We start from the raw sequence: 56026 nt of genomic DNA on the forward strand, positions 1-56026 counted from the left end.
TAGGCGGGTGCCACCTGCAGCCGGTCGCGCACCTTTCCCCCGGTGGGGGCCGGCCTCGCAGTTCCCCGAGCCCCTGGGTGGGTGCCACTTTCTGTTGCGTTCACTGTTCGCGTGCGTCGTGGCTGGTCGCGCAGTTCCCCGCGCCCCTTAAAAGCGCTCACCCTCCCAGACAGACGGGGCCCTTGATGGCGCCCGCTTCGGCGCGAGAGGGCAACCATCAGGGGCGCGGGGAACTGCGCGACCAGCCCACCGCCGGGGGGAAGGTCCGGGGACGGCGGCCCGGGGCAGGACGGGCGGTCCTGTGCGGCCCTAGACGGTGCGCAGCGCGTGGGCGGAAAGGTCGCGGACGAAGGCCGCCCACTCCCCGGAGGGGAAGAGGAGCGCCGGCCCCGAGACATCCTTGGAGTCGCGAACCGCAACCCGCCCGGAGGGCAATGTTGCCGCCTCCACACAATTGTTCGCCGCAGTACTGTGGCTGCTGCGCCGCCACGCAACACCGAGCGTCGAACTGTTGGAAACGTGAGGGTACGGCGACGGCGTCAGCGCGGTCATGACGGGTGTTCCTCCTTGGTGAGCCGCGGCATCCGCGAGAACTCCTCACCGATTCCAGCGATCATCGCAGCCGATTCCGCACAGGGAAGCGCACGATCACGCAATCGGGCGAACGCGGCGGCGTAAGCGGTGATGTCCTGTTTCCGATCGACACAGAGACTACTCGTCAGATGGTCAAGAACAACCACATCCAGATCAGCAATGCGCGGAAAGGAGAAGATGACGAAAGAACCCGTCACCCCTATGTGCCCGCCCGCGGCAAATGGCAGCACATGCAGGGACACCTGCGGCAGCTCCGCCGCCTCGGCCAGCCGGCGCAGCTGACCGGCCATCACCTCGGGTCCGCCGACCTCGCGCCGCAGCACCGCCTCGTCGAGCACCGCGGTCAGCTCCAGCGGCGGGTCCTGGTGCAGCACCGCCTGCCGGGCGATCCGCACGTCCACCAGTGCGGCCACCTCGCGCGGACCGAGCTGCGGCATGACGTCCCCGGTCAGTGCCTGCGCGTACGCGGGGGTCTGGAGCAGCCCGGGGACGACGCTGGTCTCCATCGACCTGGCCCGGGTCGCCCCGGTCTCCAGGCTGATGAAGTCGCGGTACTCCACCGGCAGCACCTCGCGGAAGTCGTGCCACCAGCCGCGCTGGTGCCCGTACCCGGCGAGCGTGCGCAGCAGTTCGCGGACGTCGCGGTCGCGTACCGCGTAGACGTCGAGCAGCAGGTTGACGTCCTCGGCCCGCACGCTGCTGCGGCCGGTCTCGATCCGGCTGACCTTCGACTGGTGCCACCCCGCCAGGTCGGCGGCCTCACCGCTGGTCAGTCCCGCGAGATCACGCAACCGGCGCAGTTCCGCGCCGAGTCTGCGCCGGCGTACGGCTGGCACTCTTTCCATCGGTTCTCGCGCCTCCTCGGTGTGCGGCATGCCGCACAGCACGCCGCCCCATTCACCCGATACGACAGTCTGCCGACCAAATGCGCTCTCACGTAGCAGAGTTCACCGTTTTGAGCGACAGATATATGCAGACACCTGTGGAACGTCCGTATTGGCGGCACGATGAGTGTCATTCTGGCGCGAACCCGACGTAAGCGAGGCGGCCCGATTCACCGGGCTCCCCGCTCCGCCGCGGGTGCGCACCGGGGCCAGGTCACGGCGGGAAAGGGAAGCGTCGCCATGGCAGATCTTCAGGAAGCATCCGTCACCCTGCCGAGCGACCCCGCGTCGGTGACGACAGCCAGGCGCTATGTGTGCGGTGTGCTGGGGGAGTGGGGGCTGCCGGCCGGGTCCCCTGCCGTGGACGCGGTCCGCCTGATCGTCTCGGAGCTGGCCACCAACGCGGTGCTGCACACCTCGGGGCTGTCGCCGACCTTCACCGTGGACGTACGCCTGGAGCGCTCGGAGCAGCTGCACATCGGCGTCACCGACAGCCACCCGCGCTGGCCGCGGCAGGAGGCCGCCGCCGTCCAGCAGGACAACGGCCGGGGGATGGTGATCGTGCGCCACCTGACCGCGGAGTCCGGCGGCAGCCTCCAGGTCACACCGACCGACACGGGCGGCAAGACCGTGTGGATCATGCTTCCGTGGGCGGTCCCGGTCGCCTGAACCGCTGTCCCGGCCGGCTGAACCGCCGCCTGGAGCGGCGGCCGCGCCGGTGCAGGACCGGCAAGTCCCCGTCCGTCCCGGGAAGTCGGGGTCTTCACAGGACCCTCACATCCCAACGCCCCGCAGGTCGGCGGGTGTTCGGGTCGCGGGAGCCGGTGGCGGGGCTGTTTGCGTCACTTCACCAACTGTTGACACATCCGTAGTGCGGGCGGACCATTCCGAGGCCGGGAGAGCGCTCTCCCGACTCCCGGATCGCCGATGCGGCGTATTCCGGGCGTGTGGGCTGTCATGCCCGCAACATCCCCCCTGCGCACAAGGAGGTTTCCATGCCACGGAGGCCGAGAAAGATCCCCGGGCTGCTCGTCGCCCTCGCGCTGGTCACGGTCGGCGGCGGCGCACTGCTCACCGCGAACGCGGCGGCCAGCACCCCCGCCGCGGCGCCGGCCGGCTCGTCGGCTGCCGCGTCCCACGGCGCTCCCGCCGGGCAGGCGATGGCGGAGATGCCGGGTATGGCGGTGTCCGACCAGACCTCGGGCGACGACCCGGACGGCGACGGCTACATCATGGCCGACCCGCCGGTGACCGGCGTGACGCCGTCGACGTACGACCCGCCGCACGCGTACTTCCACGAGTTCCAGGCCAAGTGCGCGCCCGACCACACCGCCCCCGACGACCCGATCGTCTACCCGGGCCAGCCGGGGAAGTCGCATGACCACACCTTCATGGGCAACACCAGCACGAACGCCGGCTCCACCACCGCCTCGCTCGAAGCGGCCGGCGGGACGGCGTGTCTGGCGCCCGGGGACAAGTCGGCTTACTGGATGCCCTCGCTGTTCAAGGGCGACCAGAAGGTCCTGCCGATCGGGCCGCAGACGATCTACTACAAGTCGTCGGTCAACGACTACACCTCGGTCCGGCCCTTCCCCAAGGGCCTGCGGTTCGTGGTCGGCAGCCCGATGCAGACCCAGGACGAGTTCAAGAACCTCAAGGGCACCGTCGAGGGCTGGGAGTGCGGCACCAGCTACCACAACTGGAACTTCCCCGCGACCTGCCCCAGCACCCAGGACACCCAGCTGAACATCCGGCTGCAGGCGCCCAGTTGCTGGGACGGCATCCACCTCGACACCCCTGACCACAAGAGCCACATGGCCTATCCGGTGGCGACCGGTGCCAACCAGAACGTGTGCCCGGCCGACCACCCCGTCGCGCTGCCGATGATCGAGTTCAAGATGGCCTGGCCGGTCAACGGCGACATGTCGCAGGTGCACCTGTCCAGCGGCGCGGGCTACTCCTTCCACTACGACTTCTTCGCCGACTGGGACACCGCGACCCAGTCCGCGATGGTCGCCCACTGCATCAACGGCGGCCTGCAGTGCGACGCCCACGGCTACGACGAGTCCCAGCCCGGCAAGGGCGCCGTCCTCGACAGCAACTACCAGCTCATCCACTGACCCGTCCGGACGTGCTCTCCCGGGCGGGTTTTCCCCACCCGTTCGGGAGAGCGCTCTCCGGATCGTTTGCCGGATCGCTCTCCGGGTCAGACCCGCCCGTACCACACGCTGCCGGTCCAGATGCGTTCCAGCCGGACCCGCGCGCCGGTCTTGGGCGCGTGCCAGATCTCACCTCCGCCGGCGTAGATCCCGACGTGGTAGACGGACGAGCCGGACGAGCCGGAGTGGAAGAAGACCAGGTCGCCCGCCCGGCGGGCCGACGCGGCGATGTGCGTGGTGCTGCCGTACTGCGCCGCCGCGGTGCGCGGCAGCTTCTTGCCCGCCTGCCGGAAGGAGTACAGCGTCAGCCCCGAGCAGTCGAAGCGGTTGGGTCCTGCGGCTCCCCACTGGTAGGGGGAGCCCTGCTTGGATGCCGCCACCCCGAGGGCCTTCGCGGCCAAGGTGGCGGCTCCCGCCTGCTGTGCGGCGCCGGGCAGCAGGGCGGGGACGGCGACTGCTGCGGCGGTGAGCACGGACGCGGCCCCGATCCGGGACAGCCGTGCGGACAGTGCGTGAGGCGCGGTCATGCGCAACCCTTCGTCGTCAGCCTGCGAAGGATGACCTGTCGGGTTCGAGCAGGCGAAGATGCCCGGCCGCATGCAGCGGCTTCACCCCAAGAGGCGGCCTTGTCGTGCACGGGCTCACGCTCGGATTCGTGCGCGGTTCGTGCTCGGGGCGGCCGCCCCGTCGTGCCTGGGTCCTCCGCTCCCGCCGTTGCACTCGTGTCGACCTGGCATCCGCACGCCGGCGGGATTCGGCGTCCGTGCGGACCGCCCCGCCACGGCGGCGGGGGCTTGTCGTCACCACGGATCGTTACGCACCCGACGCGCCCGCACCGGGCGGGAAACGCCCGATGTGAGTCTCGTCACACTGCCGCCCTCCGGGTGACAGCGCTCCGCCTTCCGGGTGGTCGTGCTCGCCGCCGGGCCGTGTGACCTGCGTGCTTGCGAGCGGTCGGCAAACGGGTACGCAACCGCGCCGACGTCCCGCGCCGGGTTGCCGATCCGCCAATGGGCTGAGCCGATGTTCGGCCGAATCGGGGGTGGTCGCGCCGCTGAGTGACGACCGCGCGGCATGAAGGCGTCCCCAAGGACCCGCAGGGAGGCGTCAGTGCGCGCCCTGCGGCCCTGCCGCGGGCGGCACCACCGGGCGAGAGGAACGGCGTTCACCGTCGAGCACCCGCAGCGCCCGTGCCAGCGTGGTGTGGTGAAGCTCCGTCTCACCGCGCAGATGCATTACCGCCAGCGCCTCGCGCAGCGCAACCGCCCTGCCCACCAGTGCCTGTGCGGCCCGCAGCGCCCCGTAGGTGTCGGTGGTGCGCGAGGGGTTGATCCGGCCGAGCAGGTCCACGACCTCCAGGTAGCAGTCGATCAGCTCGCCCTCGGAGCGGGTCAGCGCGGGCAGCGGCGGGAGTTCCGGCACCACCCGGCTCACCGCGGGCCGGAGGCGGGGCCGTTGGGCTTGCGGCTGGTGGTCAGCCGGTCCACCAGGCCGTAGGCGACGGCGGCTTCCGCGTCGAAGACCTTGTCCCGCTCGATGTCGGCCCGCACCCGGTCGAGGCCCTGGCCCGTGTGCCGGGCCAGCAGCGTCTCCAACGTCTCGCGGGTGCGCAGCAGTTCGTTCGCCTGGATCTCCAGGTCCGAGACGTCGCCCTGCACCACCTCGCCCAGCGACGGCTGGTGGACCAGGACGCGCGCGCCCGGGGTGATCATGCGCTTGCCCGGTGTGCCCGCCGTCAGCAGCACCGCGGCGGCCGACGCCGCCTGCCCGATGCACACCGTCGCGACGTCGCAGGTGACGAACTGCATCGTGTCGTAGATCGCGGTCATCGCGGAGAAGGAGCCGCCGGGGGAGTTGACGTAGAGATGGATGTCCTGGTCCGGGGAAGCGCTCTCCAAGTGGATGAGCTGGGCCATCACGTCGTTGGCCGAGGTGTCGTCGATCGGGGTGCCCAGGAAGACGATCCGCTCCTGGAGCAGCTTCGAATACGGGTCCATGGTGCGGACGCCGTTGCTGCTGCGCTCGGTGAACTCCGGCAGGACGTAGCGGGCCGCGGGGTGGGTCATGGCAGGCACCTCCATACGTTCAAAATGTACAGGACGTACATCTCGTTATGATGGGGAGCATGACCCATGACGTCCCGGTGACACAAGCGCGGGCGGAGCTCGCCGACCTCATCAACCGCGTGGTCTACGGCGGTGAACAGGTGGTGCTGACCCGGCACGGCAAGCCGCTCGTCGCCCTCGTCTCCGCCGCTGACCTGCAACGACTGCGCGAACTCGACGAGCGTCCCGAGGAGCAGGTGATCAGTACGGTCTCCACGGTCGGCTCCCGGGCTTCTGCCACAGGCGAACGGCGCAGGTTCGGCATCGCCGCCGAGCACCGCGGACCCGGCACCGGCGACCGGCGCCCGTAACAGCCGTTAACGCGCCCGAAATCCCGCCGAACTAATCTCACATGCCTTGCCGGAGACTGTGAGGTGCGGCTGTGCGGTTGACCCCCCACGAGCAGGAACGCCTGCTCATCCATGTCGCGGCCGACGTGGCCGAGCGGCGGCGAGCCCGCGGCCTGCGGCTGAACCACCCCGAGGCCGTCGCGCTGATCACCGCGCACATCCTGGAGGGCGCCCGCGACGGGCGCAGCGTCGCGGAGCTGATGGAGTCCGGTCGCGGCGTCCTGACCCGCGACGACGTCATGGACGGCATCCCGGAGATGATCCACGACGTGCAGGTCGAGGCGACCTTCCCCGACGGCACCAAGCTCGTCACCGTGCACGAGCCGATCGTCTGAGGGGGCGGCGTGATTCCCGGAGAGATCCTGTACGCCGACGCGCCGGTCGTACTCAACAGCGGACGCCCCGTCACCCGGCTGGCCGTCGTCAACACCGCCGACCGCCCCGTGCAGGTCGGCTCGCACTACCACTTCGCCGAGGCCAACCCCGGCCTCAGCTTCGACCGGGCCGCGGCCCGCGGTCTGCGGCTGAACATCGCCGCGGGCACCGCCGTACGCTTCGAGCCGGGCATCCCCGCCGAGGTCGAACTGGTGCCGATCGCCGGCGCCCGGGTGGTCGCAGGTCTGCGCGGCCAGACGGGGGGAGCCCTCGATGGCTGAGCTGACCCGCCCGGTGTACGCCGACCTCTACGGTCCCACCACCGGCGACCGCATCCGGCTCGCCGACACCGACCTCGTCGTCGAGGTCGAACGCGACCTCGCCGGCGGCCCGGGAAGCGCCGGGGACGAAGCGGTCTTCGGCGGCGGCAAGGTCATCAGGGAGTCCATGGGCCAGGGCCGCGCCACCCGCGCCGAGGGCGCACCCGACACGGTGATCACCGGCGCGGTCGTGCTGGACCACTGGGGTGTGGTCAAGGCCGACGTCGGCCTGCGCGACGGCCGTATCACCGCCCTCGGCAAGGCCGGCAACCCCGAGACCATGGACGGCGTCCACCCCGACCTGGTCATCGGTCCGGAGACCGAGGTCATCGCGGGCAACGGCCGGATCCTCACCGCAGGCACCATCGACGCCCATGTGCACTTCATCTCGCCGACCCTGATGGACGAGGCCCTCGCCTCCGGTGTCACCACGGTGCTCGGCGGCGGCACGGGACCCGCGGAGGGCACCAAGGCCACCACCATCACACCGGGCGGCTGGCACCTGGCGCGGATGTTCGCCGCCCTGGAGGCCTACCCGGTCAACGTCGGCCTGCTCGGCAAGGGCAACACGGTCAACCCGGCAGCGCTGCACGCCCAGTTGCGGGCCGGTGCGGTCGGCTTCAAGATCCACGAGGACTGGGGCGCCACACCCGCGGCGATCGACGCGTGCCTGACGGTGTGCGAGCAGACCGGGGCGCAACTGGCCCTGCACACCGACACGCTGAACGAGGCCGGGTTCGTCGAGGACACCCTTGCCGCGATCGCGGGACGCGGCATCCACGCCTACCACGCGGAGGGCGCGGGCGGCGGGCACGCACCCGACATCATCAGCGTCGTCTCGCACCCCAACGTGCTGCCGTCGTCCACCAACCCGACCCGGCCGCACACCGTCAACACCGTCGAGGAGCACCTCGACATGCTGATGGTCTGCCACCACCTCAACCCCGCGGTACCGGAGGACCTGGCCTTCGCCGAGTCCCGGATCCGCCCGTCCACCATCGCCGCGGAGGACGTGCTGCACGACCTCGGCGCGATCAGCATCATCAGCTCCGACTCGCAGGCCATGGGCCGCATCGGCGAGATCGCGCTGCGCACCTGGCAGACCGCCCACGTCATGAAGCGCCGCCGCGGCTCGCTGCCCGGGGACGGTCCGGCAGACAACCACCGGGCACGGCGCTACGTCGCCAAATACACCATCAACCCCGCCGTCGCGCAGGGCCTCGACCACGAGATCGGCTCGGTCGAGCCGGGCAAGCTCGCCGACCTCGTGCTGTGGGACCCGGCCTTCTTCGGCGTCAAGCCGCACCTGGTGATCAAGGGCGGCCAGATCGCCTACGCGCAGATGGGCGACGCGAACGCCTCGATCCCGACCCCGCAGCCCGTCCTGCCCCGGCCGATGTTCGGCGGCGTCGGCGCCGCCCCCGCCGCGAACTCGGTCAACTTCGTCAACCAGGCGGCACTTGACGACGGGCTGCCGGAACGCCTGGGCCTGGCCAAGCACTTCACCGCGGCCCGCGGCACCCGCGCGGTCACCAAGGCCGACATGCGGGAGAACGCGGCGCTGCCGGACGTCCACGTCGACCCCGACACCTTCACCGTGACGATCGACGGCGAAGTCGTGGAACCTGCACCGGCCGCTGAACTGCCCATGGCCCAGCGCTACTTCCTCTTCTGAGGCCGGGGACCCGATGACCGAAACGGACACCGAGACCGGCACGGACGCCGACACCGCCGGCACCTCGATCCCCGGGGCGCTCACCGCGCTGCTGCTGCTCAGCGACGGGCGCTTCCCGGCCGGCGGCCACGCCCACTCCGGCGGCGCGGAGGCGGCGGTCGCCGACGGGCGGATCAGGGACGCGGCAGGCCTCGCGGACTTCTGCCGCGGCCGGCTGCACACCGCAGGACTGGTCGCCGCCGCACTGGCCGCGGCGGCGACCGCAGGACTCGACCCGCTCGCACTCGACGCGGCGGCCGACGCCCGTACGCCCTCTGCCGCGCTGCGCTCGGTCTCCCGGCGGCTCGGCCGCCAGCTGATGCGGGCCGCCCGCGCCACCTGGCCCTCCGCCGGCCTCGACGCGCTCGCCGCGGCCCGCCCGCGCGGCGCCCACCAGCCGGTCGTCCTCGGCCTGACCGCGCAGGCCGCGGGCCTGCCCCCCTCGGCCGCGGCCCACGCGGCGGCGTACGAGTCGGTGTCAGGCCCCGCGACCGCCGCCGTACGGCTGCTCAGTCTCGACCCCTTCCACGCAGCCGCCGTCCTGGCCAGGCTCGCGCCGCAGATCGATGCCACCGCCCGCACCGCCGCGAGCGCGGCCCACCGCGCCCGCACCCACGGCGTCAGCGCCCTGCCCGCGGCCTCCGCACCGCTGCTGGAGATCAGCGCGGAGGACCACGCGGCCTGGCCGGTGCGGCTGTTCGCCTCATGACGGCGCCGGCCGCCGCCGTACGCCACCCCGCCGCGGGCGGGCACCTTGCCGTGGGCGGCCGTCCTGCCCCGGGCCGGGTCCCGTCGCCGTCGGCACCCTGCCCCCAGAGGCCCGCGCGCCGTGGGCGGCACCCGGCCACCCGGGGTACGCCCTGGCCCGGCAGCCACTCCCGCCGCCCGACCCGCCACCCATCCGCCCCTCGACCGACGGAGACCGACATGCACCGCGACCACCCCGAGGTCTTCCCCGAGCGCTATGCGCACTCCTCCGCCGCCGTCGGCCCCGACGGGCGCCGCCGCGCGCTGCGGATCGGCCTGGGCGGGCCGGTCGGATCCGGCAAGACCGCCACGGTCGCCGCGCTGTGCCGCACCCTGCGCGACCGGCTGTCGATCGCGGTGGTCACCAACGACATCTACACCCGCGAGGACGCCGAGTTCCTGCTGCGCAGCGCCGTGCTGCCGCCCGAGCGGATCGTCGGCGTCGAGACCGGCGCCTGCCCGCACACCGCGATCCGCGACGACATCTCGGCGAACCTGGAGGCCGTCGAGGACCTGGAGGACGCGGTCGGACCGCTCGACCTGGTGCTGGTCGAGTCCGGCGGCGACAACCTCACCGCGACCTTCTCCAAGGGCCTGGTCGACGCGCAGATCTTCGTGATCGACGTGGCGGGCGGCGACGACATCCCCCGCAAGGGCGGCCCCGGGGTCACCACCGCCGACCTGCTGGTCGTCAACAAGACCGACCTGGCGCCCTACGTCGGCGCCGACCTGGACCGGATGGCGCGCGACGCCGCCGCCCAACGGGGCGATCTGCCGGTGGTGTTCACCTCCGTGACCCGCGGTGAGGGGATCGCGCCGGTCGCCGCGTGGGTCGGCGAGCGGCTGACGGCCTGGACGGCATGAGCGTCACCGCGGCCGCCCGCATCGGGGCGGCCCGCGACCGGTACGGCGGCACCGCGCTGCCCGTGCTCGCGGGCGCCGGCCCGCTCGCCCTGCGCAGGACCCGCGCGGCCCGCCGCGGCGAGGCCCGCGTGACCGTGGTCGGGGCGATGAGCGGACCGCTCGGCGGTGACCGGCTGCGTATCGAGGTGGACGTCGCCGCAGGGGCGAGGCTGACCGTCGACTCCGCCGCCGCGACCGTCTCGCTGCCCGGGCGCGAGCGGCGGCAGGCCCGCTACGACGTGCGGCTGACCGTCGGCGAGGACGCGGAGCTGCGGTGGCTGCCCGAGCCGGTGATCGCCGCCCGCGGCAGCGACCTGCGGATGACCACCCGGGTGCACCTCGCCCCGGGCGCGCGGCTGGTGCTGCGCGAGGAACTGGTGCTCGGGCGGCACGGCGAGGAAGCGGGGCACCTCACCAGCCGGCTCACCGTCGAGCAGGCCGGTCGGCCGCTGCTCGACCAGGAGCTGGCCTTCGGCCCCGGGGCGGCGCCCGGCTGGGACGGCCCCGCGGTCCTCGGCCCGTACCGCGGTGTCGGCCAGCTGCTCCTGGTGCCGGGGCCAACGCCGGGCCCCGCCCTGCCGCTGCCGCCGCTGACCTCGCGTACGGCGCTCGCGGGCGGCGGGGTGCTGCTGATGTCGCTCGCGCCCAGGACCGCCTTCGCGCAATCCGCGGCAGCAGAGGTCGCGGCAGCGGAGGCCGCCGCGGCAGAGGCCGCCGCCCTGACGGGCTGACAGGGAGCGGCCGGCCGGTGCCGTCAGCGGGCGGAGACGGGGGCGGCGAGCAGGCAAGTCGCGGATCTCGCCCGCACGCACGGCCGACGTGGACCGCAGGGCCGAGGTCGGCCCGTGGGTGTGCTCGGTGCGCCCTGGAGGTGGATGCCGGCCCCGGACGTCGGGAGGTGACCGCCGCCCGGTGGTCGCGGCCCCCCCGCAGGGCGCCGCCGCGCGCTGGTCCCCACCGGTGCCTTCCCCGACCAGCCGCCTGTGGCAGGACCCGTCCGGGTAAGGGACCTGTGGTCAACGGGGTGCGGCCAGCTCCGCGGCGAAGGCCTCGGCGGCAGGACCGGCGGCGGCGCCCCGTACCAGCTCCACCCGGTGCACCAGGTGCGGTGCGCTCAGCGGCACCGCGCGCGGACCCGCCGCCGAGCGCGGCAGCACCGCCAACCCGTGCCCTGCCGCGACCAGTTCGTGCAGCACCCGCGCGTCACCGCCCGCATAGGGCACCCCCACCGGGTAGGCCGCGGGCAACGCCGCCCGCAGGTCCGCCAGCGGCACCGCGGCGCCCGGGGCGTCCAGCCACAGCGCGTCGGTGAGGTCGGCGAGGCGCAAGGCGTCGCGCCCGGCGAGCGGATGTCCCGGCGGCAGCATTACCGCAAGGGGTTCCTCGCCGACCAGCTCCACCGCAAGGCCCTCGGCCTGCGCCAGCCGCAGCGGGTCGGTCGGTGCCACCGCCCCGTCCACCAGGGCCGCGTCGACGTCGCCCGCGACCACCGCGGGGACCGCCGCCGCCCGTTCGATGCCGCGCACCGCCACCTCGACCCGCGGCATCGCACCCCGCACCTGTGCGAGCGCCCGCGCCGCCCGCGGCCCGAAGGCGCAGCCGCCCGCGCCGACCACCAGCCGCACCACCGGCGTACGGGCCACGCGTACGACGTCGGCGCGGGCCGCCGCGAGCCGGGTGAGCAGCACACCCGCGTGGTCCAGCAGCCGGGCGCCCGCCTCGGTGGGGGCGACCGGGCGGCGGCCGAGCAGCGGCACACCGAGATCCGCCTCCAGCGCGGCGACCTGCTGGGAGACGGCCGACTGGGTGTAGCCCAACTCCTGGGCCGCGGCCGAGAAGGACCCCAGCCGGGCGACCACCGTGAACGTACGCAGCAGATGCGGATCCATGGCCATCAGTATCACTGATGCACCGAGCAGAATGAATCGTTGGACGCGATAGTGCCGCCAGGCCCACGATGAGCGTCATGACAACGGACTCCCGCACAACGGACTCCCGCACAACGGACTCCCGCACAACGGACTCCCGCACAACGGACTCCCGCACAACGGACTCCCGCACAACCGACTCCCGCCCCGAAACCGCGACCGCCGCCTCCAGGGCCACCTCCCGGAAAGCGCCCCGCCGGGCCACCGCCCGTATCGCCCTGGTCGGCGACCGCAGCCCCGCCGTCCGCTCCCACCAGCGCGTGCCCGGCCTGCTCGACGCACTGCGGCGCCGACACGCCCTGCCCGTCGAGGGCTACTGGATCCCCACCCAGGACGCCCGCTCGCCCGGCGCCGTCCGCGGCTTCGACGCCGTATGGCTGCTGCCGGGCAGCCCCTACCGCAGCGAGGCCGGCGCACTGACCGCGGTGCGCACCGCCCGCGAGAGCGGCATCCCCTTCCTCGGCACCTGCGGCGGCTTCCAGCACGCGCTGCTCGAATTCGCCCGCACGGTCTGCGGCCTGGCCACCGCCCGGCACGCCGAGAACGACCCGCGCCCGCCGGAGGAGGCAGATGACCTGCTGATCGGCCCGCTCGCCTGCTCCCTGGTCGGCCACGAGGGCCGGCTGACCACCGTCCCGGGCAGCCGCGCCGAGCAGCTGCTCGGCAGCCGGGAGAGCGTCGAGCGCTTCCACTGCGCCTACGGGCCCGTGCCCGCGCTGCTGCCGCTGCTGGCCGAGTCGGGGCTGCGCTTCACGGGACACGACAGCGAGGGGGAGCCCAGGATCGCCGAGTTGCCCGGCCACCCCTTCTACCTCGCCACGCTCTTCCAGCCCGAGCTGGCCGGCGACGGCACCGAGCCGCACCCCTTCGTCTCCGCCCTCGCCGAGGCGGCCGTCACCCATGCGGCTCAGGCCAACTCACCAGCGAAATCACGCTTTGATGAAGAATCACCCGGCTGGCCTGTTCACAGTGACTCCACAGCGGAAAGGATTCGCACTCAATCACTGTGACAACCGTGGTCACAAGCCACGGTCCAGAGGGGGAGGTTCGACGTGAGACGCACGATCGTGCTCGTCTCCACCGGCGCCCTGATCGCGGGCGCCGTCGCCGCGGCGCCTGCCGCCACCGCGGGAGCCGCACCGGCGTACCGCCCGCCGGCGGTGACCGTACCGGAGTCCGTAGGCGTCACCATCGCCGCGCTCAACGCCCGCCGCACCGGCATCCAGTGGGCCGACTGCCCCGCCGACTGGGGCCTGGCCGCCCCGGTCCAGTGCGGCTGGGTGACCGTGCCGGTCGACTACCGCAAGCCGTACGGCGCCACCATCAAGCTCGCCGTGGACCGCGCGGCCAGCACCGGCACCGCCGAGGAGCGGCAGGGCGCCCTGGTCTACAACCCGGGCGGCCCCGGCGGCTCGGGCCTGCGCTTCCCGGTGCGCAGCGCCACCGCCGCGCCGCTGTGGACCAAGACGGCCAAGGCGTACGACTTCATCGGCTTCGACCCGCGAGGCGTCGGCCACTCGGCGCCGATCTCCTGCGAGGACCCGCAAGCGTACGTCTCCGCGCCCAAGGCCGACCCGGTGCCCGACAGCGACGCCGACAAGCAGGCGCAGCGCAAGCTGGCCGCCGAGTACGCGCAGGGCTGCCTGGAGCGCACCGGCGCGGCGATGCTCTCCCAGATGACCACCCCCAACACCGCCCGCGACCTGGACGTGATCAGGGCGGCGCTGCACGAGGACCGGCTGAACTACCTGGGCGTGTCCTACGGCACCTACCTCGGCTCGGTCTATGCCACGCTCTTCCCGACCCACGTCCGGAGGATGATCATCGACAGCGTGGTCGACCCGTCACGCGACCAGGTCTGGTACCAGAACAACCTGGACCAGGACGTCGCCTTCCAGGGCCGCTGGGCCGACTGGGAGGCCTGGGTCGCGAAATACGACTCCGTCTACCACCTGGGCAGCACGGTCGCCCAGGTCCAGGCGAAGTGGGAGGCGCTGCGGGCGGCGACCAAGGCGCACCCCATCGGCGGTGTCGTCGGCCCGAACGAGCTGCTCAACTTCTTCACCAACGCCCCCTACTACGACTCCACCTGGGCCACCGTCGCCAGCGTGTGGAGCCAGTACGCGGCGGGTGACACGCAGGCGATGGTGGACGCGGCAGGCCCCGACATGTCGGACACCGCGGGCAACATCACCGCGGAGAACGGCACCGCCGTCTACACCGCGGTCGAGTGCACCGACGCCAAGTGGCCCACCAGCTGGCACAGGTGGGACCGCGACAACACCGCGCTCAACGCCACCTACCCGCTGCTGACCTGGTCCAACGCCTGGATGAACCTGCCCTGCGCCACCTGGCCCGTGCACCAGCAGACGCCGGTCGACGTGCGCTCCCACCACGGGCTGCCCGGGGTGCTGATCGTGCAGAGCACCAACGACGCGGCGACCCCGTACCCAGGCGCGCTGGAGGCCCACCGCAGGCTCGCGGGATCCCGGCTGATCACCGAGCAGGGCGCGGGCTCGCACGGCGTCACCAACCTGGTGAACCCGTGCATCAACTCGCGCGTCGACGACTACCTGCTGCACGGCACGCTCGACCGGCACGACGTGGTGTGCACCCCGCACGCCACCCCCGTGCCGTAGCCGGCCGCGTACGCAAAGGGCCGCCGTCCGCACCCTGCTGACAGGTGCGGGCGGCGGCCCGCGGCATCTCAGGCGGGCACCCCGGGGAAGGCCGCGGCGAAGGCGGCACGCACGGGGGAGTCGGGCCGGCGGTCGAGCACCGCGAAGACCACCTCGTCCACGGCCGCCGCGAACCGGCCGCCCGGCCGCAGCAGCACGGCGAAGGCGGCGGCCACCCTGGCCGGGTCGTTCTGGAAGACGCCGCAGCCCCAGGCACCCAGCACCAGCCGCCGGTACCCTTGCGCCACCGCCACCTCGAGCACCCGCTCGGCCCGCGCGTCCAGCGCAGGCCCGACCTCCGCGCTACGTTCCGGGGCCGTCCGCGCGATCACCCCGGCGTTGGGCGCGGGGGAGGTCAGGAAGCCCGCCGTCCACGGCACGTCCAGCAGCCCGCCGCGCCCGTCCCGGAAGACCGGCACCGCGGGGGAGTGGATGACCCGGTCGGAGTAAAAGGGGTCGCGGTGCGTGCGGTGGTGCTCGTAGTAGTCCGGGGCGCGCAGCAGGCAGCTGTAGAGCGCCGCCGCCCGGCACAGCGCCTCCTCCTGCGCCTGCGCCCCGTTGAGGTAGCCGCCGCCGGGATTGCGCGCGGAGGCGAAGTTCAGCACCGCGACCGCCGCACCGTCCGCCGCGGTCAGCCGCCGCGCGGCGGCGACGCTGTCCTCAGGGGTGACCGTGCAGCGCGCGCCCGGCCCCGCCTCGACCGCCGGCACCGGCACGGGGTCCGGGCCGAAAAGCCGGGTGCCCCCCGCCGCCGCGGCCACCGCGGGCGCGGGTCGACCCACTGCCCGGCGGGGCCGCGGTAGCCGCCCTCCGCGACGATCTGCTCGTTCTCCCTGGCGATGTTCCGCAGCCGCGCACTCATGGGTGCGAGGCTAGGCGGCCACCTGCCCCCGGTGCGAGGCGATTTCCCGCACCGGCCGCCCTGCCCCTGTCAGGACGACTTGCGGCGCAGCCGCGCCGCCACGCCCTTCTGCTGGGCGGCCTGCTCGGCCTTCACGTCGCCCGCGTAGCGGTCCACGTACTCCTGGCCTGACATCGCGAGGACCTGGTACATGATCTCGTCGGTCACCGCCCGCACCACCTCGCGCTGGCCCTCCATGCCGTAGAAGCGGCTGAAGTCCAGCGGGGCGCCGAAGCGGATGGTGACCCGGCCCATGCGCGGGATCTTCCGCCCGGGCGGCTGCAGCTCGAAGGTGCCCAGCATCGCGCACGGCACGACCGGCGCGTGCGCCCGCAGCGCCATCACCGCCACGCCCGTCCTGCCGCGGTAGAGCCGGCCGTCGTGCGAGCGGGTGCCCTCGGGATAGATGCCCAGCAGCTCACCGCGGCCCAGCACCCCGAGCGCCGCGTCGATCGCGGACTGCGAGGCCTTGCCGCCCGAGCGGTCCACCGGTATCTGGCCCACCCCGCGGAAGAAGGCCGCGGTCAGCCGGCCCTTGAGCCCGGGACCTGTGAAGTACTCGGCCTTCGCCAGGAAGGTGATCCGCCGCGGCAGCATCGCCGGCATCACGAAGTGGTCGGAGAAGGACAGGTGGTTGCCCGCGACGATGGCCGCACCGCTCTCCGGGATGTTCTCCATGCCCTCGATCCGCGGCCGGAACAGCAGCCGCAGCAGCGGTCCGAGAATCACGTACTTGAGCACCCGGTAGAACACGGGCCGCCTCCCCCTCGACAGGTCCCGGCACGCCCGGGCCGCGCTGCGCCGGTCCACCGGCGCCCCGGCAGAGTAGTGCCCGCCCGCGGGACGCCACCAGCGCGGGGGCGCTCAGCCGCGGCCGCGCGCCTCCAGGGAGGCCAGATACGCGTTGTACGCCACGAGTTCGGCGTCGCCGTCCCGGTCGGCGGCCCGGTCCTTGCGGCGGGCCTGCCGCTGCTCGGAGGTGTACCACTGGAAGAGCAGCGCCACCAGCACGATCACCGACGGGATCTCGCTGAAGGCCCAGGCGATGCCGCCGGCCGCGGTCTGGTCGCCGAGCGCGTCGATGCCCAGCGACGCCGGCGGGTGCTTGAAGGTCGTCACCAGCGGCTCGCTGGCCATCATCACCGCGATGCCGAAGAAGGCGTGGAAGGGCATCCCGGCGAACAGCTCCAGCATCCGCATCACGTAGCCGGGCCGGTGCGGCCCCGGGTCGACGCCCATGATCGGCCAGAAGAAGAGCAGCCCCACCGCGAGGAAGTGCACCATCATCGCCAGGTGCCCGGCCTCGCTGCGCATCAGGAAGTCGAACAGCGGCGAGAAGTACAGCGCGTACAGGCTCGCCACGAACAGCGGGATGGTGAAGGCCGGGTGCGTGATGACCCGCAGGTACCTGCTGTGCAGCAGCTTCACCAGCAGCTCGCGCGGCCCGGTCCTGCCCCGGCCGGCCGCCGGCAGCGCCCGCAGGGCCAGCGTCACGGGGGCGCCGAGCAGCAGCAGGATCGGCGAGAGCATACTCAGGACCATGTGCTGCACCATGTGCACGCTGAACATGACCATGCCGTAGTCGTTGAGCCGGGTGCACATCGTCAGCCCGACGGTCAGCACCCCGGTGGCGAAGGCCGCGGTACGCCCCACCGGCCAGCGGTCGCCGCGCCGGTGCAGCCGCACCACCGCGAAGCCGTACAGCGCCAGCAGCAGCACACAGCCGATCAGGAAGAACGGGTCGCCGCTGCTGTAGGCCAGCCCCCGGCCGAGGGTGAACGGCGGCAGATCCATGTGCATGCCGTGTCCACCGTGGTCCATCCGTTCACTCCTTGCTCGCGCCGACCGGCAGCAGGCCGTTTCGACCGTTGTGCCCGCTCCAGAGTAGGACCGCCCCCGGCCGGCGGTCCGGGCGGGGGCGGCTGCGGGCGCGCGGGGGCGGCGCCGTCGAGGTCAGCGGGTCACAGGACGCACTCGGCCTCGGTGTAGCGGTCGGCCGGCACGGTCTTGAGGTGCTGCACCGCGTCGGCGAGCGGCACCAGCGTGATGTCGGTGCCGCGCAGCGCGGTCATCATGCCGAACCGCCCGTTGTGCACGGCCTCCACGGCGTGCCAGCCGAAGCGGGTGGCCAGCACCCTGTCGTAAGCGGTGGGGGTGCCGCCGCGCTGCACATGGCCGAGGATCACCGGGCGGGCCTCCTTGCCCAGGCGCTCCTCCAGCTCGACCGACAGCTGGTTGGCGACACCGCTGAAACGCTCGTGGCCGTAGACGTCGGTGGCGCCGGAGGAGAACTCCATGGTGCCCTCACGCGGCTTGGCGCCCTCGGAGACCACCACTATGGCGAACTTCTTGCCGGCCTCGAAGCGCTTGCCGACCACCGCGGCCAGCTCCTCGACGTCGAAGGGCCGCTCGGGCACCACGATCGCGTGCGCGCCCGCGGCCATGCCCGAGTGCAGCGCGATCCACCCGGTGTGCCGGCCCATGACCTCCACGATCAGCACCCGCTGGTGCGACTCCGCGGTGGTCTTGAGCCGGTCGAGGGCCTCGGTGGCCACGGTGACCGCGGTGTCGAAGCCGAAGGTGACGTCGGTCGAGGAGATGTCGTTGTCGATGGTCTTGGGCACCCCGACGATCGGCAGGCCCGCGTCCGACAGCAGCCGGGCCGCCTTCAGGGTGCCCTCGCCGCCGATCGGGATGATCGCGTCGAGGCCGAGGTCGGCGACATGGCCCTTGGCCTGCTCGACACCGCCGCGCAGATGCGCGGGCTGCACCCGGGAGGAGCCGAGGATGGTGCCGCCGCGGGCCAGGATGCCGCTCACCGCATCCAGGTCGAGCTTGCGGTAGTCGCACTCCAGCAGGCCCTTCCACCCGTCGTGGAAGCCGATGACCTCGTCGTTGTGGTCCACGACGGCGCGGTGCACCACGGACCGGATGACGGCGTTCAGCCCGGGGCAGTCGCCGCCGCTGGTCAGGACACCAATACGCATGCTCTCGATACTCCAAGCAACTCGACCGGACGGCCGGACCACGTCGTCCGGATGGATCACGGCAAGCTTACCGAGCCGGTCGCGCACGCCTCCACGCCGACCGCACTGCGGACACCTGACGATTACCCGAACACCAGGCGACGCTTCCGGAGCGTGACGCCCCGCCGGTCAGGCGGGCTGCACCGCCGCGGCGATCCGCTCGGCGCGCAGCGCGTCGTACCACTGGTCGTCCACCGGCGGCAGCGCGTTCACGTCGAGGGCCAGCTTGATCAGCAGGTCGGCGATGTGCGGGTTGCGGGCCATCACGGGCCCGTGCATGTACGTGCCGAACACCGTGTCGTTGAAGGCGCCCTCGGTGCCGTCCCCGGTGCCGTTGCCCTTGCCGACCCGCAACCGGGCCAGCGGCCGGGCGGTGCGCCCGAGGTGGGTGATGCCCTGGTGGTTCTCGAAGCCGGTCAGCGGCGGCAGGCCGAGCTGCGGGTCGATGTCGGCGAGCACGTCGCCGACACACCGCTCCCCCTCGCCCCGGGTGCTGACCACGTCGAGCAGGCCGAGCCCCGGCTCGGGGCGGCCCAGGTCGTTGATGAACTCGTGGCCGAGGATCTGGTAGCCGGCGCACACCGAGAAGACGATCGCCCCGTTGGCCACCGCCCGGTTCAGCCCGCCGTCGCGGCGCAGCCTCTCGGCGGCCAGCCGCTGCGGGCGGTCCTCGCCGCCGCCGATCAGGTAGATGTCGCCCGAGGTGGGGACGGGCTGGTCCGAGCGGACGTCCACCCGGGTCACCGGCACCCGGCGCTGCGTCGCCCTGCGCTCCACCACCAGCGCGTTGCCCTGGTCGCCGTAGGTGCTCAGCAGGTCGGGGTAGACCCACACCAGGCGCAGGCTGGACTCACTCATTCGTGCTCTCCTCGGCGGTTCAGTTGCCGACACGGCGGCGCAGGTCCTGGAAGGCGGTGTAGTTGGCGATGGCCTCGATCCGGCCGGGCGGCGCGGACCGCACCGCCTCGTCGAGGTTGGCGCAGACCCGGAACTGCAGGTTCGCCACCTCAAGGCGTACCGCCAGGTCCATCTTGCGGTCGCCGATCACCAGGATCGGGTGCCCGGCCAGCCGGGTGTAGTCCACGTCCCACAGCCAGGAGGTGTCGGTGCCGTCGGCGCCGCGCGCGTTCACCGACAGGATCACCGGGGTGGGCGGGCCGTCGATCAGCGAGAAGGTCTCCAGCCAGCCGGCCGGGTTCTTCGCCAGCAGCAGCCGCAGGTCGCGCTGCAGGAAGGACACCACGTCGTAGCGTCCGGCGACGGCCTGCACCTTGTACATCCGCTCCAGGGCGACCTTGGGGTCGATGCCGAAGGCGGCGGCCACCGCGGCGGAGACGGCCGCGTTGGACTTGTTGGCCCGGCCCGGCAGCTGCAGCTGGATCGGCCAGGCGACACCGTAGGGGTCCACGACGTGGTCGCCGGACAGCGCCCAGGTCGGGGTGGGGCGGCGGAAGCCGCACTCGCCGCAGTACCAGTCGTCGCCGGGGCGCTGCAGCACACCGCCGCAGGACGGGCAGGACCAGGCGTCGTCCTTCCAGGACTGGCCGGCCGCGACCCACACCACGGTGGGACTGGAGGAGGCGGCCCAGGTGATCAGCGGGTCGTCCGCGTTGGCGACGATGATCGCCTCGGAGCCGGCCAGGCCCTCGCGCCACTTCTCGGCCAGCATCCGGGTCTCGGCGGCCCGGTCGAGCTGGTCGCGCGAGAGGTTCAGCAGGGCGATGGCCTTGGGGGAGACGTCCCTGGCGACGCCCGCCAGGTACTTCTCGTCCACCTCGATCACGCCGAAGCGGGCGTCGGAGCCGCCGGCCAGCGCCGAGGTGATGCCGGCCGGCATGTTGGCGCCCAGTGCGTTGGAGACCACGGGGCCGCCGGCCCGCAGCGCCTCGGCGAGCAGCCGGGTGGTGGTCGTCTTGCCGTTGGTGGCGGACACCAGCACCACGTCGAGGTGCCGGGCGAGCCTGGCCAGCAGGTCGGGGTCGAAACGCAGCGCGACCTTGCCGCCGATCACCGACCCGCTGCCCTTGCCCGCCGCGCGGGACACCGCCGCCGCCGCCCTGCCCGCCGTCACGGCCAGCTTCGCCCGTGGCGACAGCGGCTCCGAGTTGCCTGCCATCGTCTGTCTTCCTCCTCGACTCCGGCCGCGATGCCGCCTGCGCCGGCCGGTTTTCCGTCCCCCGGGCGGCCGCTGCGGCGGCCGGCAAGTTCCGGTCGGGGCCAGCCTATCGACTCCGCGCCGCGGACCGGCACCGCGCCGCCCGGCGGCGGGCGGGTGTCACAGCCCGCGGCTGCCGGCCCGGTCGCCGGTCTCGGCGAGCCGGCCCCACAGCAGGTCGGCCAGGTGACGCACCAGCAGGTCGCGCGACAGCGGCCGCTCGCCGAGCCACCAGTCGCCGGCCGCGTACATCATCCCGACGATGCCGTGGCCCCAGACCCTGGCCACCTCGCGGGTGTCGGGGCCGAGGTCGAGGCGTTCGGCGATCACCTCGCCGAGGTCCTCGCCCATCCGGCGCAGCAGCGGGACCGAGTGCCGTCCGACGTCGAAGCCCTTCTCGTCCGAGGGGGTCTCGGCGGGGTGCATCAGGAAGCGGTAGACCTGCGGCCTGGTCTCGATCGCCGACAGGTACGCGTGCAGCGTCGCCTCGACGCGGTCCCTGCGGTCGCCGGGGGAGTCGAGCGCGGTGCGCAGGGTGGCGAGCAGCGCGTCGGTGTGCCGCTTGGCCAGGGCCCGGTACAGGCCGCTCTTGTCGCCGAAGTGCCGGTAGAGGATGGGCTTGGTGATGCCGGCCTCGGCCGCGATGGCGTTCATCGACGCCTCGGGCCCGTCCCGCAGCACCACGCGCTCCGCGGCTTCGAGCAGTTCGGTGCGGCGCCGCTGGGTGGCCGTCCGCTGGTCGTCACGCTGGCCGGTCTCCACCGCGCCCTCCCGCTGTTCGATTGCCGGTGGTCTGCGCAACGTAACACCCCCGGCTCGGGCGCTCACGCGGAGTTTGGCGAGTTGACATCGCTTACTTGACGGTAACAGACTGGTGTTACCGCAAGTAACTAGCATGTGGAGGGGACGATGGGCGACTTCACGCTCGATCTCAACGACGACCAGCGGTCCGTGCGCGACTGGATCCACGGCTTCGCCGCCGACGTGATGCGCCCGGCCGCGGCCGAGTGGGACGAACGCGAGGAGACCCCGTGGCCCATCATCCAGGAGGCGGCCAAGATCGGCTTGTACTCGCTGGACTTCTACGCCCAGCAGTTCTTCGACCCCACGGGTCTCGGCATCCCGATGACGATGGAGGAGCTGTTCTGGGGCGACGCCGGCATCGCGCTGTCCATCGTCGGCACCGGGCTGGCCGCGGTCGGCGTGCTCGCCAACGGCACCGAGGAGCAGATCGGCACCTGGGTCCCGCAGATGTACGGCGACGCCGCCGACGTCAAGGTCGCCGCCTTCTGCTCCTCAGAGCCCGACGCCGGCTCCGACGTGGGCGCCATGCGCACCCGGGCCGTGTACGACGAGGCCACCGGCGAATGGGTGCTCAACGGCACCAAGACCTGGGCCACCAACGGCGGCATCGCCGATGTCCACGTCGTCGTCGCCGTGGTCGACCCGGAACTGGGCACCCGCGGCCACGCCTCCTTCATCGTGCCGCCCGGCACCCCGGGGCTCTCGCAGGGCCAGAAGTTCAAGAAGCACGGCATCCGCGCCTCGCACACCGCAGAGGTCGTCCTCGAGGACGTCCGCATTCCCGGCGACTGCCTGCTCGGCGGCAAGGACAAGCTCGACGAGCGGCTGGCCAGGGCGCGCGAGCGGGCCGCCTCCGGCGGTGCGGGCGGCGGCAGGAACGCCGCCATGGCCACCTTCGAGGCGTCCCGCCCCGCCGTCGGCGCGATGGCGGTCGGCACCGCACGGGCCGCCTACGAATACGCCCTCGAATACGCCACGGGGCGCGAGCAGTTCGGCCGGCCGATCATCGACAACCAGGGGGTGGCCTTCCAGCTCGCCGACATGCGCACCCAGATCGACGCGGCCAGGCTGCTGGTGTGGCGGGCGTCCTGGATGGCGACCGCGGGCAAGCCCTTCACCTCGGCGGAGGGCTCGATGTCCAAGCTCTTCGCCAGCGAGACCGCCAAGAAGGTCACCGCCCAGGCCATCCAGATCCTCGGCGGCAACGGCTACACCCGTGAGTACCCGGTCGAGCGGATGCACCGCGACAGCGCCATCTACACGATCTTCGAGGGCACGAGCGAGATCCAGCGGCTGGTGATCGCCAGGACCCTGTCCGGCGTCCCGATCCGCTGACCGGCACCGGCCTGCTCAGCGCGGCCCGCCGGACCCCGCACCGGGTACGGCGGGCCGGGCGGTTACGTGTGGCCGGCTACTTGTCGTTGCCGTAGCCGCGCAGCAGGAACCACGCCATGAGCGCGACGCCGACCACCGTGACGACGATGACCGTACGCATCACGGGGCCGGGGCCCGGCGAGTTCGACAGCGCCAGGTCCGTCACGCCGTGGATGGTGCCGATGTGCATGGGAAGGCTCCTTCTGGTCCGGCCCACCAGCCTAGACCCGCCCGCCCGGCCCTCCTGCCCTAGGGCGCCCCCTGGCTGCCCGCCGGGTGGCGGCGGCCCGCCGACCTGGGGCGCAGCGCCTCGGCCAGCTCGTCGAGGGTCTCGACCAGCAGCGCGGCGCCGCGCCGCACCACCCGGTCGCCCGCCGGGTCGGATGCCCAGCCGGCCAGCTCGGTGTGCAGCGCCTGCCAGTCCGGCGCCCTGCGCGCCCTGACCTCGCCGGCCGCGACCGCCGTGGTCTCCCGCAGCGCCGCCGCGAAACGCGCCGCCTCCGGCACCGGCACCGCGTCCCTGGCGGGCTGGTGCGCCTCCATCACCAGGCCGACCCGGCCCACCGCCGACAGCGCGGCGTCCGCGTCCCGCACCGCGCTGCGCGACAGGCCGCGGTGCCGCACCGGCTCCGCATCCGCCCTGGTCACCGCCTGGTCCCAGGCCGCGCCCGCCGCCCGCAGGTCGAGCAGTGCCCGGCGCACCGCGCCCGGCCGGCGCCTGGACGGCTCCGCGTGCGCGTCCATCACCGCGGCCACGTAGCCGGCCGTCGCCTCGATCCACTCCGCCAGCCGGTCGCGCAGCCGCGGGGTCTCCCACGCGGGGAAGACCGCGTAGGCCAGCATCGCCAGCAGCCCGCCGAGCAGCGTCAGCAGCACCCGGTCGCGGACCGTCTGCTCCAGCTGCGTACCGCCCATGCCCAGCAGGAAGACCACATAGGCGCCCACGCACGCCTGCGCGACCACGTATCCGCTGCGCAGCAGCAGGTACATCAGGCCGACGCTGACCACCGCGAGCGCGGCGAAGGTGTACGTGCCCGGGTGCGCGGCCTGCGTGATCGCCGTTGCCAGCGCGACACCCACCAGGGTCCCGGCGAAGCGGGCCACCCCGCGCTCGTAGGTCTGGGTGAAGTCGGGCCGCATCACCATCACCGCGGCCAGCGGCGCCCAGTAGCCGTGCCCCAGCGGCAGCACCGTGCCCAGCAGATAGCCGGCCGAGGCCACCGCGGCGACCCGCAGCGCGTGCCGCAGGATCGGCGAGTCCCAGCGGATCTGGCGGCGTACCGTCCGCACCGCGGTCGGCAGCAGCTCGCCCAGCGACGGGCGCAGCAGGTGCGCGGTGCCCGTCGCGTCCGAAGGCCCCGAGCCCTCGGCCCGCTCCACCGCGGCGCTCAGCAGCGACACCAGCCGGGTCGCCGACCTGCGCGCGGCACCGGTCAGCTGTGCGCCCGGCGCGTCGGCCCGCAGCAGCTCGTCCGCCCGCGCGGGCACCTTGACCGCGCCGCCGTCCCTGATCGCCCGGGCCACCGCGTCCAGCACGGAGGCCGCCACCGCCAGCACCTCGCGCGCCCGGTCGCGCTCGGGACCCTCGGCGGCGGCGCCCACCGTCGGGTCGGCGAGCGAGGCGAGCACCGGGCGGATGCGCTCGGCCAGCGCCCGGCTGCCGTGCAGCTCCTCGGGCCGCCGCCTGGCCTGCCAGGCGGTCACCACGGCCGCGCTGCGGGCGGTCATCAGCGGCTCGGGGTCGAAGGGCGCCAGCGGGTCGTGCCGCAGCCGGCGCGCGTAGTCCGCCTCGGCCGCGAAGGCGTCGGCGAGCGCGTCGCGCTGCGCGCCCCAGCGGCGGATCGGGAAGACCACGATCAGCGCCGCCTGCACCAGCGCGCCGAGCCCCACGAGCGCCGCGTGCTGCAACGAGCTGAGCACCGACGTCGGCAGAGTGACCGTCACCAGCATCACCGCGACCGTCAGCGACGCGACCGTGCCGGTCGTCGGGCCCAGCGCCCACGCCATGCCGGCCGCGAAGGCCCACACCGCGAGCAGCAGGACGAAGAACACCACGTGCGAGGCGGCCAGATACCCCAGGAAGGTGCTCACCGCCAGCCCCGCGCCCGCGGCCAGCGCGAGCACCGGCCGCGGCCGCCAGCTGCGCTGGAAGGTCGCCATGCCGGCCGCGAAGGCCCCGAAGGCCGACGACGCGGCGACCGGCGGCGACCACAGCCACAGTGCGAGGCCGACCACGATCGCCACACCGCCGGCGGCCCGCAGCGCCACCAGCGGTTCGAGACGGGGGCGTTCCACCCGCAGGCCCGACCTGGCGGTCTCCCGCAGCGCACGCAACCACGTCATGGTGCAGAGAATAGGCAGAACCAGCAGCCGCGGTGCCGCTGCGAAATGCCCCGTACCAGCGGATACGGCACATCTCCCGGCGCGGGGGTGACACGGCGCACGTCACCGGCCGCCCCGCGCCCTCACACCAGCGCGCCGCCGTCTGCTTCAATGGGGGACATGGTCGGCACTACTGACACCGGGACAGGTCGCAGCGACCTCGAACCCTTCTGGCCGTCCCGGCAGGAGCACCACTTCGACCGCTGGTGTTGCCGCGCGATCCCCGCGCGGACCCGCGTCCCCCGCTGACCTGCCCGCAAGGCCCGGCCCTCACCGGCCGCAGCCGGCCGCACGGCGGCAACCGGTCCCGCGCACAACGGAGTCCCACGACCCTTCGCGCGAAAGAGCCGAGACATGTCCGACCTGCCTTCCCTGACCTCCCTCCCCGTCACCGCCGCCCACCGCCAGCGGCTGCGCGCGGTACGCCCCGACGAGGCGCGGCCCGCCCCCGACTTCCTGCCGCCGGGCGCGACCTGGCTGCCCGCACCGGGACATGTGCTCCCCGCCGCGCCCGGCGGCGCCCCGATGGTCGGCTACCTGGTGCTGGTGCCCGCGGAACCGGGCGCGGCCGCCGCCGCGCCGCCCGCCGCCGTACAGGAGCCCGCCGCCGGCGGGGTGCGCATCGACGAGGACCGCCGCACCGCCGCGGTCGACGACCGCCAGCTCGACCTGACATACCTGGAGTTCGAACTGCTCGCGCACCTGGTGGCGCACCCGCACCGGGTGCACTCCCGCGACCAGCTGGTCACCACCGTGTGGGGGTACGGCCACGTCGGCGACGGCCGCACCGTCGACGTCCACATCGCCCGGCTGCGCCGCAAACTCGGCGCCGACCACCGCGGCAGCATCGTGACGGTGCGCCGGGTCGGCTACAAGTACGCCCCCGCGCCGGGCGACCGGGTGCGGCAGGGGGCTACGGCACGACGGTGACGGGCCACTTGCCCGCCTTCACCAGCCGGACGGCCACCGAGCCCACCAGCCGGTGGCCGGCCCGCTCCGAGGCGCCGACCACGACCGCGTCCGCGGTCAGCTGGTCGGCCGCCGCGGCCAGGCCGCCGAAGGGGTCGCCGCGGAAGGTGTGGAACTCCCACCGCACCTGGAAGGTGCCGCGCAGCCGCTCCACCGACGCGCGGATCTCGGCCACCAGCTGGGCCGCGATCCCGGTGTCCACCTCCGAGACCGGGACACCCAGCGCCGCCCCGCCGGGCAGGTACGGCTGCACGTAGACCAGGGCGAGCAGCGCGTTCTGCCGCCGGGCCATCCCCGCCGCATAGGCCGCGGCACGCCAGGACGAGTCCGAGCCGTCGATACCGGCCACGATCACCTTCGGACCGTCGGTACCGCGTTCGAACACGGTCGGGGATTTCTGCTCGTCCACGCGGCCAGGCTATCGGCCTGCGGCCTGCGGTTTCATCCCCGGACACCCAGGGTGATCACCCCAATGGGTGTATTGCCACGACATGGGCACCTTTGCGGGGCACGCTTTCGGAGAGGAGTGAAACAGGCAGCGTCCCATCGCCCGCAGCGCGCACCACGGTCAGGTCCGCGCCGCGTGCCATGGCCCGCCGCCCACGCCGCTACCGGGGAGGTTTGTGATGCCGAGCGTGTCCACGAGCGTTTTCGTGTCGAGGCCGGACACCGAGGTCTTCGACTTTCTCGCCGACGCCCGCAATCTCGCCCTGTGGAGCTCCGGGGTGGCCTCCGTCGACGCCGACGCCGTGGCCCCCGGCCGCGACGCGGCCTACGGCTACCGCTACCCGGGCAGGCGGCGGCCGCACCGGCTCGTGTGCGACCACTTCGAGCCCTGCCGCCGCATAGTCTTCCGCGGGCAGCGGATGTGGAGCCCGCTGGGCACCCAGGTGCCCGTCTACGGCTTCGACCTGATCCCGCACGGTGACGGCACCCTGGTCCGGCTGTCCGTGACCAGTTGCCTGAGCGCCGCGCTGCTGCTGCTCGCGCCAATCGTCGCCATGGCCTGGCGGCGCGACCTGCCCACCGACGCCCGCAAATTCTGCGACCTGCTCGGCGGCCCCGCCGCCTCCGCTCCCCTGCACGGCCCGCAGGTGCCCGCCTCGGGCGTGCCCGGCGGCGACTCCGGCGCCCCGGCCGCGACGCCGCTGCGCACCTCACCTGCGCCGGGTGGATTCGACTACGCTCATTGAGTGTTAAACTAACGGTGTGACGCGGCGCCCCCGAGCCCGTCATGCGTGACTGCCCCGGCCTGGTCCCCCCGTCCCGGCCGGGGCTCCCGCATGTCCGGGGCCTTCCGGGCCTTCCGGGGCCTGTCACGCGCCTGCCGCGCCGCTCAGGGCGCCGCCGGGCCGTCCTCCCCGCCGCCCCCGCCGGCCTGAGCCGCGGATACCCCGGAGAGCTTGTCCGGGTTGGTGACCAGGTAGATGTCGGTGACCTTGTCGCTGTCCGCGTCCAGGTCCACGACCATGACCGCGGTGGGGGAGTCGCCGGAGAAGACCACGACCGACGGGTCGCCGTTGACCTGCCGGTAGCGGATGTCGACGGTGTCGGGCAGCCGGTTGGCGGCGTAGCCGGTGACCAGCTTCGCCACCTTCTCCTGGCCCGAGACCGGCCGCAGCGCGGCGCTCACCTTGCCGCCGCCGTCGGTCCACAGCGTCACGTCGGGGGCGAGCAGGCTCATCAGCTCCGCCAGGTCGCCGCCCAGCGCCGCCGCGATGAAGCGCTCGGTCACCTGCCGCTGCAGCTGCCGGTCGGCCTGGTAGCGCGGCCTGCGGGCCTGCACGTGCTCGCGCGCCCGGTGCGCCAGCTGCCTGATCGCGGAAGGGCTGCGCTCCAGGATCGCGGCGATCTCGGTGTGCGGGTAGCCGAACACCTCGTGCAGCACGAAGACCGCCCGCTCCAGCGGGGTCAGCGTCTCCAGCACCACCAGCATCGCCATCGACACCGACTCGTTGCGCAGCGCGGACTCCGCGGCGTCCGTCGCCTGCGCCGCCTGCGGCTGGTCCGCGGGCTGCTGCGCCCCGGTGGCCAGCGGCTCGGGGAGCCACGGGCCGACGTAGGTCTCCCGGCGCCTGATGATGCTCGCCTGCCGCGCCAGCGCCTGGTTCACCGCGATCCGCACCAGGTACGCCCGCGGGTTGTCGATGTCCGCGCCGGCCGCCTTGCCGCTGCGGCGGGTCCAGGCGAGCCAGGTCTCCTGCAGGACGTCCTCGGTGTCGGACACGCTGCCGAGCATGTTGTAGACCACGGAGAACAGCAGTTCCCGGTGGTTGACGAACACCTCCGTGGCGCGGTCGCCCGCCGCCGCGGTGTGCTGCCGGATCGGAGTGTCGGACACGAGTGGGCCTCCTGTGGTGCGTTTCCCCGTTGGCCCTGAGAGGGCGTACGCACCTCCCAGCGTGACATCCGCTGGCCGAAATGTGATGTGCGTCTCGCCAGGCGGCGTATTTGTGCCGATTCCTCAGGCTTTGCACCGGCGATTTTTCGACCCGGGCCGACCGGACTGTCACAACCGCCGCATACGGGCGCTCTGTGATGCATGGGGCGTGGACGACGGCCCGGCAGCAGCCCGGAAACGGGTGCCGGAGGGGAGCCGCCGGTCCGTCGCCGCGCTCCCCGCCACCCCGCCCCGGGGCGGCGGACTCCGACACGTGCCGAAGGAAGTAGTCCGCCGTGGCCGACACACAGCAGGACATCGATTTCACCATCATGTACGCCACCCACCGCGCCTTCCGGCGCGACCTCCGGCGGCTCGCCGCCGCCGTGGACGCGGGCCGGGCCGGCACGCCGGAGGTCCTGGCCGGCTGGGAGAACTTCAGCCGCCAGCTCGACAACCACCACTCCGTGGAGGACGCGGCCCTGTGGCCGCAGGTCGAGGCCAAGATCAAGGACCGCCCCGACGACCAGCGCCTGATGGAGGCGATGGAGGCCGAGCACGCCGAACTCGGCCCGCGGATCACCGCGGTCGACACCGCCCTCAGGTCCGGCGCCGACGACCTCGCAGCCCGCATCCAGGACCTCTACCAGGTGATGGACCACCACTTCGGGCACGAGGAGGACAGCGCGCTGCCGCTGATCAACGACGTGCTCTCACCCGCCGAGTGGCGGACCTTCGGCCTGGCCAACGCCAGGAACCTCGGCGTCAAGGGCGTCGCGGTCTACATCCCCTGGGTCGCCGACGGCGCCACCGCCCAGGAGCAGCGCGAATTCCTGGCGGCGTTCCCGCCCCCGGTCCGCGCGGCCAACAAGCTCCTCTGGCAGCGCTCGTACCAGAAGAAGCGCCTCTGGCAGGTGTGAGCAACACCTTGGTGCCGGGTTTCCGCGCGACCTGCCGCGTCCGGTCGTGTCCGGACCTTCCCCCGGTGGGGGCTGGTCGCGCGGTTCCCCGCGCCCCTGAGTGCCCCGCCCTGCGGGCGGGGCTCAGTAACGCAGCACGGCCGCGACGTGGCCGACGTCGGCAAGCTCGCCGTCGGGGACGAAGCGGACCCGCGCCCCGGTGTCGAGCGCCTGCTCGGCGATCTCGTCGACGATGTCGTCCCGCGCCCCGCGGTCGCCCGCGGCGGCGGGGACCAGATGGTCCCCGTCGTCCCGCACCGTCGTGCGATAGCCGTCCTCGATCGCGACCAGCGCCACCCGCGCCTCGGCGACCGACTGCCATACCTCGTCCACGCCGCCGGCGAAGGCCTTGCGGCTGCGGGCGTCGTCCAGTTCGGAGAGCACGCCCGCGACCTCCTCCTCGGCCCGCTGCCCGGCCGCTGCGGCCAGCGCCTGGCGCAGCGCCTCAGCGGGCCCCTCGGCCAGCCCGCCCTGGGCGATCCGCCCGGCGGCATCCTTGACCAGCCTGCCCGCGTCGTCCAGCGCGGCCAGCGCCTCCGCTTCGCCGACCAGGTACATCGGCCGCGGGTCGGCCGCCACGACCACTCCCGCGTTCTCGGTCACCTGGCGCAGGAACTGCCGGGTCCGCTCGTCGTTGAAGGTGCTCGGCGTGTCGCCGATCTGCTCCTCACGCTCCGGGTCGAAGTCCTCGGGCACCCGCCGTACCGGGAAGGACCCGGTGACCTGCTCGGGCGCCCGCCCCTTCGAGCCGCTCCACAGGGTCGCGACGTCCGCGGACAGCGCCAGCACCCAGAACGGCTGGTTGGCCACGTGCGCGGCCACCAGGTTGCGGGTCAGGAAGGTCTGCGCGAGCAGCACCCGGGCAGGCACCGTCCTGGCCAGCGTCCACACCTGGTGCTCGCCCGGCGCCGCGAAGATCGCCAGGCCGTCCTCCGCGTGCACCAGGTCGACCTCGCCGAGCGCCTGGTCGAGCTGGCCGATCACGTCGATGCGGTCGGCCCGCGAGACCTCGGGGTCGTTGTGCACCGCGTCCTTGGCCTCTTCCAGCAGGTTGCGCAGCCGCACCGCGTCCTGCGCGTTGTCCGGCTCGCGGCGGTGGGTCGGCAGCAGCACGGAGACGGCCGGGTACGGCCGCGGACGGCGCAGGTCGGCGAGTACGGCGGGGCTGATCGGCGCTTGCATGGCGTGGCCCTTTCGGCGGCGGCATCGCGTGCCGGTGGCGTCCCCCGGGTCATCCCTTTGTCTCTTCATGGATATATCAATGTGTCGTCCCTCGCAGCTTGTACGGGCAGGCCGCAGGTCCCCCACCTGCGCCGCGCCCTGCCCGCCGGCCGGGCGCAAGCGGAACGCCCGCTGCCCGGGGCCGCTGCTGACAGCCGCGCGGGGGTGTGCGAAGCTGCCGAGCGCGACGAGGGGAGGCGGCGGTGGGCGAGGACCATGCCACGGCCAGGGCGCGACAAGCCGGGGAGCACCAGAACGCACCACGCGGGAAGGGCACGGGGGCAGCGGGGGGACGCGGCCGGGTGGGAGCCGCCGGTGCGGCGCTCGCCGTGGTCGCCGTCGCAGGGACCGCGCTCGGCGCGGTGCTGCTGCGCCCCGGGCGGTCGCTGACCGCCAAGAGCGGCGGGCCGCTGGACAACTCCGCCGTCGTCATCCTGATCGCGATCGGCTGCCTGGCCGCGGGACTGCTGGCCGGCAGCCGCTACCGCTCCAGGCTCGGCTACCAGCAGGACCTGCCGCCCTTCGAGCAGCGGCTCGCCGACGTGGTGCGGGTGACCCTGGTCGCCGCCGCCCTGGTGGTGCCGCTGCTGCTGCTGACGATGCACCACTTCCCGTCCGGCGGCTCCACCCCCGCCGAGCAGTACACCCGCCTGCCCGCCACCCCGCACCGCACCCCGCCCCCGGTCAGGCAGCACCCGCTGGGGCAGTCCTCGGGCGACAAGGGCATCAGCGTGCCGCACGTCGTGCTGACCATCGCCCTGGTGGCGCTGGTCCTGGCGCTGCTGCTCGCCGCCTACCGGCTGTGGCGGCTGCTGCGGCGCAGCGAGGAGCCGCAGCCCGCGGAGACCTACCGGCCCGCCGAGCAGGAGGTGCTCGCCGACGCCGTGGACTCCGGGCGCCGCGCGCTGCTCGGCGGCAGCGACGCCCGGGCCGCCGTCATCGCCTGCTACGCGGCGATGGAGGCCTCGCTCGGGCAGTCCGGTGTCGCCCGCAGGGCCTCGGACAGCCCGCAGGACCTGCTGGAGCGCGCCGCGGGCAGCGGACTGCTGACCGGACCGCACGCCTCTGACCTGACCGCGCTGTTCCGCGAGGCCCGCTACTCCACGCACCCCATGGACGACACCCACCGCGGCCGCGCCGCAGCCGCCCTCGACGGGATCGCCGCCCAGCTCGCCGAGCACGCCGCCGCCGATGCCGCCGCCGATGGCGCTGACTTGCCGCAGCCAGGCACCGGCGGAACGCAGCCGACCGCGGGAGTCCACCGGTGAACGACCGCCCAGAGCCCGGCGCACCCGGGTCCGTGCGCCACTCGCTGGTCCTGCTGGCGGCCGTAGGCGCCGTCACGGTCACCCTGCTGGGCCTGGCCGAAGGGCTGCCGGGCCTGGCCACCGGGCTCGCCGTGTGCACCGTCGCGGGCCTGGCCATCGCCCGCTACGTCACCGGCGCCGGCACCCAGGACAGCGGCTTCCGCCGCTCGGTGCGGCTGCTCGGCAGCCGGGCTCCCGCCCTCGGCGAATGGCACCGCGTTGTCGACAAGTCGATCGGCGACCGCAGTGACGTGCACTTCAACGCCACCCTCAGACCGCAGTTGCAGCGCCTTTTCGCGGCCCGGCTCGCCGAGCGGCACGGCGTCGACCTCTACCGCAGGCCGGAGCGGGCCAAGGCCCTCGTCGGCGCCGACCTGTGGCCGTGGATCGACCCGGAGCGCCGCCCCGCGCACCGCCCCGACCACCCAGAAAGGGTGCTCCGCGCGCTGCTCGACCGGCTGGAGGCGCTGTGAGCGCCGCGACCGGCCGCCGCCCGTACACCACCAGGCACAGTGAGGACCAGAGTTGAGCAGTCACGACCACCTGTACGACCACGACGCCCTGACACCGCGGCAGGCGGGGGAGCGGGCCGCGGAAGTCCTGGCCGAGATCCGTACCGCCGTCGTCGGCAAGCCCCGGCCGCTGGACATGGTGATGCTCGGCATCCTGGCCGGCGGGCACGTGCTGATCGAGGACCTGCCGGGCCTGGGCAAGACGCTGCTGGCCCGCTCCTTCGCCACCACCCTCGGCCTGGACTTCCGGCGTATCCAGTTCACCCCCGACCTGCTGCCCTCCGACGTCACCGGCGCCCCCTTCTACGACCAGCGCACCGCCGACATGGTCTTCCGGCCGGGACCGGTCTTCACCCACCTGCTGCTCGCCGACGAGATCAACCGCACCCCGCCCAAGACCCAGGCCTCGCTGCTGGAGGCGATGGCCGAGTCGCAGGTGTCGATCGACGGCAGTACCCGCGCGCTGCCGCACCCCTTCGTGGTCATCGCCACCGCCAACCCGATCGAGTACGAGGGCACCTACTCGCTGCCCGAGGCCCAGCTCGACCGCTTCCTGCTGCGGGTGCGGATGGGCTACCTGAGCGCGCAGGAGGAGACCGGCATGCTGCGCGCCCGGATCGGGCGCGCGGCACCCGAGGCGGTGCTGCGCACCCTGGGCAGCCCGGCGCAGGTGCTGGCGATGCGCGCCGCCGTCGAGCAGGTCGAGGTCGAGGAGGACCTGCTGGAGTACGTCGTCGCCCTGGTCGGCGCGACCCGCTCCCACCAGCACATCCAGGTCGGCGCGTCGCCGCGCGGCGGCCTCGCCCTGGTCCAGCTGGCCCGCGCCCGCGCCGTCCTGGACCTGCGCGACTACGCCACCCCCGAGGACGTCAAGGACGTCGCGGTCGCCGCCCTCGCCCACCGGGTCACCCTCAAGCCCGAGCTGTGGGTCCGGCAGATCGACGCCGACGACGTGATCGCCGAGATCGTCCAGTCCGTCGCCGCGCCGCAGACCCTGCCCCGCAGCCCCGTCGCGTCATGACCGGGCGACCCCCCGCCCTGGACCGGGCGCTGGGCGGGGCGACGTCCGCGCCCACAGAACCGCCGCCCGCCCCGCCGCCCGGCTGGCGGGCCGGTGAACGCACCCTGCGCTACGGCACGCTCGCCGCGGTCGCGGTGGCCGCCGCCCTGGTCACCGGGCACGCCTGGCTGCTGGCCGCGGCCGCCGCCCCGCTGGCGCTGCTCGCCCTGGCCCTGCCCGCCGGCCGCAGACCGCAGCAGCTCACCCCCGCCGTCGACGTCGAGCCGCGGCGCTGCTTCGAGGGCGAGCAGATCACCGCCACGGTCACCCTCGCGCACGACGGCGCCGCGGGCCGCCTCGACCCGGGCATCACGCTGGGCCCGGGTGTGCGGCTCGACGACCTCGGTGTCACCGAGGGGCGGATCCGGCTGACCCTCACCGCACAGCGCTGGGGCCGCTGGACGCTCGGCACCGTGGACCTCGACGTGTACGACACCGGCGGCGCCGCCCGCCGCACCGTGCGGGTCGACCTCGGGGAGGTCGCGGTCTTCCCGGTCCCCACCGCGGCGGGCCTGACCCCCATCCCGGTGCGGCTGCCGCAGCGGCTCGGTGAGCACACCTCCACCCAGCGCGGCGAGGGTGTCGAGGTCACCGGCATCCACCCGTATGTGCGCGGCGACCGGCAGCGCCGCATCCACTGGCCCGCGACCACCCGCCGCGGCGAACTCCAGCTGCACCAGTTCGCCGCGGAGAAGGCCTCGGACACCGTCGTGCTGCTCGACGTGCTGGCCGACGTGCGCGACCCGGCGACCGGTACGTCCTCGCTCGACGAGACCTTCCGCGCCGCCGCGGGACTGGTCCGCGCCTACCTGCGCACCCACGACAGGATCGGCGTGGTCTCGGTCGGCGGCGCCACCCGCTGGCTGCAGCCCGGCAGCGGCCAGGGCTACTTCTACCGGATCGTGGAGAGCGTCCTGGACGTCCGCAAGGACCTCGGCTACCGCACCAGCGGGCTGCGCAGGCTGCCGCCGCCCGCGCTGCCGGAGAGCGCGCTGGTCTACGTCTTCACCCCGCTCACAGACCAGCGCATCATCGACGTGCTCGACCAGGTCAGGTCGCGGGCCAACCCGCTGGTCGTGGTGGAGATCCCCAGCGGCGACCCGACGGTGGAGCCCGGCGACCGCACCGGGGAGCTGGCCCTGCGGCTGTGGCGCGCCGACCGCGACGCCATGCGCTTCGCGCTGACCGAACGCGGTATCGCCGTCATCGCCCACCGGCCGGGCGAGACCCTCGACCTGGCACTGGCGCCGCTGCTGCGCACCCGCATCCACGGAGGACGCCGATGAACCGCGCCGCCGCCCACCGGCTGGCCGCCCGCATCCTCGGCACCGCCCTGGCCGTGGCCGCCTGCAACCCGCCCCGGGTCCTCGGCGCACCCGTCGCCGGCTGGGCACTCGTCCTGGCCGCCGCGGGCGCCGCCTGGTGGGCCGCGCCAATGGTGGACACGCGCCCGGTGCTCAGCTCCATGCGGTGGTCCGCGGTCGCCGTGCACCGGCGCAACACGCTGCTGCCGGCCGGTGCGATCGTGCTGGCCGCGCTGACCGGCCCCGCGGTGTGGCTGGCCGGTTGCGTCACCGGGCTGCTGGTCGCCTATCTGCTGGTCACCGACGGCTGGACGATGGGGGCGACCGCTCCCGCGGGCACCGACCGCGCGACCCCCGCGCTGGCCGCCACCGCCGCTGCGGCCGTCGTCTTCGCCGCCGCCACCGCGCCTGTCGCCGACACCTCATGGGCACGGCTGCCCGCGGCCCTCGCGATCGCGGCCACCGCCGCCTGCGTGGCGCTGGCCCTTCGACACCGCGCCTGAGCGACCGCGGCCCGCGGGTGTCCTGCCGACCGCCCGCACTGCCCGTGGGCGGGCGGCAGCCCCGGGAACACCACCTGTATCGGTTCAGTAAATACGGCCTTCTCTTCCGAACGACCTGCTTCCCATCAGCGCTTGCCGTGCTTTACCGTTTAATGGCCCCGGCCCGCCCAGGGCCAGGGACCAGCCGACGCCGCAGGCAAGGGGCAAGGAGAAGCGATGAAGGACGTCACACCGGTGGTCGACGGCTGGAAGCTCCGCCTGCCGGGCGGCGGCACAGGCGCCGGCCCAGGCGACGGCCCCCTCGGCCCCGGCACCGCGGGCGGACAGGACACCGTCGCCGCCGCCGTTCCCGGCTGCGTCCACACCGACCTGCTGGCCGCAGGCCTGCTCGCCGACCCCTTCCTGGACCGCAACGAGCAGGACGCGGCCTGGGTCGGCCGCACCGACTGGACGTACGAGACGGCGCTGCCCGCGCACACCACAGGACACGAGCGCAGCGACCTGGTCTTCGACGGGCTCGACACCGTTGCCGAGATCACGCTGGGCGGTCGCAGGCTGGGCGCCACCCGCAACATGCACCGCAGCCACCGCTTCGACGTCACCGCCGACCGCTCGGCCATCGCAGGCACCGCGCTGACCGTGGCCTTCACCTCGGCGTACACCGAGGCGGAAAGGGTCAGGTCGCTGGTGGGGGAGCGGCCCAACTCCTACCCCGAGCCCTTCCAGTACATCCGCAAGATGGCCTGCTCCTTCGGCTGGGACTGGGGGCCGACCCTGGTCACCGCCGGGATCTGGAAGCCGGTGCGCCTGGAGCACTGGTCCACCGCCCGGCTGGCCGGGGTCACCCCGCAGGTCACGGTGGCCGCCGGCACCGGCCGGGTCGAGGCCGGGATCGTCCTGGAAAGGACCGCGGCAGGCGCCGGCCGGCCGCTGACCATACGGCTGCGGGTGGGGGAGACCGTCACCGAGACCGCCGTGCCCGCGGAAGCGGACCGGGCCACCGCGGTCGCCGAGATCGCGGACCCCGACCTGTGGTGGCCGCACGGCTACGGCCGCCAGCCGCTCTACGACTGCGAGGTCACCCTGCTGGACCCCGCCGCCCCGGCCGGGGAACTCGACCGCTGGCAGCGCCGCGTCGGCTTCCGCACCGTCACCCTCGACACCTCGCCCGACGAGCACGGCACCGCCTTCACCCTGGCCGTCAACGGAACCCCGGTCTTCGCCCGCGGCGTCAACTGGATCCCCGACGACGCCCTGCCCACCAGGATCGACGCCGCCCGCTACCGGCGCCGGCTGCAGCAGGCCGTGGACGCCGGCGTCGACCTGGTGCGGGTCTGGGGCGGCGGCATCTACGAGAGCGACGACTTCTACGACGCCTGCGACGAACTGGGCCTGCTGGTGTGGCAGGACTTCCTCTTCGCCTGCGCCGCCTACCCCGAGGAGCAGCCGCTGCGCTCCGAGATCGAGGCCGAGGCCAGGGAGAACGTCGCCAGGCTCGCCCCGCACCCGAGCCTGGCGCTGTGGAACGGCAACAACGAGAACCTGTGGGGCTTCCGCGACTGGGAGTGGGAGGACGCGCTGGCCGGCGACTCCTGGGGTGAGGGCTACTACCTGGGCCTGCTGGCCAGGGTCGTCGCCGAGACCGACCCGACCCGACCCTACTGGGCCGGCAGCCCCTGGTCGGGCTCGTGGGACCACCACCCCAACGACCCGCGGCACGGCACCGCCCACTCCTGGGAGGTGTGGAACCGCACCGACTACACCGACTACCGCGACAGCGTCCCGCGCTTCGTCGCCGAGTTCGGCTGGCAGGCGCCGCCGGCGTACGCCACCGCCCGCCGCGCCGTGTCCGACGACCCGCTGACCCCCGACTCGCCCGGCATGCTGCACCACCAGAAGGCCGCGGACGGCAACGGCAAGCTCACCCGCGGACTCGCCCGGCACTTCCCCCTGCCCGCCGACTTCGACACCTGGCACTACCTGACCCAGGTCAACCAGGCGCGGGCCGTCGCCACCGGCATCGAGCACTGGCGCTCGCACTGGCCGGTGTGCGCGGGCACCGTCGTCTGGCAGCTCAACGACTGCTGGCCGGTGACCTCCTGGGCCGCCGTCGACGGCGACGAGCGCCCCAAGCCGCTCTACCACGAGCTGAAGCGGCTCTACGCCGACCGGCTCGTCACCGTGCAACCGCGCCCCGACGGCCTCGTCGCGGCGCTGGTCAACCAGACCGCGCAGGACTGGACGGGCACGGCGGTCCTGTGCCGGGTCGCGGTGGACGGCGCCGTACTTGCCGAGGTACGGCTGCCGTTCACCGCGGCACCCAGGACCGTCGCCGAAGTCGCCCTGCCCGCACAGGTGCTGCCCGCGGACGGCAGCGGCAAGGAACTGCTCACCGTACGGGCGGGGGAGCTGCGCGCCTTCTGGTTCCCGGTCCGCGACAAGGACTTCGGCTACCCCGAGCCCGGCTGGGACCTCGACCTGGCCGTCCACCCCGACGGCTCTGCCGCCGTCACCGTCACCGCACGCACCCTGCTGCGCGACCTGCTGCTGCAGGCCGACCGGCTCGGCCCCGGCGTCACCGCCGACACCGGCCTGACCACCCTGCTGCCCGGCGAGAGCGTCACCATCACCGTACGCGGCTGGGAGGTGCCCTCGTCCGACGCCGCCGCGGCCGCGCTGTACTGCGTGAACACGGCCGTGCGGGAAGGTGATGCGGGCGTGGCCCTGTGACCGGGTCCTCCCCGGCCGGCCCAGGACACCGCCCCACCATCAAGGACGTCGCCGCTCTCGCGGGCGTGTCCAAGGGGGCGGTGTCGATGGCCTTCAACGGCCGCCCCGGCGTCTCGGAGGCCACCCGCGCCCGGGTGCTGGCGGCGGCCGGCGCGCTGGGGTGGGAGCCCAGCCTGTCGGCCCGCGCCCTGTCCGGCTCCCGCACCGACACCGTCGGCCTGGCCATCGCCCGCCCGGCCCGGATGCTCGGACTCGAACCGTTCTACATGGAGTTCATCTCCGGCATCGAGAGCGTCCTCGCCGAGCGCGGCGGCGCCCTGCTGCTGCGGCTGGTCAAGGACGCCGACGAGGAGATCGGGGTGCAGCGGGCCTGGTGGCGCTCCCGGCAGGTCTCCGGGTCGGTCCTGGTCGACTTCCGCAAGGACGACCCGCGGGCATCGGAACTGGCCGGCCTCGGCCTGCCCGCCGTCGCCGTCGGCCACCCTTCGCTCACCGGCGGCCTGCCCTCGGCCTGGACCGACGACGCGGCGGCCGTCGGCGAGGCCGTGCGCTACCTGGCGGCGCTCGGCCACCGCAGGATCGCCCGGGTCGGCGGCGCGGCAGAACTCGGCCACACCGCGATCAGGGCCGCCGCCTTCGAGGCCGCAGCACACGAGCTGGGCCTTGAGCAGTGGTCGAGCATCGACACCGACTTCTCCGGCACCCAGGGCGCCCGCGCCACCCGTACGCTGCTCGCCTCGCCGCACCGCCCCACCGCGGTCCTCTACGACAACGACCTGACGGCGGTGGCCGGCCTGTCGGTCGCCGCCGAGATGGGCCTGTCGGTGCCGCGCGACATCTCCCTGCTGGCCTGGGACGACTCCCAGCTGTGCCGGCTCACCCGGCCCGAGCTGTCGGCGATGAGCCACGACGTCTTCGGCTTCGGCGCCGAGGTGGCCCGCCGGCTGCTGACCGTACTCGACGGCGGGCAGCCGGAAGCGGGGCCGGTCGCCACGCCGGTACTGACCCCGCGCGGCAGCACGGCCCCGCCGCGGCACTGAAAGGGCAGTGCGACCGCGGGCAGGTGCGGGCTACTTGGTCGCCCCCCGGGTGAAGCCGTTGTAGATGAACCGCTGCAGGAAGAGGAAGACCACCAGCGTCGGCACCATCACCAGGATCGCGCCGGCCGAGATGTCCTCCCAATGCGCGCCGAAAGGCCCCTTGAAGCGGAAGAGCGACGTCGAGATGGTGCCCAGGTTCTCCGAGGGCATGTACAGGAAGGGGATGTAGAAGTCGTTGTAGACCGTGATGCCCTTGATGATCACCACGGTCGCGATGGCCGGCTTGAGCAGCGGCAGGATGATCCGCCAGTAGATGGTGAAGGAGTTGGCCCCGTCGATCCTGGCCGCCTCGTCCAGCGAGATCGGGATGCCCCTGATGAACTGCAGGAAGATGTAGATCGACACGATGTCGGTGCCCATGTACAGCACGATCGGCGCCCACCGGCTGTCGAACATCCCGAAGCTGTCCACGATCTTGAAGGTGGCGACCTGCGTCGTCACGCTCGGCACCAGCGACCCGACCAGGAACAGCGCGACCACCAGCCGGCGCAGCCGGAAGCGGAAGCGGTCGATCGCGAACGCCGCCATCGAGCCGATCAGCACCGTCCCGCCGATCGAGAACACCAGGATGAAGGCGGTGTTCCAGAACGCCCTGAGCATCTTCCCGGCCCTGAAGGCCGTCACGTAGTTGTGGTAGTTCAGCCAGTCGTGCGGCAGCGTGAGCGCGCCGCTGCCCCGGCTGATCTCCCCTGACGTCTTCAGCGAGGTCAGGAAGACCGCGAGCAGCGGCAGCAGCACCACCGCGCAGGCCAGCAGCAGCGAGAGGTAGACCAGCGACCTCAGCAGCGCCTTGCGGGTCATACGAGATCGTTCCTCTCGTCGGGCACCACGATGCGCTGCAGCCAGGTCACCAGCAGGATGATCACCAGCAGGGCGACGGCCGCCGCCGAGGCGAGCCCCATCTTGTTGAACTCGAAGGCCAGCTTCACCGTCTGGATCACGAAGGTCTGGGTGCCCGCCGCGCCGTTGGTCATGATGAACGGGATCTCGAACGCCGACAGCGATCCGGAGATCGCCAGGATCGCGCTCAGGCTCAGCACCGGCTTGATGCCCGGCGCGATGATGTGCCGGAACTGCTGCCAGCGGTTGGCCCCGTCCAGCTCCGAGGCCTCGTACAGCTCGCCGGGTATCGACTGGATCGCGCCCAGGAACAGCACGAAGTTCAGGCCCATGAAGCGCCACACCGACACCCCGGCGAGTGAGGTGTTGGCGACGCGCCCGCTGCCCAGCCAGGAGTGGTGGCCGTGCACCCCGAAGGCGCCGAGCACCGTGTCGAGGGTGCCGTGCGGCTGGAAGAAGTACAGGAAGACCAGGCCGATCGCGACCCCGTTGATCAGGTAGGGGAAGAACAGGATCCCCTTGAAGAGGTTCCTGAACCGCACGTCGAAGCTCAGCACGGTCGCGAAGTACAGCGCCAGCACGATCTGCACCACCGAGGCGACCAGGTAGTAGATGCTGACGAAGAAGACCTGGAAGAGCTCGGGTCTGGTGAACAGCTCCACGTAGTTCCTGGTGCCGACGTAGTTGCGGTCGGGGCTGACCCCGTCCCAGTCGGTGAAGCTGTCCCTGATCATGTTCCCCACCGGTATGCAGGTGAAGGTGACCAGCAGAGCCAGCGGCACCGCCAGGTAGAGCCACGGCGTCACGGTCCGCCAGACCCGGGCGCGGGTCACAGGCTTGCGGTCTTCTGCGCGGAGGCCCACTTCTTGGCGAGGTCGGCGAAGATGCCGTGCAGGTCGCCGCCTGCCGCACCGCGGGCCACGTCGATCAGGTGCCGGCGGTAGTCGGGCTTGTTCGTCATGCCGATCTCGGACTGGTTGTCGATGCTGGTGACCTTGGCGCTCTGCGCCTGCGACATCTCCACGAACCGCACACCGGCGTCCTGGAAGGGCTTGAGCGCCGACGGCATCGCGCCGCCCTTGAGCGTGGGGACGGCCTGGTTGGTCTGCACGTAGCCGGACTTGTCGGTGAACCAGTCGATCCAGGCCCGCGCCGCCGCCTTGTGGCCGGAGTGGATGTTGACCGCCTCCTGGTAGTCCGGCGCGACCGGGGTGCAGAACTTGCCGTCCTTCTGCGCCGGGAAGGGCATGTAGCCGATCTCGCCCGGGTCCTTGCCGGCCTTCTTGGCCGCGTCCTGCATCTGCACGATGGCCCACGAGCCCAGCCACATGGTGCCGATCTTCCCGGTGGCCAGCAGGTTCTTGCTGTTCTCCCAGTTGGTGGTGGTCGGGTCCTGCTCGGAGAGCTTGTCGTGCACGATGTCGTACAGCAGCGTGTCGCCGATGTTCAGGTCGGTGCCGGCCTGCCAGGGGTCGGACTGGGTGGCCGGCTCGTCGCCCGCCTTGGGGTCGCAGGTCGCCGCGCCCTGGACCTGCGTCCAGGCGGTCAGCGGCCAGCCGTCCTTGTAGTTGGTGTAGTACGGGGTCGCGGACGTCTTGGCCTTGACGGCCGCCAGGTCGGCGAGGAACTCGTCGGGCGTCGTGGGCCAGTCGGTGATCCCGGCCTGCTGCCACACGGTCTTGTTGTAGACGAAGCCCTGGACATTGGCGAAGTTCGCGATGCCGTAGACCTTGCCGCCCACCGTCGCCTTGTCGGTGAAGGTGTACTGCTCGGCCAGCGCGTCCGCGGTGCCCAGCGAGGCGAAGAACTTCGGGTAGTCCAGGGTCTTGATGGCCGCCGGGATCATGAGCACGTCGCCGTAGTTCGACGTGTTCATCCGGATCTTGACCTCGCCCTCGTAGTCCGTGATGCCCTCGAAGGTGACATGGACCTTCGGGTAGAGCTTGGTGAACTCGGCCGCGTACTTCTTCATCGTGCCGTCCTGCACCAGGTCGGTGCGCTGGGTCAGGACCTTGATGTCGCCGGTGACCTTGCCGGGGTCCGCCGGTGAGTCGGCGGAGTCCCCGCCGGAGGCCGAGGAGCCTCCGCCGCCGCAGGCCGTCGCCAGCAGCGCCATGGCGGCGAGCAGCGAACCGGCGAGTGCTGAGCGCTTCATGTGCACCATCTCCGTTTCCACGACGTCCGAGCGAGTCCGGGAGGGGACGACGCGCAGCGCGGTACTTAAGCGATTCAGTAGTGGAACGACGGCACTATTGCATTGGGTTGTGGGGCGGTAAAGACAGTGATTCAGCGCTGATGCTTAACCGTTACACAGCGGTTCAGTGGAAGCAGCCGTACCGCCGGTGGGGTAGGTTGGGCGCCGACCGGCAACACGCCGTTTCCAGCAGAGGAGGTGGGACCGATCACCGCTGTTCCGTATGTCGCGCTCCCACCGCACGGCCCCGCGAGGCCGACGGCCTCCTGACCGGGCCGGGGGAGCGCCGACCGCCCTCCCGAGAGGTTCACATGTCGGACTCCGCCACACCCCCCGCCGCACCGCTGCCCCTGCTGGCGCTCCACGCAGGCGTCGTCACCCAACTCAGGGCCGCGGGCTGCGTCTTCGCCGAGGACGAGGCGCACATCATCCTGGCCACCGCCACCAGCCCGCAGGAAGCGGCCGCGATGGTCGCCCGGCGGGCCGGCGGGCTGCCGCTCGAACACGTCGTCGGCTGGGCCGACTTCTGCGGTCTGCGGATCGCCGTCGACCCCGGGGTCTTCGTGCCGCGGCGCCGCACCGAACTGCTGGTGCACGAAGCCGCCGCACTCGGCAGGGCCGCCGCCGCGCCGGGGCGCGAACTCGTCGTGGTCGACCTGTGCTGCGGCTCCGGCGCCGTCGGCGCCGCCCTGGCGGCGGCCCTGGGGCGCACCCGGCTGTACGCCGCCGACCTCGACCCGGCCGCCGTCGCCTGCGCGTCCGGCAACCTCGCCGCGGCCGGCGGGCAGGTCCACCGCGGCGACCTCTTCGATGCCCTGCCCCCGCAGGTGCGCGGCACCGTGGACCTGCTGGCCGCCAACGTCCCCTACGTTCCCAGCGGTTCGGTCGCCCTGCTGCCCGCGGAGGCCCGCGACCACGAGGCGCTGATCGCCCTCGACGGCGGCGGCGACGGCCTCGACGTGATGCGCAGGGTCGCCGCGCAGGCAGCCGGCTGGCTCGCGCCCGGCGGCTCGCTGCTGACGGAGGCGAGCGAGCGCCAGGCCGCGGCGGCGGCGGGCATCCTCTCCGCCGCGGGCCTGGCCACCCGTGTCGCCACCGACGACGACCTCGGTGCGACGGTGCTGATCGGCACCCGGCCGGCGGACTGAGTCCGCCCGCCGGCGCGCGCCGCTCAGCGCGCGACGGCCGGCCGCGCGGCCGCCTTCTCGGTGAGGAAGGCGGCCACGCGGTCCAGTGCGGCGTCCGCGTCGTCGAGACGCCCGTAGTGGTGCTGGAAGACGTGCGGCACGCCGGGCCAGACCTCCAGCGTGACGTCGACCTCGTCGGCGCCCGCGCGGCCGGCCAGGCGTACGGCGTCGTCCAGCAGCACCTCGTTCGACCCGACCTGCACCAGCAGCGGCGGCAGCCCCGTCAGGTCGGCGAAGACCGGGCTGGCCCAGGGGTGCGCCCGGTCGCGGTCGCCGAGGTAGTGGTCGGCGTAGGCCCGCAGGTCCTGTGCGGTGAAGATCGGGTCGGCGTCCTCCTTGGTGCGCATGCTCGCGCCGCTGAGCGTGAGGTCCACCCATGGCGACAGGACGGCTGCCGCCGCCGGCTGCGGCAGCCCGGCCTCCCGGGCCGCGAGCAGCAGCGCGACCACGGCGCCGCCGCCGGCCGAGTCGCCGGCCACGACCAGCTCGCCCGGGTCCATGCCGCCCGCCAGCAGCTCGCGGTAGGCGGCGAGCCCGTCGTCCACCGGGGCGGGGAAGGGGTGCTCCGGCGCCAGCCGGTAGTCCAGCGACACCGCGGGTGTCCCGGCGCGCCGGGCCAGCTCGCCGACCAGCCCGGCGTGCGTGTCGGGCGAGCCGACGACGTACCCGCCGCCGTGCAGGTAGAGCAGCAGGCCGCGGCGTCCTGCGCCGGACGGGCGCAGTTCGAGTGCCGGGCGCCCGCCCAGCACGGTCCTGCGGGTGGCGACGCCCTCGGGCGCCGGCCGGGTGAGGGCCTGCGCGAAGGCGAGGCGCTCGGCCTCGGGTTCCGGGTTGTGGTCGCTCGGGGCGCTGCGGAGCAGGGCGTCCAGGGTGTCGCGTTGCTGCCGGGTCATGCTGGCCTCCAGGGCATGAGGAATGATGGATTCCTTGGAATGCATCTGTCCCGTGCCAACCGGATTCCCCAGAAGTTGATTCCCTGGAATCTAAAGGAGCTTTCTGTGAGCTACGCCACTGAGGTCTTCATCGACCTCGTCCGCGTCGAGACCCGGCTCTACAACGCCCTGAACTCCGGACTCAAGGCGGAACTCGGCCTGGGCCTCGGCCAGTTCGAGTTCATGGAGATCATCGGCCGGGTGCCCGGATGCCGGGTGCTCGACATCGCCCGCGAGGTGGCCATCACCGTGGGGGCCGCCAGCAAGGGAGTCGACCGCCTGGAGGCTGCCGGGTGGTGCGTACGCAGCGCGCACCCGCAGGACCGCCGCTCCTCGGTGCTCGGCCTCACCCCGGAGGGCGCCGCCCTGCTGGACCGCGCCCGCCCCGCGGTCGAGCGCCGGGCCGCCGCGCTGACCGCGGGCGTGCCCCGGGGCGAACTCGACGCGATGGCGGCGACGCTGGCGGCGTTGCGCACCGCCCTGGAGCGCCGCTCGCCGGCCGGCACGGAATGAGCCGCGGGGCGGCTGGGCACTGGGTGCGGGAAGGGGGAGGGGCCGGTCAGTCCTGCTGCTCGGCGGTCCGCAGCCCCGCCGTCCACTTCTCCTCGATGTTGCCGAACTTCCACACCGCGAAGGCCACCGCCCACGTGGTGAAGAAGAGGCCGACGATGACGTAGCCGACGATGTTCAGGTCCAGCCCGCCGACCCAGTCCCAGAAGGCCCCGTGCAGGTCCGCCTTCTCGCCGACCAGGCCGAGCAGCTCGACGGTGCCGATGATCAGCGCGACCGCGACCGACAGGCCGGTGATGGTCAGGTTGTAGTAGACCTTGCGCACCGGCTTGGAGAAGGCCCACTCGTAGGCGAAGTTCATGAACGAGCCGTCGATGGTGTCCAGCAGGCACATGCCGGCCGCGAACAGCACCGGCAGGCACAAGATCGCGTACCAGGGCAGGCCCGAGGCGGCGCCCGAGCCCGCGAGCACCAGCAGGGCGATCTCGGTCGCGGTGTCGAAGCCCAGCCCGAACAGCAGGCCGATGGGGTACATCTGCCAGGGCTTGGTCACCGACTTCATCAGCCGGCCGAGCAGCCGGTTCATCAGGCCGCGGTTGTTGAGCTGCTCCTCAAGGGCGGCCTCGTCGAAGTGGCCGTCGCGCATCTGCCGGAAGACCTTCCAGATCCCGGCCAGGATCAGCAGGTTGACGATGGCGATGGCGTACAGGAACGTCCCCGAGACCGTGGTGCCGATCCAGCCGGTCACGGTGTGCAGACCGGAGCTGTCGTCCTCCACCGGGTCGGCCAGCGACTTCACCCCGAGCGAGAGCAGGAAGGCCAGCGCGAAGACGATGCTGGAGTGGCCCAGCGAGAACCAGAAGCCCACCGACAGCGGGCGCTTGCCCTCGTGCATCAGCTTGCGGGTGGTGTTGTCGATCGCCGCGATGTGGTCGGCGTCGAAGGCGTGCCGCATACCGAGGGTGTACGCGGTCACCCCGATGCCGATGCCGAAGGACTTCGTGCCCACGCTGTAGTGCTCGGGGGCGACGATCGCCACCAGGGTGAACCACCCGATCACGTGCAGCGCCACGATGAAGGCGGCCATGCCGCCCAGCCGGGTCCACTCCGCCCGGGTCATCGAGCCGCGTATCCGGCGCCAGCGGGACCCTGCGGGGGCGGGGGCCTCGGTGGTGGTGGTCATCGTTCGTCCTCCGTCGGAGCCGCAGGGGGCGCTTACCGCAACAGACTACTTGTTGCGAATGACTCGCAATAGCCTGCCCCTGCCGTGCCGCGTTCACACCCGCCGAGGTCAGCGCGCCGGCGCACTGCTCCGCAGGCGCCGACCACCCGTGCGGACAGGCTGACCGGCCGCGCGGAGACGCTGATCACACCTGCCGGGAAAGCGTGGCCGATGTCCGTTCGTCCTGATTGACGCACGACAGAACGGAGCCCTACGCTCGGCGTGTAGTGATGACGTGGGGAAGCTGGTGGAATTCCAGCACGGTCGCGCCACTGTGACCCGCCGCCGCAACCGGCGTAACGGGGAGTCAGACAGCCGCTCATCACGACGCCCATGGAACAGGGACGCACGATCCCCGAAGGAGGGCTCACCTTGAGCAGCATTTCCGCACCCCGCCCGGCCGCCACGCCGGTCGTCCTGCCCGCCGCGAAGGCCGCGCTGTGGCTGGTCGGCACCGCCGTACTCGCCCTCGTCGCCTACTACTTCATCGGTGTCGACCAGGGCGCCGTCTCCGTCTTCGGCAAGGACATGCACATCCACGAGTTCGTCCACGACGCCCGCCACTTCCTCGGTTTCCCCTGCCACTGACACCGCCGGAACCCGAGGTATCGGACAACTCGACATGGAAAAGAAGCTCATCCTGCGCGGCCTCCTGGCCGGCGCAGCCGCCGGGCTGCTCGCCTTCCTCTTCGCGCGGGTCTTCGCCGAGCCGCAGATCGGCAAGGCGATCGACTACGAGAGCGGCAGGGACGCCGCGCAGGCCGCACTGGACAAGGCCGCGGGGCTGCCCGCGGCCGGCGCCGACCCCGACCTGTTCAGCCGCACCGTCCAGGCTGACGTCGGGATCGGCGCCGGCATGATCGTCTTCGGTATGGCGATGGGCGCGCTCTTCGCCGTCGCCTACGCCGTGTGCCTGGGCCGGGTCGGCCGGCTGCGCGCCCGCACCCTTGCCCTGCTGGTCGCCGGCGGCGGATTCCTCGGCATGTACCTGGTGCCGTTCCTGAAGTACCCGGCCAACCCGCCCGCCATCGGCCACGAGGACACCATCAGGGCCCGCAGCGGCCTCTACCTGATCATGGTGCTGCTCTCGGTGGCCTTCCTGGTCGCCGCAGCGTGGCTGGGCAGACGGCTGCAGCCCAGGTTCGGCAACTGGAACGCCACGCTGCTGGCCGCCGGCGCCTTCGTCGTCGCCATCGGCGCCGTCATGGCGATCCTGCCCCCGCTGGGCCATCTCGCGTACAACAAGGAGCACTTCGGCAACCACGCCACCGAGACACCGCTGCCGCTGACCGACGCCGACGGCCGCATCGTCTACCCGGGCTTCCCCGCCGACGTGCTGTTCTCCTTCCGCTGCTACTCCGTCGCCGCCCAACTGCTGCTCTGGACCGCGATCGGCCTGGTCTTCGCGCCGCTGGCGGAACGCCTCCTGCACCCGCGGACCCAGGCCGCCGCACCAGGAGCGGCGCCGCTACCCGTATGACGCGCCAGCCGCACGGCACGGCGGCACCGGGCGCGTTGGTCGAGGAGATCACCGCGCTCGGGCCGTTCTTCGCCGTCACCATCCACCCCGCGGGCGCACCGCCCGCGGAGCCCTGGCGCCCGATGAGCACGGGGCTGCTCGCCGAACGGGCCGCCGCCGTCCGCGGCTACCTCGCCGCGGCCGGCGGTCAGCCCGCGTCGGCGGTCGAACCGCGGGTCGCCGCGTCGGTCGCCCATCTCGGCCTGGCCGCAAGGCTGGCGTCGCCCGCACTGGCCGCCGCGGTCCTGCACGGGCGGCCGCTCGGCTACGACCTCGACGCCGTGCGCTGGCAGCCCGCGCTCGGCGGCCCCGTCCCGCTCTCCCTGCCCGACGACGCCCTCCACCAGCCGCAACCCGACTTCACCCGGCTCGCCGACACGGTCGCCGCACTGCTGCTGGCCGGGCCGCTCGCCGAACTCGCCGCCCGCGTCGCCCAGTCCGGCGTCTCGCCGCACATCCTGCTGGGCAACACCGCCTCCGCGGTCAACGGCGCCGCCACCGCACTGGCCGCCGCCCGTCCCGAACTGGGCGCCCGCGCCCGGGCGTTCACCGACCTGCTGCTGCAACGCCCTCCGCTGCGCCCGCAGAGCGCCCGCACCACCGGCGGGGCCTTCCTGCGGCGCAGCTGCTGCCTGATCTACCGCTCCGCCCCCGACCGCAAGGGCGCCCTGTGCGGCGACTGCGCCCTGCGCACCGCCCCCGGCACCCCTGTGCCACACTCCGGCGGGTGAAACAGATCTACGTCATCGGCATCGGCGCAGGTGACCCCGAACAGCTCACCCTGCAGGCGGTACGCGCCCTGGGGCGCGCCGACGTGTTCTTCCTCCTCGACAAGGGCGAGGACAAGTCGGACCTGGCGCACCTGCGCGAGGAGATCCTGCGGCGGCACGCCTCCCGCTCCCACCGGGTGGTCGTCGCCACCGACCCGGACCGCGACCGCAGCGTCGCCACGGGGGCGTACGCACCGGCCGTCGACGCCTGGCGCCGCCGCCGCGGCGACCTCTACCAGCGGCTCATCGCCGAGGAGTTGGCCGACGGCGGCTGCGGGGCGTTCCTGGTCTGGGGCGACCCGGCGCTCTACGACAGCACCCTGGCCATCCTGGAGGACGTCCACGCCCGCGGTGCCGGCGACTTCGACTGGACGGTGATACCCGGCATCAGCAGCGTCGCCACGCTCGCGGCCCGCCACCGCACCGGCCTCAACCAGGTCGGCCGCCCCGTCCACATCACCACCGGCCGCCGCCTCACCGACGGCGGACTGCCCGACGGCGTGGACGACGTCGTCGTGATGCTCGACGCCCACCAGGCCTTCACCGCCCTCACAGGACAGGGCCTGCACATCTACTGGGGCGCCTACCTCGGCACCCCCGACGAGATCCTGCTGTCCGGCCCCCTCACCGACACCCTCGCGGCCGAGATCCGCACCACCCGAGCCGAGGCCCGCGCCCGCAAGGGCTGGATCATGGACACGTACCTGCTCCGCAGGTCTCCTCGCGGCGGTCCGACGTGACGCCCGGCGCGCGGCGGCGCCCCGCCCCGGCCTGCCCGGGGCCCGCAACGCCCGTCGGCGAGAACCGCGCCGGGGCGGCGCCCCGGCCCGCCGCGCAGGACAGCCTGCCGGGTGCGGCACGTCCGGTACGTCGGTGGCCCGCGCCGGTGGCGGCTGCTGGTGTTCGGTGCCGGGCGGCGGCTCGCCGCGGGGTACGTCCTGGGCGGCGGGGTGCCGTCGATGCGGCGGGCCGGCGGTTGCGCTGCGGGGCGGCGTGATGCGGCGGGTGCTGGTGCTCGGCGGTACCGCTGAGGCCCGGGAGTTGGCGGAACTGCTCGCCGGCGACGGGCGGTTCGGGGTGACGACGTCGCTCGCGGGACGTACGCCCGAGCCGCGGTTGCCTGCCGGGCAGGTCAGGACCGGCGGGTTCGGCGGGGCCGAGGGCCTGGCCGGGTGGCTGCGCGAGCAGCGGGTCGACGTCGTCGTCGACGCCACCCACCCCTTCGCCGAGGCGATCAGCCGGAACGCGGCGCTCGCGGCCCGCACCGCGGGCGTACCGCTGCTGGCGCTGCGCAGACCCGGGTGGAGCCCGGGGGAGGGCGACCGCTGGCACGGGGCCGAGAGCCTCGCCGCGGCGGCGGCCCTGCTCCCGGGCCTCGGGCACCGCCCCTTCCTCACCGTCGGCCGCGGCGACCTCGCCGCCTTCGCCGGCGTCCCCCTGCCCTGCCTGGCCCGCTCGATCGCCCCGCCGCTTCCCCCGCTGCCCGCGCACTGCCAGGTCCTGCTGGACCGCGGCCCCTTCACCCTCGAAGGCGAGCGAGACCTGCTCCGCGAGCACCGCATCGACGTCCTGGTCACCAAGGACAGTGGCGGCCCGGCCACCGCCCCCAAGCTCGCCGCCGCTCGCGAGGCGGCCCTCCCCGTCCTGATCGTCCGCCGCCCGGCCCCGCCCCCGGGCCTGCCCACCGTCACCACCGCGTCCGCCGCACTGCACTGGCTCCGCGCCCGCTGACCCGGCCGCCCCCCTCGGGAGGAGCCGGGCGTGGCGACCCGGGGGAGCGACATGGCGCGACACGCCGTACGCAGTGGCCTGGACCGCATACCGTGGGGGCAGCGGAAGTCGGCAGGAGCGGGGGACGGATGGACGCTGAGCTTGCGAGCTTGTGGGGGCCGGGTTCCGCCGCGCTGGTCACCCTGCTGGTGACCGACACCTTCACCAGCGTCAAGGCCCGGCTCGGGCGGCTCTTCGGGCGTACGGACCCCGTCGGCGAAGCGGTGCTGCCCGGCGAGCTGGCGGAGGCCGGGCAGGACCTGGCCGCGGCCCGGGCGCGCGGCGACTCCGAGGCCGCCGGGAGCGCCGCGGCAGCACTGGAGGACGCCCTGCGGGCCGCGCTGACCACGCTGCTGCGGGAACGGCCCGACCTCGCACCGCAGTTGCGTGACCTGCTCGCCGAGGCGATCGGGCAGGAGCGGACCGCCACCGCCCCGCCGTCCCTCGCGGCGCAGCACCCCGCGCGGCTGCCGCGCATCACGGTGCGGCCGATGCGTCACTACCAGAACAACGAGGACCTGCTGCTGCGGATGGACACCGTCGTGGCGGAACGCGCCGCCGCAGGCGTCCCGGCCTTCCTCTATCTGACCGGCATCCCGGGCATCGGCAAGGACGCCCTGGCCCGCCGCTGGCTCCAGCGCAACGCGGGCGACCTGACAGGACCCCAGCTGGAGGCGTCCCTCGGGCGGGACACCCGCGGCAACCCGCCGTCGCCGGCCGCCGTGCTGGAGGGCTGGCTGCGCCGGCTCGGCGTGCCCGTACAGGACCTGCCCGCGGAACCCGCCGATCTGCTCGGCCTGCTCGCGCGCACCGTCCACGGCCGGCGTGCGGTCTTCCTGCTGACCGACGTCATGACCCCCGCCCAGGTCAGGCAGTTGGTGCCGGAGGACGGTGAACTGCCCGATAGCGTCGTGCTGCTGACCAGCCGCTCCCTGCTGCCGGGCCTGGTCGGCGGCTTCGACGCCGAGCCGCTGACGGTCGGCCCGCTGGACGGCGAGCACAGCCGCAGGCTGCTGGTGGGCGTCGGGCGGCTCGACCCGGACACCGCGGGCACCGAGGCCGTCCGGCAGATCACCGCCGGCTGCGACGGCCTGCCCCTCGCCCTGGTCGCGGTCGGGGCGCAACTGGCCGTCGGGCCGCCCGGCCTGGCGGAGGAGGTCGCGGCGGCACTGTCCCGTGCAGCGACCCGCATGGACGCCCTGTCCGCGGACATGGACGAGGACATGTCCGTCTCCGCGGCCCTGACCCCCGGCTACCGCGACCTGGACCCGGAGACGGCCCGCGTCTACCGCAGCCTCGGCCTGCACCCCACCGCCGAGTTCGAGACCGACGTGCTGCGCGCGGCGCTGCCCGACATGGAACTCGCCGCCCGGCACCGCGCATTACGGCGGCTGACCGCCGCAGGCCTGGTCCAGCCGGTGAGCGGCACCCGGTACCGTTTCGCGCACCCCCTCATCCACAGCCACGCCCTGGAGCGTGCACGGACCGAGGAGACCGCGGCCGCCCGCGACCGCGTCACGGACCAGGTCACCGCCTTCTACCTGGAGGTCCTTGAGCGTTCCGAGGCCGCACTGTCCGGCCGCCACCGGCACGACCCGGCCGGCGTCTACCCGGGCTACGCCCCGACCGCACCGGTCGACGAGGCGGCGGTGGTCGCAGGGCTCGAACGCCGCCACGACACCCTGTGCCAGGCGGTGCGGCTGGCCCACGAGGCCGGCCGCCACGAGCAGGCCTGGCGGATGGCCCAGGCCATGCACACCTACTTCCTCAAGACCCGCCGGCACACCGACTGGATCAGGGTCCACCAGTGGGGTGTCGCGTCGGCCCGCGAGACCAACGACCTGCTCGCGCTTGCCCGTATGCACTTCGAGACCGGTTTCGCCCACCAGGACCGATGCAGCGCCGACCGGCGCGACCCGCAGGAGGCCCGCACCCACCTGGACGCTGCCATGGAGCTGGTCGCCGCACCCGGCAGGACCCCCACCGAGGCCGAGCGCAGGACCCGGTCCAGCGCCCTGGAAGCCCTCGGCCTGCTCGCGGCCAAGATGGGCGCACCGCACGAGGCGCTGGCCCGTATCGACCAGGCGGCCGAAGCGCTCGGCGGCATCGCGCACCCGCGTGGCCGCGCCCTCTTCGCCCTGCACCGCGGCACCTTCCACGCCCTGGCGGGCGAGCACGACCTGGCCGAGGCCCAACTGCTCGCCGCGCACGACGGGTTCGCCGCCCTGGCCCCGCCCAACCGCTTCAACCAGGCCAAGGCGCTGACCCGTTACGCCGAGGACCGGCGCGCGGCCGGACTGACGGCCGCCGCACTCGACGCGGCCGACCGGGCGCTCGCCGCACTCGATGGACAGGGCACGCCGTACCAGACGGCCGACATCCTGCTGCTGCGCGGCACCCTGCACGGCGAGTCCGGCGGCAGCGCCCGGGCAGCGGCGGACCTGGCCGCGGCCCGCGACATCTTCCGCGCCCTCACCAGCCCGCGCGCCGCCGACGCGGCCGGCCTGCTGGCCCGCTACGGCGGGGGAGCCTCACCCGGCGGCGACGTCGAGTAGCCCGGTGCCGCAGCCCTCCCCGGTCCGCACCTCGATCCGCACCGGGTCCGCTCCCGCAGGCCCTGCCACCGCCATCACATGGTCGTGGACGACGGACGCCGCCGCGGCGGCCGTCGCCCACCACGGGCGCTCACCCGCCCACACCGCCCGCAGCGTGCGCCCGTCCCGCAGCACCAGCAGCGCACCGCCCGCGTCCTGTTCGACCGCGAGCAGCGCAAGGCCCGGGTACCGCCGGAAGACCGCACCCCAGGCGTCCGCACCCGCCGTCCGCAGCGGCCGGCCCGCCGGCACCGTCAGCACATCGGCGGACCCCACCCACTCCGTGTCCGGGTGGTCCACGTCGGCCAGCAGATGCGCCCCCGCCAAGTGCCGCTCCGCCGTCCCGCGCTGCAGCGCCGCGGGGAAGCGGCGCAGATGCGCCCTGCCGTCCCGCAGGCCCGTGGAGGCGAAGACCGGCGGCTCCGCGGGCAGCGCCCGCCCCACCGTGCCCGCGGGCAGCGGCACCAGCGACGGCACCGCGGGCCGCTCGGGCTCGGGCAGTTCGAGCCAGCCGTAGAACAACTGCCGCAGCAGGGCCGCAGAACGGCCCGGATGCGACGTCAACGACTCCCGAACGACCTGCAGTTCGGCGTCTCCCGCCTGCCGGACGGCCGCGTCCTCCAACTGGGCCTGCACGCCGGTGTGCGGCAACAGCCGCGGCAGCAGCTCCCCGAGCCTGGCCATCGGCGACGACACCGCCACCTTCGCCTCGGCGAAGGCCCCCAGCACCGCGGGCACCCCGAGCCGGACCCCGTACAGCGTCAGCGAGCCGTGGTCGCCCAGCAGTCGATCCGCCGCCAGCAGCGCCGCCTTCCACGTCTGGCTGTCCGGCACCGGCAGGATCAGCCCGTGCTCCACCAGCGGCGCCAGCCAGCTCTGCATCTGCCAGGCCCCGTGCCCGTACCAGGCGTTGGGGTGTACCGCGGCCAGCACCCGGTATTCGTCCAGCGGGAGTTCGGCCAGTGCCCGCCGCAGCACCGCGCGGTCCGGATCACCGGCCGACAGGACGGAACCCTCGCCCCAGGTGGACGACACCACCACCAGCCGCTGCCCAGGCCGCACCCCCAACGCCCGCCGGTAGTCGGCCCGGAAGGGCGCACTGGCCTGCAACTGGTCGCAGCACGGGTCCCCGGCGACCACAGCGCGAGGCACCGCCTGCGGGCAGCTGACCGCCAGCCGCTCCCGCTGCTCCTCGTGCGACAGCACGATCGCCGACGGCACCACCCGGCCGTCGTGCATCAGCCACTCGGGCGACAGCCCGAAGGACACAGCGGGGCCGTCCCCGCCCTCCGGCGCGAGCCGCTTGCCGTAACCGGCGCCGTGCGGTGCCCCGATCAGCGGGGTCCGTAAACCGTGCAGGTCGCCGCCGCGGCTGGTGGCGATGGCGACGTCGAACATGCCGGCCTTCGCCTGCGCCCACGGCACCTGCACCATCCCGCGGGCGGTGAGGAACTCCGCCGTCCCCGCGTCGAAGGCGGAGGAACCGGTGCAGGTGAAGACCGTCTCGACCCGCGGGTCGCCGGCGAACACCGCCAGCAGGTCCAGCAGCCGCGTCGCCGAGGTGACGTTGTGGACGACACCCAGCACGGTCCGCTGCGCCCGGACGCTCACCCAGCGGTCGCCGTCGGCGCGCGAGGACAGCGGCAGCGGCAGCCGTCCGTCTCCGCGACCCGTCACCGCACACCCACTCCCCAACCGGCCACACCATACCCGGCAGACGATAACCCGCCGCCTGACGGGTACGGCCGCGCCGCTCCACGCCCGGCGCACCGGGCCGCATCAACCGATCGGTTGACCCCGCGGTCCACCGTCCGCCGCGGCACCGCACCCCCGTGGCCGATCCGCGGCGGCCGCCCCGCGCGGGAGCCTGCTCGCACGGGCGGCACAGCGCCCCCGCGGGGGCCGGCACCGGCCCCGCACCACGCAGCGGAAAGGGCCAGGGGCATGGCGGTCATCGAGGTCGAGCACCTGCACAAGAGCTACGGCGGCGACATCGCGGTGGACGACGTGTCCTTCACCGTCGGCGAGGGGGAGATCTTCGGCATCCTCGGCCCGAACGGCGCGGGCAAGACCACCACGGTCGAGTGCCTGTCCGGGCTGCGGCCCGCCGACCGCGGCCGGCTGCGCGTCCTCGGCCTGGACCCGCGCACCGAACGGGACGCGGTACGCCGGGTGCTCGGCGTGCAGCTGCAGGAGAGCGGGCTGCCGGACAAGCTGCGGGTCCGCGAGGCCCTCGACCTCTTCGCGTCCTTCCACCCCGACCCGGCCGACATCCCGGCGCTGCTTGACCGCCTCGGCCTCGCGGCCAAGGCCGCCGCCCCCTACCGGACCCTGTCCGGCGGGCAGAAGCAGCGGCTGGCCATCGCCCTGGCCGTCGTCGGCCGGCCCAGGGTGGTCGTCCTGGACGAGCTGACCACCGGCCTCGACCCGCACGCCCGCCACGCCACCTGGGAACTGGTGGAGCAGATCCGTGCCGAGGGCGTGACCGTCGTGCTGGTCACCCACTTCATGGCGGAGGCCGAGCGGCTGTGCGACCGGGTCGCGCTGATCGACGCCGGGCGGGTGGTCGCCCTCGACACCCCCGCGGGCCTGGCCCGGCGGGCCGGGCAGCAGCAGCGGATGCGCTTCCGCCCGTCGGCGCCGCTGGACGAGGACACGCTGCGCGCGCTGCCCGAGGTCACCGCCGTCACCTGGCGCGGCCCGCAGCTGGAGGTCACCGGCACGGGCGACCTCGTCGTCGCCGTCACCTCGCTGCTCGCCAGGCGCCAGGTCATCGCCGCCGACCTGCGGGTCGACCAGGCCACCCTCGACGACGCCTTCATCGCCCTGACCGGCCGCGAGCACCCGCAGCCCGGCCCCGCGGGCACCCGCTGACCGCCGACCCGCCCCGCCTCGAAGGAGACACCGTGACCGCCACCACCGCCCCGCCCCGTATGACCGCCCGCGGCTTCCGCACCCTGACCGCGACCCAGGCCAGGCTGCTGCTGCGCGCGCCCGCCGCCCTGGTCTGGCTCGCCTTCCCGCTGCTGCTGCTCGTCGTCTTC

The 56026-nt window shown here is 73.4% G+C and carries 55 protein-coding genes and 1 pseudogene (1 of these 56 cut by a window edge); 32 read left to right on the forward strand and 24 right to left on the reverse strand.

The annotated features are described in order from the left end of the window. Window positions 1–309: 309 nt before the first annotated feature. Window positions 310–552, reverse strand: coding sequence for a DUF397 domain-containing protein (locus JT723_RS30670; protein WP_205048123.1), 243 nt, complete (start codon window positions 550–552; stop codon window positions 310–312). Beyond that, window positions 549–1439 (reverse strand): helix-turn-helix domain-containing protein, encoded by an 891-nt coding sequence (locus JT723_RS30675; protein ID WP_205048124.1) that lies wholly within the window; start codon window positions 1437–1439, stop codon window positions 549–551. Before JT723_RS30675 ends, JT723_RS30670 begins: the two co-directional genes overlap by 4 nt. 279 nt (window positions 1440–1718) lie before the next feature. Here JT723_RS30675 and JT723_RS30680 point away from each other — a divergent pair, with 279 nt between their 5' ends. Continuing rightward, window positions 1719–2147 carry an ATP-binding protein gene (locus JT723_RS30680; protein ID WP_205048125.1) on the forward strand — a complete coding sequence of 143 codons (429 nt, stop codon included), beginning with the start codon at window positions 1719–1721 and terminating at the stop codon, window positions 2145–2147. Window positions 2148–2473: 326 nt separating this feature from the next. Then, window positions 2474–3598 (forward strand): DUF1996 domain-containing protein, encoded by a 1125-nt coding sequence (locus JT723_RS30685; protein WP_205048126.1) that lies wholly within the window; start codon window positions 2474–2476, stop codon window positions 3596–3598. 86 nt (window positions 3599–3684) lie between these two features. Here JT723_RS30685 and JT723_RS30690 read toward each other — a convergent pair whose 3' ends face one another. From JT723_RS30690 to JT723_RS30700, 3 genes are all read right to left on the reverse strand, one after another. Then, window positions 3685–4164 (reverse strand): C40 family peptidase, encoded by a 480-nt coding sequence (locus JT723_RS30690; RefSeq protein WP_205048127.1) that lies wholly within the window; start codon window positions 4162–4164, stop codon window positions 3685–3687. Between the two features lie 580 nt (window positions 4165–4744). Next, window positions 4745–5062 carry a hypothetical protein gene (locus JT723_RS30695; protein WP_205048128.1) on the reverse strand — a complete coding sequence of 106 codons (318 nt, stop codon included), beginning with the start codon at window positions 5060–5062 and terminating at the stop codon, window positions 4745–4747. Window positions 5063–5067: 5 nt separating this feature from the next. Further along, on the reverse strand, window positions 5068–5703 hold the full coding sequence (locus JT723_RS30700) for an ATP-dependent Clp protease proteolytic subunit (protein ID WP_205048129.1): 636 nt from the start codon (window positions 5701–5703) through the stop codon (window positions 5068–5070). Between the two features lie 59 nt (window positions 5704–5762). Between JT723_RS30700 and JT723_RS30705 the strand changes: the two genes are divergently transcribed. The 7 genes from JT723_RS30705 (at window position 5763) to JT723_RS30735 (ending at window position 10882) form a co-directional block, all read left to right on the forward strand. After that, entirely contained in the window at window positions 5763–6053 is a 291-nt protein-coding gene (locus JT723_RS30705) for a type II toxin-antitoxin system Phd/YefM family antitoxin (RefSeq protein ID WP_033174657.1), read from the forward strand. A gap of 71 nt (window positions 6054–6124) precedes the next feature. Next, window positions 6125–6427, forward strand: a complete 303-nt coding sequence (locus JT723_RS30710; protein WP_205048130.1) for an urease subunit gamma — start codon at window positions 6125–6127, stop codon at window positions 6425–6427. Window positions 6428–6436: 9 nt separating this feature from the next. After that, complete coding sequence (locus tag JT723_RS30715; protein WP_205048131.1) at window positions 6437–6748, forward strand: urease subunit beta; 312 nt, start codon at window positions 6437–6439, stop codon at window positions 6746–6748. Then, on the forward strand, window positions 6741–8462 hold the full coding sequence (locus JT723_RS30720; RefSeq protein WP_205048132.1) for an urease subunit alpha: 1722 nt from the start codon (window positions 6741–6743) through the stop codon (window positions 8460–8462). Before JT723_RS30715 ends, JT723_RS30720 begins: the two co-directional genes overlap by 8 nt. Before the next feature lie 13 nt (window positions 8463–8475). Continuing rightward, the gene (locus JT723_RS30725; RefSeq protein ID WP_205048133.1) at window positions 8476–9210 is read left to right on the forward strand and encodes an urease accessory protein UreF; all 735 of its coding nucleotides are present in this window, start codon (window positions 8476–8478) and stop codon (window positions 9208–9210) included. 218 nt (window positions 9211–9428) lie between these two features. Further along, complete coding sequence (gene ureG, locus JT723_RS30730) at window positions 9429–10112, forward strand: urease accessory protein UreG (protein ID WP_205048134.1); 684 nt, start codon at window positions 9429–9431, stop codon at window positions 10110–10112. Then, the gene (locus JT723_RS30735; protein ID WP_205048135.1) at window positions 10109–10882 is read left to right on the forward strand and encodes an urease accessory protein UreD; all 774 of its coding nucleotides are present in this window, start codon (window positions 10109–10111) and stop codon (window positions 10880–10882) included. The genes ureG and JT723_RS30735 overlap by 4 nt, the downstream gene beginning before the upstream one ends. Before the next feature lie 285 nt (window positions 10883–11167). Here the strand turns inward: JT723_RS30735 and JT723_RS30740 are convergent, their stop codons facing one another. Continuing rightward, the gene (locus JT723_RS30740) at window positions 11168–12040 is read right to left on the reverse strand and encodes a LysR family transcriptional regulator (RefSeq protein ID WP_205048136.1); all 873 of its coding nucleotides are present in this window, start codon (window positions 12038–12040) and stop codon (window positions 11168–11170) included. Between the two features lie 77 nt (window positions 12041–12117). Here JT723_RS30740 and JT723_RS30750 point away from each other — a divergent pair, with 77 nt between their 5' ends. Next, window positions 12118–13089, forward strand: a complete 972-nt coding sequence (locus tag JT723_RS30750; RefSeq protein ID WP_240166445.1) for a CTP synthase C-terminal region-related (seleno)protein — start codon at window positions 12118–12120, stop codon at window positions 13087–13089. 42 nt (window positions 13090–13131) lie between these two features. Continuing rightward, window positions 13132–14718 carry an alpha/beta hydrolase gene (locus JT723_RS30755; protein WP_205048137.1) on the forward strand — a complete coding sequence of 529 codons (1587 nt, stop codon included), beginning with the start codon at window positions 13132–13134 and terminating at the stop codon, window positions 14716–14718. A gap of 68 nt (window positions 14719–14786) precedes the next feature. On the opposite strand, the pseudogene JT723_RS30760 reads toward JT723_RS30755, so the two are convergent. From JT723_RS30760 to JT723_RS30790, 7 genes and pseudogenes are all read right to left on the reverse strand, one after another. Further along, a pseudogene (locus JT723_RS30760) lies at window positions 14787–15619 on the reverse strand (TIGR02452 family protein). A gap of 69 nt (window positions 15620–15688) precedes the next feature. Then, a complete protein-coding gene (locus tag JT723_RS30765) occupies window positions 15689–16411 on the reverse strand; it encodes a lysophospholipid acyltransferase family protein (protein ID WP_205048138.1) in 723 nt (240 codons plus the stop codon). Between the two features lie 111 nt (window positions 16412–16522). Next, entirely contained in the window at window positions 16523–17479 is a 957-nt protein-coding gene (locus JT723_RS30770) for a cytochrome c oxidase assembly protein (protein ID WP_205048139.1), read from the reverse strand. Between the two features lie 140 nt (window positions 17480–17619). Next, window positions 17620–18645, reverse strand: a complete 1026-nt coding sequence (locus JT723_RS30775) for a 6-phosphofructokinase (RefSeq protein ID WP_205048140.1) — start codon at window positions 18643–18645, stop codon at window positions 17620–17622. A gap of 168 nt (window positions 18646–18813) precedes the next feature. After that, window positions 18814–19542 (reverse strand): type 1 glutamine amidotransferase, encoded by a 729-nt coding sequence (locus JT723_RS30780; RefSeq protein WP_205048141.1) that lies wholly within the window; start codon window positions 19540–19542, stop codon window positions 18814–18816. 19 nt (window positions 19543–19561) lie between these two features. Continuing rightward, window positions 19562–20800, reverse strand: a complete 1239-nt coding sequence (locus JT723_RS30785; protein ID WP_205048142.1) for a MurT ligase domain-containing protein — start codon at window positions 20798–20800, stop codon at window positions 19562–19564. Between the two features lie 159 nt (window positions 20801–20959). Further along, complete coding sequence (locus tag JT723_RS30790; RefSeq protein WP_205048143.1) at window positions 20960–21601, reverse strand: TetR/AcrR family transcriptional regulator; 642 nt, start codon at window positions 21599–21601, stop codon at window positions 20960–20962. A 147-nt stretch (window positions 21602–21748) separates the two neighbouring features. Here JT723_RS30790 and JT723_RS30795 point away from each other — a divergent pair, with 147 nt between their 5' ends. Next, a complete protein-coding gene (locus tag JT723_RS30795; protein WP_205048144.1) occupies window positions 21749–22978 on the forward strand; it encodes an acyl-CoA dehydrogenase family protein in 1230 nt (409 codons plus the stop codon). A 76-nt stretch (window positions 22979–23054) separates the two neighbouring features. Here JT723_RS30795 and JT723_RS30800 read toward each other — a convergent pair whose 3' ends face one another. Together JT723_RS30800 and JT723_RS30805 are read right to left on the reverse strand one after the other, a co-directional pair. Then, the gene (locus JT723_RS30800; protein ID WP_205048145.1) at window positions 23055–23207 is read right to left on the reverse strand and encodes a hypothetical protein; all 153 of its coding nucleotides are present in this window, start codon (window positions 23205–23207) and stop codon (window positions 23055–23057) included. A 59-nt stretch (window positions 23208–23266) separates the two neighbouring features. Continuing rightward, entirely contained in the window at window positions 23267–25360 is a 2094-nt protein-coding gene (locus tag JT723_RS30805) for an FUSC family protein (RefSeq protein WP_205048146.1), read from the reverse strand. Between the two features lie 393 nt (window positions 25361–25753). On the opposite strand from JT723_RS30805, the gene JT723_RS30810 reads away from it, so the two are divergent. Continuing rightward, window positions 25754–26329 (forward strand): winged helix-turn-helix domain-containing protein, encoded by a 576-nt coding sequence (locus tag JT723_RS30810; protein WP_205048147.1) that lies wholly within the window; start codon window positions 25754–25756, stop codon window positions 26327–26329. On the opposite strand, the gene JT723_RS30815 is transcribed toward JT723_RS30810, so the two are convergent. Further along, window positions 26313–26777, reverse strand: a complete 465-nt coding sequence (locus JT723_RS30815; RefSeq protein ID WP_205048148.1) for a universal stress protein — start codon at window positions 26775–26777, stop codon at window positions 26313–26315. The genes JT723_RS30810 and JT723_RS30815 overlap by 17 nt on opposite strands. Window positions 26778–27003: 226 nt before the next feature. Here JT723_RS30815 and JT723_RS30820 point away from each other — a divergent pair, with 226 nt between their 5' ends. Then, the gene (locus JT723_RS30820) at window positions 27004–27561 is read left to right on the forward strand and encodes an SRPBCC family protein (protein ID WP_205048149.1); all 558 of its coding nucleotides are present in this window, start codon (window positions 27004–27006) and stop codon (window positions 27559–27561) included. A 143-nt stretch (window positions 27562–27704) separates the two neighbouring features. On the opposite strand, the gene sigJ is transcribed toward JT723_RS30820, so the two are convergent. Then, complete coding sequence (gene sigJ, locus JT723_RS30825) at window positions 27705–28709, reverse strand: RNA polymerase sigma factor SigJ (RefSeq protein ID WP_205048150.1); 1005 nt, start codon at window positions 28707–28709, stop codon at window positions 27705–27707. 335 nt (window positions 28710–29044) lie between these two features. On the opposite strand from sigJ, the gene JT723_RS30830 reads away from it, so the two are divergent. After that, window positions 29045–29668: a hemerythrin domain-containing protein gene (locus JT723_RS30830; RefSeq protein WP_251513899.1), complete on the forward strand. Its 624-nt coding sequence runs from the start codon at window positions 29045–29047 to the stop codon at window positions 29666–29668. A gap of 123 nt (window positions 29669–29791) precedes the next feature. Here JT723_RS30830 and JT723_RS30835 read toward each other — a convergent pair whose 3' ends face one another. Next, window positions 29792–30889, reverse strand: a complete 1098-nt coding sequence (locus tag JT723_RS30835; RefSeq protein ID WP_205048151.1) for a baeRF3 domain-containing protein — start codon at window positions 30887–30889, stop codon at window positions 29792–29794. 341 nt (window positions 30890–31230) lie between these two features. Here JT723_RS30835 and JT723_RS36310 point away from each other — a divergent pair, with 341 nt between their 5' ends. From JT723_RS36310 to JT723_RS30870, 7 genes are all read left to right on the forward strand, one after another. Continuing rightward, a complete protein-coding gene (locus tag JT723_RS36310) occupies window positions 31231–32196 on the forward strand; it encodes a DUF4129 domain-containing protein (protein WP_205048152.1) in 966 nt (321 codons plus the stop codon). After that, window positions 32193–32708, forward strand: coding sequence for a hypothetical protein (locus JT723_RS30845; RefSeq protein WP_205048153.1), 516 nt, complete (start codon window positions 32193–32195; stop codon window positions 32706–32708). The genes JT723_RS36310 and JT723_RS30845 overlap by 4 nt, the downstream gene beginning before the upstream one ends. Before the next feature lie 52 nt (window positions 32709–32760). Then, window positions 32761–33768: an AAA family ATPase gene (locus JT723_RS30850; protein WP_240166447.1), complete on the forward strand. Its 1008-nt coding sequence runs from the start codon at window positions 32761–32763 to the stop codon at window positions 33766–33768. Then, on the forward strand, window positions 33765–35093 hold the full coding sequence (locus JT723_RS30855; RefSeq protein ID WP_205048154.1) for a DUF58 domain-containing protein: 1329 nt from the start codon (window positions 33765–33767) through the stop codon (window positions 35091–35093). The genes JT723_RS30850 and JT723_RS30855 overlap by 4 nt, the downstream gene beginning before the upstream one ends. Then, complete coding sequence (locus JT723_RS30860) at window positions 35090–35614, forward strand: hypothetical protein (RefSeq protein ID WP_205048155.1); 525 nt, start codon at window positions 35090–35092, stop codon at window positions 35612–35614. The genes JT723_RS30855 and JT723_RS30860 overlap by 4 nt, the downstream gene beginning before the upstream one ends. 216 nt (window positions 35615–35830) lie before the next feature. Then, entirely contained in the window at window positions 35831–38344 is a 2514-nt protein-coding gene (locus JT723_RS30865; RefSeq protein WP_205048156.1) for a glycoside hydrolase family 2 protein, read from the forward strand. Further along, window positions 38341–39384, forward strand: coding sequence for a LacI family DNA-binding transcriptional regulator (locus JT723_RS30870; protein ID WP_251513901.1), 1044 nt, complete (start codon window positions 38341–38343; stop codon window positions 39382–39384). The genes JT723_RS30865 and JT723_RS30870 overlap by 4 nt, the downstream gene beginning before the upstream one ends. 30 nt (window positions 39385–39414) lie before the next feature. On the opposite strand, the gene JT723_RS30875 is transcribed toward JT723_RS30870, so the two are convergent. From JT723_RS30875 to JT723_RS30885, 3 genes are read right to left on the reverse strand one after another with little or no spacing between them, the layout of a single operon-like run. After that, a complete protein-coding gene (locus JT723_RS30875; RefSeq protein WP_205048157.1) occupies window positions 39415–40245 on the reverse strand; it encodes a carbohydrate ABC transporter permease in 831 nt (276 codons plus the stop codon). After that, window positions 40242–41147 carry a carbohydrate ABC transporter permease gene (locus JT723_RS30880; protein ID WP_372441396.1) on the reverse strand — a complete coding sequence of 302 codons (906 nt, stop codon included), beginning with the start codon at window positions 41145–41147 and terminating at the stop codon, window positions 40242–40244. The genes JT723_RS30875 and JT723_RS30880 overlap by 4 nt, the downstream gene beginning before the upstream one ends. Then, window positions 41114–42439, reverse strand: a complete 1326-nt coding sequence (locus tag JT723_RS30885; RefSeq protein ID WP_205048158.1) for an ABC transporter substrate-binding protein — start codon at window positions 42437–42439, stop codon at window positions 41114–41116. The genes JT723_RS30880 and JT723_RS30885 overlap by 34 nt, the downstream gene beginning before the upstream one ends. Window positions 42440–42789: 350 nt before the next feature. Here JT723_RS30885 and JT723_RS30890 point away from each other — a divergent pair, with 350 nt between their 5' ends. Then, on the forward strand, window positions 42790–43626 hold the full coding sequence (locus JT723_RS30890) for a putative protein N(5)-glutamine methyltransferase (RefSeq protein ID WP_205048159.1): 837 nt from the start codon (window positions 42790–42792) through the stop codon (window positions 43624–43626). A 23-nt stretch (window positions 43627–43649) separates the two neighbouring features. Here JT723_RS30890 and JT723_RS30895 read toward each other — a convergent pair whose 3' ends face one another. Further along, the gene (locus JT723_RS30895) at window positions 43650–44558 is read right to left on the reverse strand and encodes an alpha/beta hydrolase (protein ID WP_205048160.1); all 909 of its coding nucleotides are present in this window, start codon (window positions 44556–44558) and stop codon (window positions 43650–43652) included. 105 nt (window positions 44559–44663) lie between these two features. Here JT723_RS30895 and JT723_RS35980 point away from each other — a divergent pair, with 105 nt between their 5' ends. After that, window positions 44664–45110 carry a MarR family winged helix-turn-helix transcriptional regulator gene (locus JT723_RS35980; RefSeq protein WP_205048161.1) on the forward strand — a complete coding sequence of 149 codons (447 nt, stop codon included), beginning with the start codon at window positions 44664–44666 and terminating at the stop codon, window positions 45108–45110. Between the two features lie 46 nt (window positions 45111–45156). Here the strand turns inward: JT723_RS35980 and nicT are convergent, their stop codons facing one another. Further along, entirely contained in the window at window positions 45157–46227 is a 1071-nt protein-coding gene (gene nicT, locus JT723_RS30905) for a Nickel transporter NicT (RefSeq protein ID WP_307794129.1), read from the reverse strand. Between the two features lie 474 nt (window positions 46228–46701). On the opposite strand from nicT, the gene JT723_RS30910 reads away from it, so the two are divergent. From JT723_RS30910 to JT723_RS30935, 6 genes are all read left to right on the forward strand, one after another. Continuing rightward, a complete protein-coding gene (locus tag JT723_RS30910) occupies window positions 46702–46917 on the forward strand; it encodes a CbtB domain-containing protein (RefSeq protein ID WP_240166448.1) in 216 nt (71 codons plus the stop codon). Between the two features lie 34 nt (window positions 46918–46951). Further along, complete coding sequence (locus JT723_RS30915) at window positions 46952–47809, forward strand: CbtA family protein (RefSeq protein WP_205048164.1); 858 nt, start codon at window positions 46952–46954, stop codon at window positions 47807–47809. Then, window positions 47806–48579, forward strand: a complete 774-nt coding sequence (locus JT723_RS30920) for a (2Fe-2S)-binding protein (RefSeq protein WP_205048165.1) — start codon at window positions 47806–47808, stop codon at window positions 48577–48579. The genes JT723_RS30915 and JT723_RS30920 overlap by 4 nt, the downstream gene beginning before the upstream one ends. Further along, window positions 48576–49358: a precorrin-6A synthase (deacetylating) gene (gene cobF, locus JT723_RS30925; RefSeq protein ID WP_205048166.1), complete on the forward strand. Its 783-nt coding sequence runs from the start codon at window positions 48576–48578 to the stop codon at window positions 49356–49358. Before JT723_RS30920 ends, cobF begins: the two co-directional genes overlap by 4 nt. 256 nt (window positions 49359–49614) lie before the next feature. After that, complete coding sequence (locus JT723_RS30930; RefSeq protein ID WP_205048167.1) at window positions 49615–50349, forward strand: cobalt-precorrin-6A reductase; 735 nt, start codon at window positions 49615–49617, stop codon at window positions 50347–50349. Between the two features lie 128 nt (window positions 50350–50477). After that, window positions 50478–52943 (forward strand): hypothetical protein, encoded by a 2466-nt coding sequence (locus JT723_RS30935; protein WP_205048168.1) that lies wholly within the window; start codon window positions 50478–50480, stop codon window positions 52941–52943. On the opposite strand, the gene JT723_RS30940 is transcribed toward JT723_RS30935, so the two are convergent. Continuing rightward, a complete protein-coding gene (locus JT723_RS30940; protein WP_205048169.1) occupies window positions 52920–54659 on the reverse strand; it encodes a hypothetical protein in 1740 nt (579 codons plus the stop codon). The genes JT723_RS30935 and JT723_RS30940 overlap by 24 nt on opposite strands. A 267-nt stretch (window positions 54660–54926) precedes the next feature. On the opposite strand from JT723_RS30940, the gene JT723_RS30945 reads away from it, so the two are divergent. Together JT723_RS30945 and JT723_RS30950 are read left to right on the forward strand one after the other, a co-directional pair. Continuing rightward, window positions 54927–55856, forward strand: coding sequence for an ABC transporter ATP-binding protein (locus JT723_RS30945; RefSeq protein WP_205048170.1), 930 nt, complete (start codon window positions 54927–54929; stop codon window positions 55854–55856). A gap of 32 nt (window positions 55857–55888) precedes the next feature. Then, a protein-coding gene (locus JT723_RS30950) for an ABC transporter permease (protein WP_251513906.1) crosses the window boundary here: on the forward strand, window positions 55889–56026 show its 5' end (the start). It continues 621 nt past the right edge of the window; the window shows 138 of its 759 coding nt (coding positions 1–138); its start codon is at window positions 55889–55891; its stop codon lies beyond the right edge, outside the window.

The sequence above is a fragment of the Actinacidiphila bryophytorum genome (assembly GCF_016916835.1).
GTDB classification, from domain to species: Bacteria; Actinomycetota; Actinomycetes; order Streptomycetales; family Streptomycetaceae; genus Actinacidiphila; species Actinacidiphila bryophytorum.

Excerpts from the sequence above, each read along its gene's own strand:
- JT723_RS30775 (WP_205048140.1), bottom strand. The coding sequence starts at position 18,645 with ATGCGTATTGGTGTCCTGACCAGCGGCGGCGACTGCCCCGGGCTGAAC.
- JT723_RS30675 (WP_205048124.1), bottom strand. The coding sequence starts at position 1,439 with ATGGAAAGAGTGCCAGCCGTACGCCGGCGCAGACTCGGCGCGGAACTG.
- JT723_RS30700 (WP_205048129.1), bottom strand. The coding sequence starts at position 5,703 with ATGACCCACCCCGCGGCCCGCTACGTCCTGCCGGAGTTCACCGAGCGC.
- JT723_RS30785 (WP_205048142.1), bottom strand. The coding sequence starts at position 20,800 with ATGGCAGGCAACTCGGAGCCGCTGTCGCCACGGGCGAAGCTGGCCGTG.
- nicT (WP_307794129.1), bottom strand. The coding sequence starts at position 46,227 with ATGACCCGGGCGGAGTGGACCCGGCTGGGCGGCATGGCCGCCTTCATC.
- JT723_RS30690 (WP_205048127.1), bottom strand. The coding sequence starts at position 4,164 with ATGACCGCGCCTCACGCACTGTCCGCACGGCTGTCCCGGATCGGGGCC.
- JT723_RS30740 (WP_205048136.1), bottom strand. The coding sequence starts at position 12,040 with ATGGATCCGCATCTGCTGCGTACGTTCACGGTGGTCGCCCGGCTGGGG.
- JT723_RS30875 (WP_205048157.1), bottom strand. The coding sequence starts at position 40,245 with ATGACCCGCAAGGCGCTGCTGAGGTCGCTGGTCTACCTCTCGCTGCTG.
- ureG (WP_205048134.1), top strand. The coding sequence starts at position 9,429 with ATGCACCGCGACCACCCCGAGGTCTTCCCCGAGCGCTATGCGCACTCC.
- JT723_RS30895 (WP_205048160.1), bottom strand. The coding sequence starts at position 44,558 with ATGACCCGGCAGCAACGCGACACCCTGGACGCCCTGCTCCGCAGCGCC.
- JT723_RS30860 (WP_205048155.1), top strand. The coding sequence starts at position 35,090 with ATGAACCGCGCCGCCGCCCACCGGCTGGCCGCCCGCATCCTCGGCACC.
- JT723_RS30935 (WP_205048168.1), top strand. The coding sequence starts at position 50,478 with ATGGACGCTGAGCTTGCGAGCTTGTGGGGGCCGGGTTCCGCCGCGCTG.
- JT723_RS30705 (WP_033174657.1), top strand. The coding sequence starts at position 5,763 with ATGACCCATGACGTCCCGGTGACACAAGCGCGGGCGGAGCTCGCCGAC.
- JT723_RS30920 (WP_205048165.1), top strand. The coding sequence starts at position 47,806 with ATGACGCGCCAGCCGCACGGCACGGCGGCACCGGGCGCGTTGGTCGAG.
- JT723_RS30720 (WP_205048132.1), top strand. The coding sequence starts at position 6,741 with ATGGCTGAGCTGACCCGCCCGGTGTACGCCGACCTCTACGGTCCCACC.
- JT723_RS30930 (WP_205048167.1), top strand. The coding sequence starts at position 49,615 with ATGCGGCGGGTGCTGGTGCTCGGCGGTACCGCTGAGGCCCGGGAGTTG.
- JT723_RS30685 (WP_205048126.1), top strand. The coding sequence starts at position 2,474 with ATGCCACGGAGGCCGAGAAAGATCCCCGGGCTGCTCGTCGCCCTCGCG.
- JT723_RS30885 (WP_205048158.1), bottom strand. The coding sequence starts at position 42,439 with ATGAAGCGCTCAGCACTCGCCGGTTCGCTGCTCGCCGCCATGGCGCTG.
- JT723_RS30795 (WP_205048144.1), top strand. The coding sequence starts at position 21,749 with ATGGGCGACTTCACGCTCGATCTCAACGACGACCAGCGGTCCGTGCGC.
- JT723_RS30855 (WP_205048154.1), top strand. The coding sequence starts at position 33,765 with ATGACCGGGCGACCCCCCGCCCTGGACCGGGCGCTGGGCGGGGCGACG.
- JT723_RS30800 (WP_205048145.1), bottom strand. The coding sequence starts at position 23,207 with ATGCACATCGGCACCATCCACGGCGTGACGGACCTGGCGCTGTCGAAC.
- JT723_RS30865 (WP_205048156.1), top strand. The coding sequence starts at position 35,831 with ATGAAGGACGTCACACCGGTGGTCGACGGCTGGAAGCTCCGCCTGCCG.
- JT723_RS30810 (WP_205048147.1), top strand. The coding sequence starts at position 25,754 with ATGTCCGACCTGCCTTCCCTGACCTCCCTCCCCGTCACCGCCGCCCAC.
- JT723_RS30805 (WP_205048146.1), bottom strand. The coding sequence starts at position 25,360 with ATGACGTGGTTGCGTGCGCTGCGGGAGACCGCCAGGTCGGGCCTGCGG.
- JT723_RS30680 (WP_205048125.1), top strand. The coding sequence starts at position 1,719 with ATGGCAGATCTTCAGGAAGCATCCGTCACCCTGCCGAGCGACCCCGCG.
- JT723_RS30750 (WP_240166445.1), top strand. The coding sequence starts at position 12,118 with ATGACAACGGACTCCCGCACAACGGACTCCCGCACAACGGACTCCCGC.
- JT723_RS30835 (WP_205048151.1), bottom strand. The coding sequence starts at position 30,889 with ATGCAAGCGCCGATCAGCCCCGCCGTACTCGCCGACCTGCGCCGTCCG.
- JT723_RS30670 (WP_205048123.1), bottom strand. The coding sequence starts at position 552 with ATGACCGCGCTGACGCCGTCGCCGTACCCTCACGTTTCCAACAGTTCG.
- JT723_RS30780 (WP_205048141.1), bottom strand. The coding sequence starts at position 19,542 with ATGAGTGAGTCCAGCCTGCGCCTGGTGTGGGTCTACCCCGACCTGCTG.
- JT723_RS30735 (WP_205048135.1), top strand. The coding sequence starts at position 10,109 with ATGAGCGTCACCGCGGCCGCCCGCATCGGGGCGGCCCGCGACCGGTAC.
- JT723_RS30890 (WP_205048159.1), top strand. The coding sequence starts at position 42,790 with ATGTCGGACTCCGCCACACCCCCCGCCGCACCGCTGCCCCTGCTGGCG.
- JT723_RS30915 (WP_205048164.1), top strand. The coding sequence starts at position 46,952 with ATGGAAAAGAAGCTCATCCTGCGCGGCCTCCTGGCCGGCGCAGCCGCC.
- JT723_RS30945 (WP_205048170.1), top strand. The coding sequence starts at position 54,927 with ATGGCGGTCATCGAGGTCGAGCACCTGCACAAGAGCTACGGCGGCGAC.
- JT723_RS30770 (WP_205048139.1), bottom strand. The coding sequence starts at position 17,479 with ATGGACCACGGTGGACACGGCATGCACATGGATCTGCCGCCGTTCACC.
- JT723_RS30725 (WP_205048133.1), top strand. The coding sequence starts at position 8,476 with ATGACCGAAACGGACACCGAGACCGGCACGGACGCCGACACCGCCGGC.